The following is a 57497-nucleotide window of genomic DNA, read 5'->3' on the forward strand; positions in this document are numbered from 1 at the left end:
CGGTGCGGATGCGCAAACAGGGCGAAGAAGGAACCAAAATCATCATCGACATGGAGGACAATAACTTCAGCGGCGTGATGACTGGTGGTCTCTATGACGACAAGAACGACGCGGAACCCACGGCACCAGTGGAAGCCCCAATTACCAACGGGCACGGAGAGGCAACTTTTACCAATGGCGAACTCTTTAAGAACACGATTGCCAAAGTAAACGTCTTCCCTCACTCCACTGTCAAGGCAGGACATGGCAGCACGGTGCTAGCTGAGCCCTTTGAATTCGGCGAAAACTACGAAGCGACAGGCGAGCTTTCTACCAGCGCGGATGACAACGCCGCTACCCCAGGCGAAAAACCTGGGTCCGGCGATTCACCCGCACCCGGCGATACGCCTGCACCATCTCAACCGTCACAGGACGAGGAAGCTCAGCGCTGCAGCGAAAAGCAGGTACTTGACCGCGGGCACGTCGATATCAAGGCACTGCCTACTGACGATGGTTTCCGCACCGTCCTACGCGATGACACAGGACAAATTGATAAGAACTCGGTAGACCGCTCGTTGGATGACGTCGTACTTGGCGTGCACAAAAACGCGCTTACTCCCCGCTCCCGACAGCTGGGTGATAAGGAGTTCGATTTCCTTGGCAACATCGGTGACCGTTTCTACCACCTGCCGCAGACGCAGAACCAAGCCATCATCTGGCCGGGGTATAACACCGAAAAATTGGATTACTCCAAGATGAAAGATGGCCAAGTCAATTTGAACCTCAAGCCCAAGCACACGCCAGAGGGCGCTGAGTGGGGCGTATATATCGATAAAACCAGGGGCGTTGGATATGACATCCTTGCCAATTCCGCCGAAGACGATCACACGATCGAGACCACCTTCGCATCGCATAGGCATACCCACTGGGCTTTTACTAAGCCGGGCATCTACACGTTTGAGGCAACCTATACGGCAACTACTACCGACGGCAAAGAACTTGCATCCAAGCCACAGACGTTGACCTTTGCCATTGGTGATGACGCGGTGAAGTCCTGTTCTACGGCTGCGCCATCCGATGCCCCATCGGAAAAGCCTTCCGAGACGCCGTCCGAAAAGCCTTCGGACTCGGCAAAGCCATCTAAGCCCTCGAAACCGTCTAAGCCTTCGAAGCCGTCCGAGCCATCTAAGCCGTCTACTCCTGCGGGGCCATCGTTTAATCCTTGGGCTCTGGTCTTGCCTGCGGTTCTTGGCATCACCTTCAAGGCCTTCTACAACTTCTTCCGCGACAACCAAGATCTCATTCGTGAGCGCTTTGGCTGGCGCATCTAACTACTAATCCACAGCTAATGGGAACCCCAGCCCAAACGCTCTAAAGGAATAACAACCATGGATACCAACACCATTTCACGCACCAGAGCTCACCGGCCTGGCAGCCGCATCATCGCGGCGGTAATTACCGCCCTCATCGCGTTTTTCGTTCCGGTCACACCGGCCTTGGCCTTCGATGAGGTCTTTGATTCCGGACATATCGACGCGTTCTACGTCACGGCACCTGATGGCCAGCTACACCTATCCATGCAGGAAGATGTCACCGGCTCGCACGTCCAGCGCCCTGGCGATGACGTGCTGCTCCAGGTCGTGGAATCGGCATGGTCCGATGCCACCGAGGCCGTTCCCGAGATTGGAGAATCGACCTACTTCCTGCCCCAAACCCAAGACCCAAATATCATCTGGCCGGGCTGGGATACTCAGCCGGCACGCGATGGCGGATTCACCAGCGTTGACTTCGAATTCACCAATATCTCTGGGCCGGGCTCAGTCTATGTTTTTGAAACCTCTGGGTTCGGCAACGTCGGTGCCGTGACCAATTCCGGTTCGATGGAGCTGACCAGCGGCGAGGTTATTAACCAGCCGAGTCCTGCACACCGGCACGTCAACTGGGCCTTTAGTGAGGCAGGTACCTATGAGATGACTGTTCAGGCCTCCTCTAATGGCCAAACCAGTAACGCAGTGACCTATACCTGGCAGGTAGGCGAAGGCGGAGAGACAGTCTCCGGTCACCGTTCTGCGGGCGGTTCTGGCGAGGCAGATAACTCCGGCAATGACGCTGGACACAGCAATTCCGAGGGTGGCCAAGGCGGCAACGCTGCAAGCGGCGGACAGTCCACGGATCCAGAGTGCCGTCCGGGTATTATCCCGCAGATTAAAGACGATACGGTCTCGCCGCCGCAGTGGCGCGATGCCGATGGCGCAACTTTTTACCTCTCCGATAATTCCAGCGTCGAGCTGCCAGAAGATGTTGGACCTGTTTCGGCCGGCCAAGCCTGGATGATTGGTTCTACGCAGGTCGATGGCGTGCCGTGGCTCGGTGCGAATACCCAGAGCCCCTCCATGCGCGAACACATTCCAGGTGATGTTACTTGGGAGCTCGTCGATATGAAGGGCCCTGGTGCCATGATGGTCTACAGCCAGGGTGGCCTGGGCAAAATCGTCGGCGATGAATGGTTCCGCGGCGCGAACGGCGCTGTGGAAGGCAGCTACAATATCGCCCCCAATACCCACGTGCACCCTAACTGGGTCTTCGAAAAGCAGGGCACCTATGACGTGACGATCCGCCAGGTGGCCCAGACCTCTGCCGGCAAGCAAGTAGCAGGCCAAGCAACGCTGCACTTTGTCGTCGGCGGTGGCAGGCCAGATGGCTCCTTCGATAATGGCCACTTCGACCTGGGCGCGGAAGTGAACCCGGATGGCGGCGACTGTGGTGTTGGCGCCGCAGCCGGCGCGGGCTCTAATGGTTCCGGTGCTGGCCAGGATGGCGCTGGCGGTTCCGGTGCGAATACGTCCGGTAAGGGCAGCAACGCGGCTCTTGCCAATACTGGGACCCCCACCATGCCTCTCGGAATCGGTGTGCTCGGCCTGGGCATGCTGTTCCTTGGCCTGGGTATTGCACGACTCGCTGTCGCGAGGGCAAAGAATTAATGCCAGTGCCCCACTACCGTTTCGTACCGCGCGGGCTGCAGGCCGTAGGGGCGCTCTGTAGCGTCTCCCTCCTCGCGGCAGGCTGCACGACCTCGGCAGCGGTGGATACCTCTGATCGCTTCAGCGTGGTTGCGACGACGCCGATTCTGGCGGATATGGCCCGCCACGTCGCAGGCGAGGATGCCTCGGTCACCGGCCTTATCCCAAGCGGAAAGGACCCGCACACCTTTGAGCCGACGCTGCGCACGGTGCGCAACGTGGCCAATGCGGATCTTGCCTTGAGCAATGGATACCTCTTGGAACCGCAGTCCCTGATAGATACCTTGCACGAGTCCACGGATGCGCCCGTGGTAGAGGTCGCTGACTCCGCCTCCACCCGCGGCGCTACCCTCGTGCCGCTGGTAGAAGATGTCTCCCTGGATGCCATCTGGTTGGGCCTGCGCATTAGCGGTGCCGAGCAGCGCAACTCCGGCGTGGATTTCCGCATGGTCTCTGCCGAGGGGCCAGGCGATGTCGCAGCCTACGTGGTCTCCACCTTCGGCACGCCGGAAGTGCTGTTTAATAGCGCCGATGGCATCGACTCAGGCGAAGATGCGGTCACCCTCCCGGCCAACGCGCACACGCACGTCTCGTGGGGTTTTTCGGAGCCGGGCATCTATAAGCTGGGCTTTCAGGCAGATGGCACTGAGGTAGAGCATCTAACCGTCGCGGTAGGCGTGAACCCGCCGGAAGATGTGGATGTCATTGATTCCGGCCACGTGGATATTGCCGCTGATGTGGCTAAGGGATCTATTGATCTGCGCGATCAAGACCAGCATTTTGATCCCGCTGATACCGCGGTGGCGGTCCCCTCCTCGGTATTGCAGCCCATTCCGCCGGATCCCGCCTACCGCTTCTTGGGAACCCCCGGTGCGGATACCTACCTGCTCCCCCAAGCGGTCTTAGGTAAACACATCCACGGCGAAGTGGACCCGCACCTATGGCACAACGTGGACAATGCCATTGCCTATGTCGATGTCATCGCTGAAGAAATGGCGAATGCGGATCCGTCGCACGGCGCCGATTACCGCGCCCGTGCCGAGTCCTATATCGCAGAACTGCGCGAGCTTGACGGGTATGTGGACCGCGCGATCTCTTCCATCCCGCAGAGCAACCGGCACTTGGTCACCACCCACCACGGCTATGCCTACTTAGAGCAAGGCTATGGCCTGTCGGTGGCTGGGTTCGTGACGCCCAATCCCGCCATTGAGCCTTCGCCACGGGAGGTCATTGCCCTGCGCCGGACGCTGGAGAACCTGCACCTTCCCGCGGTCTTTGTGGAGCCGGTGGAACAGGCTAGTGCCAGCACGCTGAAGGAGGCCGCCGCGCAGCAAAACGTGGAGCTGTGCCCCATTTACGGCGACACGCTTGATGATGCCGTGCCTACTTATATCGATCTCATGAAATTCAATGCTGACTCGCTGCAGCGTTGCCTACATCCTTCGAATGGAGATAACCATGCTTAACCTTGCCTCTCGAACCGTTACCCGCGCGGCCACTCGCACGGCAGCCTGCATCGTCACCGCCGGCTTAGCCGTATCCGCAACGCCTGCTTGGGCCGACGACCTCGCGCAGGTGGTCGGCGCGGATGAAACCGTGGCGCCCGAGGGCGAAGAAAAGGTCATCGATGCGGGCCACGTTGACATCGGCACGCTGCTGGATGGCTCCGATGCCGAGCTATTGGCCCGCGATGATGCAGGCGATTCCCCGGTGTGGCGCCACCTTGATGACCTGGTGTTCTCAGTAGGCGACGCGGCCCAGCAAACGCTGCCGGATACCGATGAGTTCAGCTTCGTCGGTGCACAATCTGGCGAGGATGTCTGGGTTGTCCCGCAGACTGAGCAGGCCGGCGTCCCGTGGCTGGGGTGGAATACCCAGGCGCCTTCGCTTGTCGATAACGCTGATCGCGGCGTCACCATGGAATTCCTCGGCCACTCCGGCCCAGGGGATTTTTCCCTCTTCTTGCAAAACGGCGGCTTTGAGGCACCCCAGCTGCTGTGGTCTACGGCAGAAAAAGGCGAGTCTGAGTTCTGGGTAGACCTCAATACGCACACCCACGCCAACTGGACTTTTACGGAGCCGGGCACCCACCAGGTGGGTATCCGGATCAAGGGTGAAACCACAAACGGCGAGGAGTTTAGTACCGATGGCGTGCTGACCTTCGCCGTGGGCGATGGCGCAGACATCCAGGCCGCCCAGGATGCGGAGTGGAGCCCAGCAGACGCCACGACCGAGGATTCTTCCCTACCGGTATGGGTGTATGTCTTGGTCGGCGGCGGAATTATCGTGCTGATCGCCGGTGTTGCCGTGCTCGTGAAATCTCGTAAGCGAGGCGATGGCCATGTCTAAGCCGTGCATTCAGGTGCGCGGATTGCAGGTAGCGCTATCTGGCCGCACCGTGATTGAGGACGCCAACCTCGAGGTAGGTACCGGTGAATTCATTGGGCTTCTAGGCCCCAACGGCGCGGGCAAGACCACGCTGATGCGCGCCATTTTGGGCCTAATCCCCTCCTCCGGCACGTGCACCGTCACCGGCTCTGTGGGCTATGTTCCCCAGCGCCACGAGGTGGAATGGGGCTTTCCCATCAACGTGTACCGCACCGTGCTCAGCGGGCGGACCGGACTCATCGGGTGGTTCAAGCGCCCTAAGAAAAAGGATCATGCCGCCGCTGCAGAAGCGCTGCGCTTGGTGCATATGGAGGAATTTGCCTCCCGGCCCATCGAGGAGCTTTCCGGCGGCCAGCGCCAGCGCGTACTGATCGCCCGCGCCCTCGCCATTCAGCCGGAGGTCTTGCTACTCGATGAACCTTTTACCGGGCTCGACGCCCCGAATACCGAGGCCCTTTTGGAGCTTTTCGCCGAGCTTGCGGCGCAAGGAAAATCCATCGTGATGTCTACCCATAACCTGTCTGAGGCGGCGCACACGTGCAAGCGCCTCGTGCTATTTAATCGCACGGTCATTGCAGACGGCCCCGCCGAGGAGCTTTTGGCCGAGAAAGATCCGTGGACCCACGCGTTTGGCGTCAGTGCCTCGTCCCCGTTGCTCGCTGCGATTGGAGTGGCTGCATGATTGATATCTCATTTATCGATTTCCTGCGGGATTTAACCAATCCCCACCTCGATTTCCTAGCCCGGGCAGTGGGCATTTCGCTCATCGCCGCCATCGTGTGCGGAATCATCGGCTGCTATGTGGTGCTGCGTGGCATGGCCTTTATTGGTGATGCCGTCTCACACGCCGTGTTCCCAGGCCTGGCCATCGCCTTTGCGCTGCAGACCTCAGTCCTCTTGGGCGGGGCGGTTGCCGGCGCGGTCGTCGCGGTGCTTATCGCCGCGTTTTCGCAACGCAACCACGTGCGCGCGGATTCCATTATCGGCATCTTTTTTGCCGCCGCCTTCGCCTTAGGCATGGTGATCATCTCGCGCACGGATGGCTATAGCGCATCGCTCACCAGCTTCCTCTTCGGTTCGCTCACCGGCGTTTCGCGCACAGATATCACCGTCGCCGCGAGCGTCTGCCTCGTGGTCCTAGCCGTGGTCGTGGCCTTTGGCCCGCAGCTCAATGCCACCTGCTTGGACCGGGAGACCGCCCGCGCCATGGGCCTGCCGGTCTTTGCCCTGGATATCATCCTCTACCTGTGTGTGACCGCCGCGGTGGTCATTTCCGTAAGCACGATCGGCAATATCTTGGTCCTCGCCCTGCTGATTACCCCAGCCGCCACGGCGCGCCTGCTGACGGCCAACCTCACCACGATGATGTTCCTCTCGGCCATCATCGGTGCCGTCTGCAGCTTCTTCGGCATCTATTTGGCGTGGGCCATCGATCTTCCCGCGGGCGCGACCATCGTGCTCACGCTCACGGTCCTCTTCCTCATTGTCTGGGCCCTGCATCCCTTCCTGCGCTCTCGCCGCAAACCGGGCCACTCTTCTCCTCGCGTGCCAGCTAACGCCTCCGAGAACACCCCACGAAAGGAAACCATCGAATCATGAAACCCTTGTGCCGTACCGCTCTTGCCCTAGGCACCGCCGGATTCCTCAGCGTGGGAACCCTCACCGGTGTGGGTCTACCCTCTTCCGTTATGGCCACCGCGCATGCCGCAGAGACCTGCAGCGCAGAGGACTTTATCCGCATCACCGAAGGCCACCAAGACATGGCGCTCAAGGATGAAGGCGGGGATATCAGCTTTGTGGTCAAAGACGACCAAAAAGAAAAGGAATACCAGTCCGAAGAATTCGCGGTAGAGGTAGCGGAGAAGAACAAGCAGCGTATTTCTGATCTCAACATCCCTTCCCTGCCTGACGAGGGATGGGTGCTCCCGCAAACCCAGATTGAGGATGTTCCGTGGCTGGGCTTTAATACCCAGGAACTCTCGGAGGAATACCTCGGCTCGAAGCAGACCGCGACCTTGAGCATGGCCATCGCGTCTGGCCCAGAGGATGGGCGCATCGTGGCCTTCCAAAACGAGGGCATCGGCGATCTCAAGGTCCGTATGGATACCGAGGACGGCACCGCTTGGGACTATCCGGGCAGGTCCCACTCCCACCCTGCCTTCGCTTTTACCAAGCCGGGCACCTACGCCGTGAGCTTTACCTTTGAGCTTCCCGATGGCTCCCGCCACCACCTGCACGCCGGATTCCTCGTGGGAGATGACGCGGATCCAGCAGAGCTGTGTGGTGTGGACTACGACGAGTCCGATGATGCCGAGGGAAGCGTCCCTTCCGATGGAACCTCCCGCCCGAAACAGCTGGCCAAGGACATCAGGGGAGTAGATAAAGCCATCGCGGGCCTGGATAAGGAGCTGGAAAATACTTTGAAGGAAGGCCAAAAATTCCTCGAGGGCGATAAAAAGAAGGAGAAAGATTCCAAGGATAAATCCGGCGATAAGCCGTCTAAGCAGGGCCAGTCCGGTGGATCCGGCGGCTCCGGTGGGAAGGCCGCAGAGAAAAATTCTGGTTCGAAGCAGGGATCCAACCAAGGCTCCAAGTCTGGGTCGAAGTCCGGTTCCACCAAGGGCTCTGCTCGCGGTTCTGGCCAGAGCAAGACTAACCAAGCCCACGGTTCTGGGGCAGGCTCTGGTGCTGCGTCGCGCAATTCGGGTGGGGGCTCATCGAAGGGATCATCGGCAAGCAGCGGCTCTCGCTCCGGTTCTAAGGCTGCGCACTCCAAGTCCGGCGGAAGTTCTGGCCAGAAATCCGCGGGCAAGTCCTCCCCGCAATCCAAGAGCAACAAGTCTAAGGACAGCAAATCAAAAGGAACGAAGTCTGGAAAGCACAGTTCAGCTCCTGCGCCCAACGCGTCTGCAGGTGGCAAGAACCAGAACAATGAAGCGCTTGCCGGTGCCGCCTACACCGCCTCACTGACCAAGAGCAGCTTTTGGGCGGGCATCTTGGCGGGGCTCGGCGCATTCGCCCTCGTGCTAGGAATTGGCCTGTTGGTCTATGTCCAATTCTTCCGCAAGAAGAAGCAAGCTGGAGAACAGTCTGAGCAGCCAGAACAGCCTGGGCCGCCGCAAGCAGATGATGCCACGACGCAGATCCCGCGCGTCGACTAGAAGCTCTAAAAGTACTGCCTAGGGCTACACACGTGTCTTGGTGGAAAGGAAGTCCCACACAACATTCGGGGTATCCGGTTGCCAAAACCACGTGTGTTCAGCAGGCACCTTGATCAATTCCACGTCCTTGTGGCAACCGTTGAAGTTCAGGCGCTCGGCTCCTCCAACCTCCGCCTGGGTTTGGAAGGTCATTTCGCAGCGATTGCGGTTAAGATAGCCTCCCAAGACTGTGCGCACGGGAAGATAGCCAGCTTCGTGCCGGTCGCCGCCTTCATAGGTCATCATCTGATCGTGGGTGCCATGCATGATGAGTGTATGCATTGGCGCGTCGCCGCAATTGGTTTCAACGGGGTTATAAAAAGCTCCGGAGACCATGGCAACCGCAGCAAACGTATCTTGCGCGTGACAGCCCAAGACGGAGGTGAAACCGCCTCCATTGGACATTCCCGTGGCGTAGACGCGATTGCGATCCACATGATAGTCCGCATCCACCGCATCCAAGATGTGCTTGATGAAGCGGATATCTTCGCCATCATGGGTTTTGGCATATGGAGCTGCTTCCCAAGCGCGTTCGTAGCCCTCCGGGTAAATGATGATGGCCTCATCGGTGGCTGACGTATTTCCCATTCGTGCGTAACTAGAGAAATTTTCCGGGGAATCTCCCCAACCGCCAAATCCAAAAAGCACCGGGGATGGCTTCTCGGGAGAGTAGTGATCCGGGATACGCACGAGGTAGCGACGCTGTTTTCCCTCGTGTTCCATTTCAAGCGACTCCATAGTTCCCGGTGCAATGGCCGGATCAGGATTAATGCCGGGATCAGCAGAAGGCATGGGTGGAGTCGGCTCCGAATTGCCCGGATGTGGTGACTCACCGGGAGCGGACGTATGCTCCTCAGGATTGCGGGGAGTCGATTCAGTGACACCTTCTGGGAGCAAATGCGAGCCATCTGGTTTTGGAATCACGGGCTCGCCGGAGTGGTGGTCTTGTTCTGGCACAGGTTCCGGGTGCGTCGGTTGTACCGGCGATCCGGCGCCTTCTTGTTCCTGCGCCGTCGCCGGCACACTTATGGCGGCGCCTATCACTAGGAGCGAGGTCAAGAGATAGGTAAATCGAAGAAAAACTTTAGTCACAGTAGCCACTTTGGTAACAATAGTTACATCGGTTGTGTCACAGGGTGCCCACACGCTTGGCGAGGGCAATTTCTACCAACTTTTAACGAGGCACTAAGCTAGATCCCCATGCACGAAGACAGACCAAGCACCGCCCCCGATTTCTTGCTCTCCCGGGCAACGGGGTCTGTCCGTACCCAAGGTGCGCGGAAAACCTTTACCAGTGCCGAAACCGCGGTTGACGCCTTGCACCGAGGCGAGGCCGAGATGGTCGTTGGCGCCATCCCCTTTGACTCCGATACCCCCGCCGCCCTGACTGTTCCAGAATCGATCATCCGCGAAGACGGCCCGCTAGAACCACATGCGTTCTACCGCAATCAAACCCTCAATTCCCGCGTCGTGGGCTTTGACCCTGAGCCCGAAGAACACCTGCGCCGCGTGGAGGCGGCCATCGGCACCATCGAAACCTCGAAGCTAGAAAAGGTGGTTCTCGCCCGCGCGGTCGATATCGAATTTGCCTCCCCCATCGATCCCAGGCTGGTGGCCGCGCGCCTTATCGATCTCTCCGTCAACCGCGATGGCTTCATTGCGGATCTCTCGCCCGCAGGCCGCCCAGGGGCCATGCTGGTCGGTTCCTCTCCGGAGGTGCTCATCAAACGGCAAGGCTCGACCGTGTCTGCATTCCCGCTCGCCGGCTCCACCCCGCGCCGGGCCAATAAGGCGGCAGACCACATTGCCAGCCAAGACCTCTTGCACTCCGCCAAGGATTTGCTGGAGCATTCCTTTGTAGTAGAACACCTGCGCACTGTATTAGAACCGCTGTGCAGCAGCCTCGATATCCCCGAGACCCCGCAGCTCATACACACCAATGAGATGTGGCACTTGGGCACGCCGGTCACCGGCACGTTGCGGGATAAAGACCTCACCGCCCTGGAACTGGCAGAAGTAGTCCACCCCACCCCCGCAATCTGCGGCACGCCGACGGAAGCGGCGCAGGCGCTTATCGAGACCGCTGAGACCGACCGCGGCTTCTATGCCGGCACCGTCGGCTGGTGCGATAGCTCCGGCGATGGCGAATACATGGTAGCCATCCGTTGCGCGGAAGTTGCCGGCGATGGCCTCTCCGCCCGCGCGTGGGCCGGCGGCGGCGTGGTCGGTGCTTCCAATGCCCAAGCCGAGCTGGAAGAAACAACCGCCAAGCTCCAAACAATCCTCCGCGCGCTCAGCCTTTAAACGGTGCGGCTTAGAGCCGTTTCGCCACGAGGACCACGTCGCTTGTGTGGTGGGATCCGGCACCGCTAGTAACATGGCGCGACGATCGCCGCAGGGTCTGCACCGTCAATTCGGTAAGATTATCCGCCAGCCATTCCGGCATGGCAATCTCTTCTGACTCCATATCATGGTGAACATAGAGCAAGGTTCCACCCGGGGCGACGAGTCTTTCTAACAGCGCCACTTCCCCTGCGGTGGCACGGACGCTGCCGTAGTGAACGGTAACCAGGTCAAAAGAATCGTGGCTAAATTCATCAAAGGTAGCAACCTCGGCGGCAACTCCACGTGCCCTAGTCCGCGCTACGGCAGTAGGAGCAAAATCGATGCCGAGCACCTGCCAGCCACGATCCTGTAGCCACTGCGCATCAGCGCCTTCCCCACAGCCGATATCGAGTGCGGTACCTGCCGGAAGGTCGCTGACATAGTCCACCAGCGTGGCATTCGGGCTCCCTGACCACACCTGCGCGGTGGCACGGTAGCGCTCCTCCATCTCCTGCGCGCTCGGCGCGGACCCGCGGTGGCCTTGATGTGAATGATCCGGCACGCCGTTCTCCTTCTACCAATACCTCACCAGCGGCAGCTGACGCGAGATGAAACTATTGCGCCCTAGAGATGGTATTGCGCAAAGTACCAACCCCTGGGATCTCAATTTCAATGGTATCGCCCGGCACCATCGGTGCGGTTCCTGCTGGCGAACCGGTAGTGATGACATCGCCAGGCAGCAAGGTATAGGCGGCAGAGATTTCTTCCAAGATGCCGCCCATCTTGACGATCATCTGATCCGTATTGGAATCCTGCTTCTGCTCACGGGAACCATCGTGGGTCAGGTAAGCATTGATCTTCTGATCATCAAGATCCAAGCTATCCAGGTCCGTTTCAATCCACGGGCCCAGCGGGCAGAAGGTATCAATACCCTTGGCGCGCGCCCACTGGCCGTCCTTGAACTGCAGGTCGCGGGAGGAAACGTCGTTGCAGATGGTATAGCCCAGCACGTGGTCTTTCCAGTTTTCAGCCTGGATATTCTTCGATGGCTTGGAAATAACCACGGCCAGCTCACCCTCAAATTCCACGTTGGTGGCATAATCGGGAATCTTGATGGCCTCATTCGGGCCGATAACCGCAGTCGATGGCTTCAAGAAGATGGTTGGTGGCAGCTTATCGGAGGACTTCTTGAATACCTCCGCGACGTGGTCGGCATAGTTGCGGCCGAGCGCCACTACCTTGGTGGGCAAGGTCGGCGCCAACAGTCGCACCTCGCCCAGCTTCCATTCCCGGCCGGTGGGCTCCGGCGGGGTAAATGGAGTGCCGGAGATTTCTTTAGCTACGAGCTCCTCCATCGGGGCATCTTGTGGCCCTTCAATGATGGCAAAGCAAATTCCTTCTGGGTGTGCAATTCGTCCTAAACGCATAACGGCCATCCTACTAAAAGGTAGCCTTTACATGTGTGCAAAGTTTGCGGTGTTAATTTGCAAAGATTATTCAGTTCCCTGACAACACCGCATTCATGCGAAGGACTTCTTACGCTTAAGCCTGCAGGCTCTCCGCGATGCGGTCCCCCACCTCAACGGTCTTGATTGGGGCATCGCCGCGCTTGGCGATGTCCTCCGCCACCGCCTTTTCAATCCTCTGCGCATTGCCTTCATCGCCCAGCTGCCGCAAGAGCATCGCTGCCGACAAGATGGCCGCGGTCGGATCCGCGATGCCTTGTCCGGCGATATCGGGCGCCGAACCGTGCACCGGTTCAAACATGGAGGGGTTTACACCCGAAGCATCGATATTGCCCGAAGCAGCCAGCCCAATCCCGCCGGTAATAGCGCCTGCTAAGTCCGTTAAGATATCGCCGAAGAGGTTATCGGTAACGATGACATCGTAGCGGGACGGCTCCGTCACCATGTAGATCGTCGCGGCATCGATGTGGTTATAGTCCACTTCCACCTGCGGATACTCTGCCGAGACTTCTTCTACCGTGCGGTGCCACAGATCGCCGGCGTTGACGAGGACATTCGTCTTGTGCACCAGGGTGAGGTGATTGCGGCGCTGCGATGCCCGCTCAAAGGCGTCCCGCACCACGCGCTCCACCCCGAAGCGGGTATTTTGCGAAACCTCGCTGGCTACCTCGTGCGGCGTTCCTTCCCGCAGCGTTCCGCCATTGCCGCAGTACAGACCCTCGGTGCCTTCTCGCACCACGACGAAGTCAATCTCGCCCGGGTTATCCAGGGGCGAGTGGGCCGTGGGATACAAGATGGAGGGGCGCAGGTTCACGTGCTGATCGAGCGCAAAGCGCATCTTCAATAACAGGCCACGCTCCAGGACGCCCGGGGGGACCTCGCCGGGTGCGCCGATGGCGCCCAGCAAAATGGCATCGTGTTCGCGCAGGCTAGCCAGGTCCGCGTCTGTTAAAAGCTCGCCATTGCGCAGGTAGCGCCGCGCGCCCAGGTCATAATCGGTGGTTTCAATATCGCTGCGCACCGCCCGCAGCACCTTCAGGGCTTCCGCCGTTACTTCTGGCCCAATGCCGTCGCCGCCAATAACCGCTAATTTCATTAGATAGGATTCCTTTCTCACATAGTGGATTAGGCTTTAGCTTACCAAAGGAAACCCGCCCATCGCAGCAGAAATCTACGCGATGGGCGGGCACGAGTACGCGGTTAGGCCACTCTCCTAACCTGCGCTGAGGTTATTCATCCATGTCGAATTGCTGGCACGTAGCGCCAAGGGCCGAGTTGATCTCCTCGATGAGAGAATCTGGTACCTCGGACTCCACGCGCAAGATGAGCACGGCATCCGTTTCCTGCTTGCCCTGCGTCAAGGCTGCAGCGATGATGTTGATGCCCGCCGCGCCCAGCTTGGTACCCACGGTACCAAGCGCACCTGGGGCATCGGCATAGCGGAAGAACAAGTTGCGGCCCTCGGCCCGCATATCCACGCCGCGGCCATTGATGCGCACAAACTTTTCGGTGCCATCGATGCCAATGAGAGCACCGGTGAGCGAAGAGGTCACGCCTTCCGCGCTAATGACCTTGACCTGCAAGGAAGAACGGTGCCCCCTGGATTCTGGGTTGGTGGATACCGAAACTTCGACCCCACGGCTCTCAGCAATCTGCATCGCGTTGACGAAGGTAACCGGCTCCGAGGTCACACCGCTAAACAGGCCGCGGACGGCGGAAAGGCCCAGCACATCCACATCCTCAGTGGACAGCTCGCCGCAGGCTTCGATCTCCACGGCGACGGGAGCCTGATCAAGCAGGCGCCCGGCGGTAAGGCCCAGCTTGCGGGCGAGGTCGAGCCAACCGGCAACCTCTTCGCCCACCGTGCCGCCGGAGACGTTGACCGCATCGGGAACAAACTCGCCGGCCAGAGCCTTGAGCACAGATGCGGCGACATCGGTACCCGCGCGATCCTGTGCCTCCACGGTGGACGCGCCCAGGTGCGGCGACACCGTGACCTGCGGCAGCTTAAACAACGGGGAATCCGTGCACGGCTCCGTGGAGTAGACGTCAAAGCCCGCACCGCGGTGGTGGCCGGAAGTAATAGAATCCGCCAAGGCCTGCTCATCTACGAGGCCGCCGCGGGCGGCGTTGATCAGAATCTGGCCTTCCTTTGCCTTGGCCAAAAGCTCCGCATCGAACATTCCGGCAGTCTCGGGCGTCTTGGGCAGGTGAATGGTGACAAAGTCTGCCTGCGCCATCAGCTCTTCAAGCTCGACCAATTCCCCGCCAAGCGCTGCCGCACGCGCCGGATTGGCATAAGGATCGTAGGCAATAATCTTCGTTTCAAAGGCGCTCAACCGCTGTGCAAAAAGCTGACCGATGTGGCCGAAGCCGACGATACCAATAGTCTTGCCGTAGACCTCCACGCCCTTGAAGGAAGAGCGCTTCCACTCGCCCTCGCGCAAGGACTGATCCGCCGCTGGAATCTGGCGGGCAGTGGCCAAAAGCAAGGCAATCGCCTGCTCGCACGCAGAGTGGATATTGGAGGTAGGAGCGTTGACCACCGTGACGCCTTTGTTGGTGGCGGTGTCAATATCCACGTTATCGAGTCCCACGCCCGCGCGACCCACAATCTTAAGCTTGGGCGCGGCTTCTAGAACTTCAGCGTCGACCGTGGTGGCAGAGCGCACGAGCAGCGCATCTGCTTCTGGAACCGCAGCAAGCAATTCCTCGCGGTTCGGGCCATCTACCCAGCGCACCTCGACAGAATCCCCCAAAGCCGTCACTGTGGATTGGGCCAATTTATCGGCGATAAGAACTACCGGCTTCGACATATCATCCTTCGTTTCAATTCGTTGTGCATTACGCGAAAATCACCGCGTGTGAAGGAAGTGTAGTTCAGTTTGGGGTGCCCTGCCTTATTTTTTCCTTAAATTCTTTCACTTGACCGAATTCCGGGCCCAAAGCAATCAGTGAACCCTCGTCCAGCCCCGCCACCATGGCCATACTCCGCTTATCTTCCAGCGGATCTGCCGTCGGCATCACCAATACCGAGCCACCATAGGCCGCGGCCGTAATGACATTGGCTACCGGGCTATCCGCCGTGGCCACAATATTGGGCGCCATCTGGCCATCGCGCCGCGACTGTGCCGGAACGGGCGATAACTTTTTACCATCGTCGTCGGGCTCACCCTCATAAGGAATCCAGGCAGGGCGCAACTCAACGTAAGGTGTTTTATCCAGCCGCGCGATGTCCTTGACCATTTGTTTCGGCGAGGCGACCACCTTGGACTCATATTGGAATGCCGTGAAATCTCCCAACGCTTCGTGCGTTCCCGGGTCCTTGATGACAGTGAAATCACCGCTGGATTGTGTCCATGGAATATCGCCAATGATGACGAGTCGTTTTACTTCCAAGTCACCTACCAGGTTGAGGATGTCACCGCGGCGCGAGCGATCGTATTCCACGGCCGGCAGGTGCTGGTTAATAGCCAACGTCGCCGCGCGCAGTTCGGATTTAGCATCGGGTGCAAAGAGCACCATCGAGTCAGAATCCTCGAAAAAAGTCCGCGCAGCGTCAATGCCGCTAGGATCATCGATGATTTCAAACTTGCCAGCGAATTTGGGATCGATAAGGCGGTTTTGATTCTCTGACTTGGCGCGCTCAAGCTCAACGTCGGACTCGGAGAGATCCGACAGCCCACGCTTTACCAGTTTGGGCTCCTGCAAGGCATCGCCGCAGCCGACAAGTACAAGGGAGGCTGCGATAACCGCTGCAGCCGCCCGGAACCTCTTAGCGGCCAAATGCATGTGGCCCCTCTTCACCGCCGGCCAGGTTTGCTTCATCGACATCTCGAATGACGGGAATGCCCAAGGTTTCTTCCACCAGGTTCACAAAACGATGGCGCCGATCCGCCAAGAATTCCTGAATCTTCGATTCCCTTAAGTTAGCGACATCGAGGTCGTGCGACGCCAAGACGGCATCAAATTCCTCGTCTTCCATGATGGACTTGGATTGCACGCGTGGCAGGTAGCGATTCGGTGCGAATCCATCGAGGACGACCTCTGTGCGTTTGCCCATCGGGGTAAAGTTCATAACCGACTGCGCCAAGACCGAATCCACCCCGTGGCGCTGGCACCAATTCAGTGGGAATACTGGGAAAAATCCAGGCTTGAGCTCTTCAAAGGTATGGCGAGTAAACTCGCTGCCCGTCCGCCAGTCCTTCGCGCCACGAGCCATGAGTAAGGCGTAGATTCCGTGCCAAACGCCATCGTTTTCATCGACCGAGAGCAGGCGGGATTCCCGGAATCCTGCATCTGCGACCGTTTTGGGAACGTCATCGGTGGCCCCGGCCACCCACTCGGTCACTTCATCCACGTCGCGGGCGGCGCGCAGCGGCACCGCGGAAGAGCCATAGAGCTCACCAAAGACGCCACACCAGAACCACTGGTCGATGCGATCCCATGCCTGCTGGCTAGAAAGCGCCCCAGGCCGCTTGGCCAAGCGCGCGATGATAACCGCCAGCGGCACGATCTGTTCCGTATAAGGAACCTGATCCAGGCTTAAAATACGGCGCTGCGCCAAGAATTCGGCGACCTCGTGGAAGGTGATGCGCAGGTCGTGCGCGGCCGCCTTGTACTCGCATAGGGACAGCTTCAAAATATCTTCGCGCTGGCCGCCGGCATTGCCCTTCTCCCCTGTGACCAAGAGGGATACTGCGGAGAGGAATTCATTGCGTCCGATGCCATCGAGCGCGGGAGAATCCCGCAGGTCCTTTTCCACCTGCTGCCAATCGTTGGCAAGGTGGAAGGTGGGATCTTCAGAAGCAAAGACGGCGGTTAAGAGATCGAAGACATCCATCTGCAGGCCGGCGGAATTCGCCTGGGCAAAGATGGAACCGATTCCGGCCCGCTCCGTTTCGCGGGATAGCCGGATCATCGGGATGTCATAGCCCGCCAAGGGACGCACGATGCGGTTATTGAACGCAGCGAGCTCGGCGCTGTACCGCTCGTGTGTGGCGGCGAGCTCGAAAAGCATGCTGGTGCCTTCCTCGCTGAGTAGCGAGGCCACAGGGATGCACATATTATCCAGGCCATCCTGGCGGCAGGTGATAGCCCCATCAATATCGGGGCCGAAGTGCGAACAGATCTCGCCGTTCTGGTCGACGGCGAAAATGGCGTCATCGGCAAGCAAGTCCCCGCTTACCGCGGCCCGGACGTCAATGAAAAAGCGGCGGCGAACCTTCTTTTTCCGGAAGTCGGTGGTCTTGACAAAACCCTCGCCGTTAAAGCAGTGATAAAGGGAGGTAAGGCGCTGTTGGCCGTCCAAAAGGAGCAGCCCAGGCTCGACGCCAGCCTCGGGCGCACCCGCCAACACTCGGGGGCGGAAACGCATCTTTTCATTGCGGATATCCAGGGCCATCAGTGCGCCGATGGGATAACCACGCAGGACCGTAACGATAAGTGAGCGGATGCGGTCTTCATCCCAGGCATAGCTGCGCTGGAAATCTGGAAGCTGGATATCGCCCCGGTCAATCCGCGAAAAAAGATCCTTGAGATCATAGCTTGGCGTCGTAAAACCCATAGGGCCAATACTACCCGCAACACCTCTGCGATACCTCACGGACTTAAGTGCTGGGATAGCACGTAGCCAAACCGCAAAAGCGGCCCGCCGGGAACCTCCCGCGGGCCGCACTGGCTTCAGCTATTGCCTAGGCAGTAGCGTCCAAAGGATTCTTTACCCAGCTCATGAGATCGCGCAGCTTGGTGCCGGTCTTTTCGATCTCGTGCTGTGCAAATTCCTCGCGCAGGTCTTCCAGTTCCTTGTTGCCGCCTTCAACGTTGGCGAGCAGCCGCTTGGTGAAGGTGCCGTCCTGGATATCGGACAGGACATCCTTCATGCGCTGCTTGGTATCAGCGTTGATGATGCGCGGGCCGGAGATGTAGCCACCGAACTCGGCGGTATCAGAAACCGAGTAGTTCATGTTGGCAATGCCGCCCTCGAACATCAGGTCCACGATGAGCTTCATCTCGTGCAGGACCTCGAAATAAGCCATCTCTGGCTCGTAGCCGGCCTCGGTGAGGACCTCAAAGCCATTGCGGATGAGGAACTCGACGCCACCACACAGGACGGCCTGCTCACCAAAGAGGTCGGTGACCGTCTCTGCCTCGAAGGTGGTGGGGATAACGCCGGCGCGGGCGCCACCGATCGCAGCGGCATAGGACAAGGTCAGGTCATGGCCCTCGTTCTTCGGGTCCTGCTCGGTGGCAATCAAGCAAGGAACGCCCTTGCCGTCAACGAACTGGCGGCGGACCAAGTGGCCCGGACCCTTTGGCGCAACCATACCGACGGTGACGGACGCAGCCGGCTCAATCAGCTTGAAGTGGATATTCAGTCCGTGACCGAATAGCAGTGCATTGCCGTCTTCCAGGTTCGGGGCAATGTGCTCTTCGAAGATCTCCTTCTGGGAGGTATCCGGCGCCAAGAGCATAACGACGTCGGCCCACTTGGATGCCTCCGCGACGGACTTGACTTCGAAGCCAGCCTCTTCCGCCTTGGCTGCGGACTTAGAGCCCTCGCGCAGACCGATAACAACCTCAACGCCGGAATCGCGCAGGTTCTGGGAGTGGGCGTGACCCTGGGAGCCGTAGCCGATAACAGCTACCTTGCGGCCCTGGATGATCGACAGGTCAGCATCGTCGTCGTAGTAGGTATCAATAGCCATTTCAAATCCTCAATTCTTTGGTAGGAGAAGCTGTAATGAAGCGTCCTAACGCAGAGTATATACCACTGCGCGAGACATTGTGTTCACATCGTGAGATTTTATTTACTTTTTGGGAGCTGTCGCCTTCGGGCCGCGCCCCAAGGCTACGTGGCCCGATTGCACGAGTTCACGAATCCCGAAGGGCTCGAGAACTTCAAGCAGCGCCGCGAGCTTGCCCGGCGTACCGGTAGCCTCCACGACAACCGATTCCTTTGCCACGTCCACCACGCGGGCGCGGAAGATATTTACCGCATCCACCACCTGCGCGCGGTTGGAATTATCGGCCGATACCTTCACCAGCATGATGGCGCGAGCAACGGTGGAATCTTCTTTAAGTTCCACGACCTTGATGACCGGAATGAGCTTATTGAGCTGCTTCGTTACCTGCTCAATGATCACCTCAGAGGCATCCACAACGATGGTCAGCCGGTTAATTCCGGGGGTTTCCGTGTGCGCGGAGACCAAGGACACCAGGCTGTAGCCACGGCGGCTAAACATTCCCACCACGCGGGCGATGATGCTTTCTACATCCTCAACTAATACCGATAAGGTATGCCGAGTTACCTCGTTTTGCGTCATGGTTTATGCCTCCTGGATGGTTTCGTCAATCTCAGCCGGGGTTTCCGCGGCGGATTCAGCTTCATCAAAAAGCGGGCGCAGGCCGCGGGCGTATTGGATTTCCTCATTGGAGGCACCTCCACCGATCATCGGCCACACCTGCGCATCTTGGCCGACGATGAAGTCAATGACAACTGGCTTATCGTTAATTTCCTGCGCGCGCTTAATGGCCGGAACGACTTCTTCTTCGCTCGTGACCCGGATGGCTTCACAACCGAGTGCCTCGGCCAAACGGACGAAGTCCGGGGTGAAGGCGTTTTCTTCGCGCAGCTTGGTGTGCGAATAGTGCTGGTCATAAAACAGCGTCTGCCATTGCCGGACCATTCCAAGGTTTCCGTTATTAATGACGGCAACCTTAAACGGGAAGCCTTCCACGGCGGCGGTGGTAAGTTCCTGGTTGGTCATTTGGAAGCAGCCATCACCATCGATGGCCCAGACTTCCTTATCTGGGCGCGCTGCCTTTGCACCCAAGGCAGCGGGAACGGCATAGCCCATGGTTCCAGCACCACCGGAGTTGATCCACGAACGCGGGTGTTCAAAGTCCAAGAACTGCGCGGACCACATCTGGTGCTGGCCCACGCCCGCACAGTAGATAGCTTCCGGCCCCACGGTCTCACTGAGCTTTTCCAAGACGAATTGCGGGTTCAGCAGGCCATCATCGGTGGGCTCATAACCGCGCGGGAAACGCTGCTGCATGCCGCGCAGGTAATCATGCCACTGTTTCACCTCGGCGGCCGGCTGTACATCCTTCTTGCGGTACTCCTTACTCAACGCGGTCAAGCACTTTTTGGCATCGCCGACGATGGGGACCGTAACTTCCCGGATCTTGCCAATCTCAGCTGGGTCAATATCGGCGTGGACGACCTTCGCATTGGGTGCGAATGTTGAGGTATCGCCGGTCACGCGATCATCGAAGCGGGCACCGATGGCAATGATGAGATCGGCGCGCTGCATCGCCGCGACGGCTGGGACCGTGCCGTGCATGCCCGGCATTCCCAGGTGCAGCGGGTGGGAGTCCGGAAAGGTCCCCAGCGCCATCAAGGTGGTAACCACAGGGATATTCGTGAGTTCCGCAAACTCCAGCAACTCTTGGGAGGCATTAGCTTTAACGACTCCGCCGCCGACGTAGAGCACGGGCTTTTCCGCTTGCGACATCAATTCCACGGCCTGGGCCACCTGCCGGTGGTGTGGCTTGGTGACTGGCTTGTATCCCTGCAGGTCAAGCGTTTCCGGGAAGCGATAATCTACAAAGCCGTTTTGCACGTCCTTCGGGATATCCACGAGCACCGGACCGGGGCGGCCGGTGGAAGCCAAGTGGAAGGCAGCCGAAATTGCAGAAGGGATCTCGGCGGGATCCGTCACGATGTAGTTGTGCTTGGTAATGGGCATGGTGACACCGCGGATATCGGCCTCTTGGAAGGCATCGGTGCCCAAAAGGTTGCTGCCCACCTGGCCGGTGATGGCGACGATGGGAACGGAGTCCAGGTTGGCATCGGCAAGCGCGGTAACCAGGTTGGTCGCACCAGGACCGGAGGTAGCGATGCACACGCCCACCTTTCCGGAAGCCTGCGCATAGCCCTCGGCGGCGTGGCCGGCGCCTTGTTCATGGCGGGTTAGCACATGGCGAAGCTTCGTTGAACCATGCAGTGCATCGTAGAGCGGAAGCACGGCACCGCCGGGAATACCGAATACGAGATCGGTGCCCAGATCTTCCAGCGTGCGGACAATAGCATGAGCCCCACTCATTCGCTCCGCAGACGCAGCAGAAGTTGCAGCGGCCGCGGAAGCAGGCGTGGGCGAGGATGTCGTTACCACGGTGTATGTGCTCCTTGGTTTGGTCTGTCATGGAAACTGATCATCGAAAACGCCCTAGTTACAACTAAAGCCCCCGCGGGCCGGTGGTCTGCGGGGGCGAAAGCGTCGACGTTCAGGAAACGTCGCGGTCACCGCCGCGCTCGTACCACCTGAAGTCGAATAATGATCATATTTCCAACTATATACCGATAGAATTATATCTGGAAGCGATTACCCCCTTTTGGGAAAACTTTCCCATATGTTGAAACGCGGTGGAAAAATGGTTCGCTTCCCCACCACATGGTCAATTAGGCTGGCTGACTATGACCCCACCAGCACAGGACAAACAACCTCGTCAGTCCACCACCCAGGCAGAGGTCTTCACCCCTTCCCGCGACCACATCTTGGGCATTTTAATTCTGTCCACGATCGCCTTATTAAGCATTGGCTGGGCGCCCAAATACCTGGGGTGGCTGCTGATTATCCCCGTTATCGGCCTCTGGTGGGTCCTCAAGGCCCGCACACGGGTCTCTGAGAAAGGCATTTCCATTTCGTATGCGTTCCGGAAGAACGTTTCTATCGCATGGGATGATTTCGCCGGGATTGGCTTCCAGCGCGCCCGGGCCTTCGCGCAGACTAAAAATGGTGCGAAACACAACCTGCCTGGCGTAACCTTCAACTCACTGCCCCGCCTGGCGCAGGCATCCCGCGGGCGCATTCCCGATGCCCTCACTCAAGGCCGCGAGGCAGCCGATGACAAGGTCGTCATCGTGCACCGCGACGGTCAGCAGATCCTCCTAAGCAAAGAGGAATATGCTGCATACCTAGAAAAACACCCCGAGCTTAAAGATTCGGCAGAAAACTAAATCTACTTTCTCCTCCCCCCATTGACCAATCTAAAAGGAATGGTGACTTAAACCATGTTCCCACTGCGCTCTAAAGTAACCACCGTCGGACGTCAAGCCTCCGGTGCGCGTGCCTTGTGGCGCGCTACCGGTACCAAAGAAAATGACTTTGGCAAGCCGATTGTCGCCATCGCCAACTCTTATACGCAGTTCGTCCCCGGCCACGTGCACCTGAAAAATGTCGGTGATATCGTCGCCGATGCCGTCCGCGAAGCCGGTGGCGTGCCCAAGGAGTTCAATACCATTGCCGTGGACGACGGCATTGCCATGGGGCATAGCGGCATGCTGTACTCTTTGCCCTCGCGCGAAATCATCTCCGATTCCATCGAGTACATGGCCAATGCGCATACTGCCGATGCCCTCGTCTGCATCTCCAACTGCGATAAGATCACCCCGGGCATGCTCAATGCCGCAATGCGGTTGAATATCCCCACGATCTTCGTCTCCGGCGGACCTATGGAGGCCGGCAAGGCCGTCGTGGTCGATGGCGTTGCTCATGCTCCGACCGACCTGATTACCGCAATCACCGCATCCGCAAACGATAGCGTGAGCGATTCCGGCTTGGCCCAGGTCGAAGAATCCGCCTGCCCCACCTGCGGTTCCTGCTCCGGCATGTTTACGGCCAACTCCATGAACTGCTTGACCGAGGCTCTCGGTTTGGCGCTTCCTGGCAATGGCACCACCCTAGCCACCCACAGCGCGCGCCGTGAGCTCTTTGAAAAGGCCGGCTCCACCATCGTGGATATGTGCCGCCGCTACTACGGCGAGGAAGACAAGTCCGTCCTGCCGCGCAATATCGCCACCAAGGAAGCCTTTACTAATGCCATGGCCCTCGATATGGCCATGGGCGGATCCACCAACACCATCCTGCACACCCTCGCCGCAGCGCAGGAGGGCGAAGTGGACTTCACGCTGGATGATATTAATGACATCTCCTACCGCGTGCCTTGCCTGTCCAAGGTTGCGCCCAACGGCACCTATCACATCGAGGATGTGCACCGCGCCGGCGGCATTCCGGCCATTTTGGGCGAGCTGCGCCGCGCGAGCCACCTCAACCTCAAGGTGCACACCGCCCTCTATGACAATGCGGAGCAGTGGCTCGATGATTGGGATATCCGCAATCCCCGCGTAACCGATCAGGCCCGCGAGCTGTACTACGCCGCTCCCGGTGGCGTGCGCACGACGGAGCCATTCTCCCAGTCCAACCGGTGGGATGAACTAGATACTGACGCGGTCAATGGCTGCATTCATGATGCCGACCACGCCTTTTCTTCCGACGGCGGCCTGGTGGTCCTGCGCGGCAACCTGGCGCCAGACGGGGCCATCGTCAAGGCAGCCGGCGTGGAAGAAGAGCTGTGGACCTTCTCTGGCCCAGCCCGCGTGGTGGAGTCCCAAGAGCAGGCCGTGTCCATCATCTTGAATAAAGAAGTCCAGCCAGGCGATGTCGTCGTCATTCGCTACGAGGGCCCCTCCGGTGGCCCCGGCATGCAGGAGATGCTCCACCCGACGTCCTTCCTCAAGGGCGCAGGTTTAGGCAAGGCCTGCGCCTTGATTACCGACGGCCGCTTCTCCGGCGGCACCTCCGGGCTCTCCATCGGCCACATTTCTCCTGAGGCCGCCCACCAGGGGCTTATCGGGCTCATTGAGAACGGCGATACCATTTCCATCAATATCCACGAGCGCGAGCTCACGCTCGACGTGGACGATGATGTTCTGGAGCGCCGCCGCGCCGCGCAAGAACAACGCGAAAAGCCATGGACGCCGGTGGACCGCAACCGCCCGATTACCAAGGCGCTGCGCGCCTATGCCGCGATGGCGACCTCCGCGGACCGCGGCGCGGTGCGCGTGGTAGACGGCTTTGTGAACTAGCACAATTGGCTGCTAAATCACTGTGACCTCGGTGGGGTGCGAGCTCTGTAGTTAAAAATCGCGTAACTTGTACCGCGATGAAATTCGCTCGTACCCCGTTATTCCGATATACCGTGGCCCTGCTGGGGTTCCTTTTCGGCGCTCGGAAGGTCGTTGAAGACACCCGCATCACAGACTTCCCCATCGATATGGTGGTCTACCGCGAGGGAGTCAAGGCCTTCCTCGAGCACCGCTCCGTCTATAGCGCGCCGATGCCCGCCGGCGATATTCAGCTGCCCTTCATTTATCCGCCCTTTGGCGCCTTAGCGATGGTGCCGTTGACGGCCTTTGACGCCATCGACCACACCCTGGCCGGCAATATCATGGTGATCCTTTCGGATCTCCTAGTGCTCGTGTGCCTCTACTTCGTTTTCAGGGCGGTGCTCAAAAAGCCAGAATTCCTCTTGCCCGTAACCGCCATTACCTGGGCCATTGTCTTACACTTTGAGCCGGTCGACCTCAATAACAACTATGCCCAAATCAATATAGTGGTCATGGCGCTTGTTATCTTCGACCTCGTTCCGCGCAAGCGATTCCTGCCGCAGGGAATCCTCGTCGGCGTGGCGGCCGCCATCAAGATAACCCCTCTGGCGATGCTGCTCTACTTCCTTGTGCGCAAGGAATGGAAGCAGATTGCGACCGCACTTTTCTCCGCCGTAGCGGCCACCCTTCTTGCCGCCGCCTTCCGCTGGGAGGCTTTCGTGGAGTTCTTCAGCTCCACACTGCTCGACATGGGCTCCGGCCGCGACTTCGGCGTGGGAACCGAGTACCAGTCCAATAGCTCCATCAAGGGCGCCATTCAGCGCATGTATCCATCCATCGAACCCATGGAGGCGAATGGCCTGACGATAGGCTTCGCGTGGATCGCGGCCTCCCTTATTGTCATCGTCGTTGCAGCGTGGCTCATCAAGCGCCTGTGTGAGGAGCATTTGCTTGTCGATGCCCAATTGGTCACCGCCCTCACCGTCCTGCTCATCTCCCCTGTTTCTTGGTCCCATCACTGGGTCTGGCTCACGCTTATCATCCCGGTCTTCGCCTACCGCGCGTGGAGCTGGCTTTCTACCGGATGGGCTGCCCGCAACCTCCTGGCCGTCCTCATCGCCTGGGCAGCCCTGTTGCTCACCGTTCCACCGAAGTGGTGGTGGGGAGATCAAGTCGATGTCCATGCCATGAACCACTTCCAGAAATTCTGGGTGGATGACTTCGTCTGGCTCACCGTGCTTACCGTAGCGCTGTATGCGGCCGCATTCTGTGCCGCCCAGCGCAAGCAGACCACACGTAGCGCTACTCCTGCTCCGCTAGCGACTTAAGCGCGGCGAGGTGGGCATCGAATGCGGACTTGCCGGTAGCAGTGAGCATAACCCACACGGTGTCCTTATCGCGGGAAGACCCGTACTCGCGGAATCGGCTGATATAGCCTTCGTTTTCCAAGGCGGTTAATTGTTTAGATAAAGTAGCGGCCGATTGCCCCACTTCTTCCCGCAGCGCCGCGAAGCGCATTTCGCGGCGCACCTGTCCCTCCACCGCACCCCGCGCGTTTAATACCGCGCAGATCTTGAAGCGATTGAGAGGATAGATAACCGGGTCAATATCACTGAGCACTACGGCCTTCTCCTTGCCGCGCTGCAAGGTCCAAGGCACGAGATTGCAGCACCCAGACCATTGCCACTGCCCACACCGCGATGAAGATCACCAAGGCCCACATGTGCTCACGCAGCATGTTGGTGATAAAGATCGGGATAAGTATTACTGCCATCCCCGCGTAGTATTTCTTATCGGCCTTGGGCTGTGAATGTGGGTCCTGGCGATAGCTGGTCCGCACCTTGCTCTGATGATGAAGCAGCGCCCACACGATGAGGCCTATAAGGACAAAGTAGAAAATGAGAAACGCGACGGGGTGTATTATCTCCGCGAATACTGTTATTCCCACATAGAACACAGCGAATGCGATCACTAGGAGGATATTTTGCATAAGCCGCTTTCGCTCAGCGCCTTGATCCTGCAGGCTGTCATTAAACTCGAGCGACTTCTTTAGCTCATCTTCCATTTTCTACCACCATCCCCAAAATCCAGATTCCATACTTTCCGTTATGGCAATTCTTTCACTTTCCATGATGGAAAGCAAGGGTGAAAAGAAAATCCCCACCGCATTAACTGCGGCGGGGTTCCACTTACGCGGTAGCGAGTAACAGGCTAAGCGATGGGGTTTACGGCTGCGCCAAAGAACCACACGGCAACCAAGATGGCGATACCGACCACCACAAAGACCCACGACGTACCCAGCGGGCGCCGCGCCCAAGAGCGACCAAAGTCCAAGGAAATGAAACCAGGACCGGTAAATTGCAGGCCAATCGCGATAACGAAAAGGACCAGCGATAGCCATACCGAGTCCGGCCAGTCAAAGACCTGCAGACCAGCGCCCGATTCCGCCAGTTCGTGCAAGGCGGTGAAACCGGTAACGACCAAACCGAGCATGGCCGCAAGAGGGCTAATCAGGCCCAAAAGGAGGAATGCTCCGGCGATCAGCTGCACGGTTGGTACCGCCAAGGCAAAGGAATTAGCCCAAGCGTACTGCGAGTAATCGCTTTCCAGTCCGGAGACTCCGGCGCCATCGCCCAGCGAGAAGAACGTGGACACGCCAGCGATGATGAGGTAGGCGCTCATAGCCAAGCGGACAAAGAAGAGGCCAAAGTCAATGGTGCCCGCGGCGCCCATAACGCTTGTAGCCTTCCTTATCCTCCTGTTCCTGCTGAAGCTTGCGCTCTTGTTCCGCCAGCTCTTCTGGACTCAAGCCGGCATCGTCTGCCGCAAAACCTTCGGCCTGCGACGCCGCTGCGGGATCCAATACCGCGGTATCCCCACCTGCGGATTGCTGGTTTCCCTGCTGCGTGGCCCCATTAGCGGCATTGGGCAAAACCTCCGTCTCCGCCGCCTCTTGCTTCTGCGGCCGAATTTCTTGCGGTTCGGCGCGCCCTGCGCGGGCAAAGACATCGGGGTTATCCTGCCGCATGGAATCGTAGGCTGGAACGTTAAGATCCTCGTCTAAGGGATTGGCTTTATCCGGTTGCTGCTTATCGCTCATATGACCAACTTAAGACAGTTGCCTGCAGTTTTGCGGTACCGTTATCGGCGCGCCGCAATTGTCCCCGCACTCCTCTTCCCCCAGCCCCCATCTTGTTGTAATATCAACAATGTCACATAGTTGACATATAAACATTAATTACCGGCGGGGACACTTTCCCCGCCTTATGAATCCACCAGAATTGGGAACGAATCGATGACTTCACACGACTCCGACTGGGCCGGAGATGCCCGCAATGCTTCACCAGATGGCGAGTTTATTCGCGATACCACCTATATCGAAGACCGCATTTCACCAAAGGTATCCGAGATAACCGCGCAGGATGATGGCACCTTTTACTGGCCCATGGAGGCTGGCCGTTACCGCCTGGTGGCGGCCCGTGCCTGCCCGTGGGCGCACCGCGCGGTCATCGCTCGCCGCCTGTTGGGCTTAGAGGACTCCATTTCCTTGGCCCTCGCCGGGCCCGTACACGATGCGCGGTCCTGGACATTCGACCTCGACGAGGGCGAAGTAGACCCGGTTTTGGGCTACAAGCGCCTGCAGGAAGCCTACTTCGAGCGCTTTCCAGATTACCCCCGCGGAATTACTGTGCCAGCCTTGGTAGAAGAATCCACCGGCCGGGTAGTCACCAATGATTACCCCTCGATGGTGCGCGATTTTATTGAAAAGTGGACGGACTTCCAGGCAGAAGGCGCTCCCGATCTCTTCCCTGAACAGCACCGCGAGGAGATGAACGAGCTCAACGAGTACATCTTCCACGGCATCAATAATGGCGTGTACAGCTGCGGTTTTGCCGGCTCGCAAGAAGCCTACGAAGAGGCTTATGACCAACTGTGGGAGGCGCTCGATTGGGCCGAGGAGCGCCTGGGCACCCAGCGCTATATGGTTGGCGATCACATTACCGAAACCGATATCCGCCTATTTGCCACCCTCGTGCGCTTCGATCCCGTGTATTACTCGCACTTCAAGTGCTCGCGCCACAAGATCCAGGAACTGCCCAACCTGCGCGGCTACCTGCAAGAACTATTCCAGCTACCGGGCTTTGGTGATACCACCGATTTCACCGAGATCAAACAGCACTACTTTGCCACGCACACCGAAATCAACCCCACCCGCATCGTTCCGGTGGGACCGGATATGTCCTGGCTAGCAGAGCCGCACGACCGCGATCGCTTTGGCGGGCAGCCCTTTGCCCCTGGCGTGCGACTCCCGGGCCCCATTCCCTCCGGCGAGGAAGTAAAGAATCCGGAAGACTTTCAGCTTAAGCTCTTCCCAGCCCCGCAGCCGCGTTAATCACAGACCGCGTCAGATCGCTTAAGACCTCGGATTCTAGGCGCCAACGCTGCCAGTAGAGGTCGATGTCGAGCTGGTGGTCATCGAGAAGCAGCAGCTCTTTCGATTCCACCAGCGGCTGGGCCTGGACCTGCGGCAAAAGCCCCCACCCCAGGCCCACGCGCACGGCCTCCAGGTAGCCTTCCGAAGAGGGAATTTGCGAGACCCGTGCGCGCACGACGTGGGAGTCAATAAAGCGCTCGCGCATGGCATCATCGAGCACTTGGTCATTGGGGCCATAGCCCACCAGCGGCATCGTCTCCCAGGTAAACCGCCCTGAATGAAAGCCTTCCGCGATATGCGGGGCGGCAACGGCGAAATAGCGCATGGTCCCCAAAAACGTGGAATCGCACCCGGATACCGGCGAATGCTCCCTCGTTACCGCACCCAAAACATCGCCGCGCCGCAGCATCGCGAGCGTGCGGGCCTCATCCTCAATGCGTATGCGCAGGGCAACGTCTCCCTGCTGCGCGGTATCGCTTAATACCTGCGTAAACCAGGTGGCGAGCGAGTCGGAGTTGATGGCCACCGACAGGGGCACGCGCGCTAGGCGCTGGCCCAACCGGGCATCGGTTTCCGCCTGCACCAACGCCATGCGCCGGGCCGCCTGTACGAGGACTTCGCCGGCTTCCGTCGCCCCCACCGGATTCGCCCGCCGCACCAGCACACGGCCGGTGCTCGCCTCCAACGCCTTAATGCGCTGGCTTACCGCAGATGGGGAAATCCCCAGGACCGAGGCGGCGACCTCAAAGCTTCCTTCCTCCACGATGGCCAGCAAGGTTTCCAAATGTACCGGGTTCATGAAGCTATTCTAAACCATATGAAGATAGATTAACTGGACTTATTTACCGCTTGGATCCACACTAGGGGCATGTCCATCGTGCTTGCTGGTTTTGTGCTTGGTTTATCCCTCATCGTGGCCGTCGGCCCCCAAAATGCGATGCTGTTGAAATACGGCATCCGCCGCGATCACATCGGGCTCATCATCGTGGTGTGCGCGCTTTCCGATGTCATCCTCATTACCTCCGGCACCGCCGGTGTCGGCTACCTGGTTGAGCGCTTTCCCAATGCGCTTGAGGCGCTCAAGTACATCGGCGCGGCATACCTCGCCTTTTTCACCTTCACCTGCTTCCGCGATGCCTTCAAAACCAAGGGCGAGGCCATCGACGTGGAATCCACTTCCCCTAATTCCACCGAGGAAGTCGCGACCTTCGACGGCGACACCACGGGTGGGGCCGGCACCGGGCACGGTTCTGTCGCCACAGCTACCGCCACCCAGCGCCAGGAAATTAAGCGCTCTCCCTCCTGGGTTAAGCCACTACTTACCGCGCTGGCGCTAACCTGGCTCAATCCAGGCGCCTATGTTGATGTGCTGGTCATGCTCGGCGGCATCGCCAACCAGTATGGCGACCCCGGCCGGTGGCTTTTCGCCGGCGGTGCCATTGCCGCCAGCTTTACGTGGTTTCCCGTCATTGGCTTTGGCGCTGCCCGCTTCTCCCACGTCCTCTCCCGCCCCGAGGTATGGCGCTGGATCAACGTTGGCATCGGCGTCATCATGGTTGGCCTGACCCTCAAGCTCCTCCTGCTGTAATCCCTTGGCCAGCTCCAGCCCTAAGCGTTAAAAGGGGCATCGGCAAGCACAAGGCATAGAAAATCCCTCCCCGGGAAATCCTGGGGAGGGAAATTTATTGCTCTAAGGCGAGATTACTTCTGGGAGCTTTCCGCTTCGGAAGACTCATCGTCTTCCTCTGGGTCACCGATAGCACCGGTTTCTTCGATCCACTTTTCAATCTCTTCCGGCGAGCGGTCGTGCTCTACGCCCTCGCGCTCGATGTAGTAGGTGTGATCGTCCTGGTTTTGCTTCTCAAATTCTTCCTTATCAAAGTCCACATCGTCATCACCGTCAAGCTTTTCCGTCACCTCGGTCACGAGCTCTTCATAGAGGGATTCGCTATCCATATTGGAATCCTCGAGGTGCTGGCCAATCTCGTCGTCGTAGCGATCTGCGTCGTATTCCTTGTTCGGGTTCAGCTTCAGGTGCATCAGCGAACGCACGCGCTCGCGGCGCAGCGCCTCGTCCTGAATCTTGGACTGGCTGCGGAACCATGCGAAGACCAAGACGGCCACCATCGCGATGCCCATGTAGCCGATGACCGGGTAGACGTACTGCATCAAGGTCTTGAAGCCGAAGAAGGAGACGCCGAAACCTGCGAAACAGCCGGCGATGAAGATAACGCGGAACTTTGCCTCATTGCCCGCGGAAAGGCGCTTACCCAATGCGTAGAACATACCAATGGCGGTATTGAAAATCATCAGGTAAATAATGATGGCCATGATTGCGCCCAAGACTGGGTTGACGCTATCGACCAAGGACAGCATCGGGATATCGGAGCCCTCAATCTCCTCGGCGTTCATCAGCAGGGAGAAGCCTGCCAGGCCCATCATGACGGAGTAGACGATGCCGCCTACGATGCCGCCCCAACCGGCCTCACGGGGGCTAATGTTATCGCCGCCGATAACCAGCGACATCGAAACCGCCAGCATCAAAGCTAGGCCGTTGTAGTTCAGCGCGGAGACCAACCAGTTGCCGATCGGGGTATCGATTTGGCTGGAGGCTTCCATTGCCGCACCGATATCGTCCGGCATATTGAACATGGTGTAGATGGCCACACCAATGACGGCAATAATGATGGACGGCGTGAGCATACCGATGACCTTGGACACCTTATCGACGTCCATCATACCGACGGCAATCACGAGCCCCAACATCAGCGTCGAGCCGATCCAAGCCTGCCAGCCAAATTGCTGCTCCATATTGGAACCGGCACCGGCCAGCATCACGAAGCCGATGGCGAAGAGCGTGATGATAACGGCGACGTCCAATAGCTTAGACACGATAGGGTGGGTGACCTTGCGGAATACCGTGTTGTGCTCAGTGGCGTGGAAATAGCTGCCCAATTGCAAGAACACGGTGCCCGCCAGCGTCATAATGGCCGCTGCGACCACAATGCCGGCAATACCCCAGGTGCCGAAGGCGGTGAAATATTGCACGACCTCTTGGCCCGTAGCAAAGCCCGCGCCTACCAGCAGGCCCACGAAGGACATAGCCATGGCGAGAATATTTTTATAAGACACAGTTGCCTAACTTTTGTAGCGGATAATTTTCACACACCAGTGCGCGCGTCCTAGGCCCCCTCCTTATCCCCCGACGCGTGCGGGGAGGCGCGGCGCAGGAGTGTGCTCCTGTGCACATGGTACGTAACCCAATAACGAAATCCTACTTGCACGTGCGTGAAATACAATACATCATCTTTTGTCGATGAAGTAGCTTACATACTTAATCCGCGAAAGTTTCCGTATCGATGACAAAACGGAACTTCACATCACCGGCAACAACCCGCTCATAGGCTGCGTCAACGTCATCAACGCCCACCTTTTCGATGACCGCGCCGATGCCGTGTTCTGCACAAAAGTCCAGCATCTCTTGGGTTTCGGCAATGCCGCCAATATTGTTTCCGGTCAATACTTTACCGCCACCAACGAGGTTGCCCATCGTGATTCCCAGTTCCTCCGGCGGCAGGCCGACCACAGACATGATCCCCCGCGGCTTCAACAGCTGCAGGTAGTCATTGAGGGAATAGGAGGCGGAAATAGTAGACAAAATCAGGTCAAACTCGCCCTTGTGGTTGGCAAAGAAGTCGGGGGCCTCACCCGTTGCCAACACCCGCTGCGCGCCGAGCTTGTAGGCTTCTTGTTCCTTGCGCAAGGAGCGGGAAATGACGGTGACCTCAGCGCCCTTGGCGGCGGCGATCTGCACGCCCATGTGGCCCAGACCGCCAAGGCCAACGACGGCTACCTTATCGCCTTCCTTGACCTGCCACCGGGCCAAGGGCGAGTAGGTGGTAATTCCGGCGCACAAGAGCGGGGCGGCAACATCAAAGTCGAGGCCTTCCGGAATCGTCAACACAAAATTCTCATTGACCACGACCTTTTGCGCATAGCCGCCCTGGGTAATGGTCCCATCGACGTCTTCAGAGTTATAGGTTCCCACCGAGCCGTTCAGGCAGCTTTGCTCCTGCCCATTGCGGCACTGCTCGCACACCCCGCAAGAGTTGACCAAGCAGCCCACACCCACGCGGTCGCCTACCTTAAACTTGGTGACCTTGTCCCCTACCGCTTCGACCACGCCAGCGATCTCGTGGCCCACCGTCAGCGGGAAGTGGGCCTCGCCCCACTCATTGCGAATGGTGTGAATATCCGAGTGGCAAATGCCTGCCGCCTTGATATCGATGACGACGTCATCTTCGCGCGGATCGCGCCGTTCGATTTCTACGGTGCGAAAAGGTGCATCTGGGCTCGTTTTTTGCAGAACTTTAGATTTAATTGGCATGTCACATAGTCTACGCTTTGCCGTCCTGACCTGCCCAAATGAAAACTATGGTCAATTTAAAAACCACGAAAGCCAGCCTCCGCCCCTTGTGGAAGCAGGGACGAAGACTGGCTAGATTAGTGGCGTATTAGCTCAGCTTTTCCGCGATCAGCTTATTAACCTGACCCGGATCCGCCTTGCCTTGCGTCGCCTTCATCACGGCACCGACGATCGCGCCGGTGACCTTCTTATTGCCGGCGCGGTACTTCTCCACGATGTCCGGGTTTGCGGCCAAGGCATCATCCACGGCCTTTTCGATGGCCCCATCATCGCGCACGACCTCGAGACCGCGCTTGGCGACGACCTCATCAACATCGCCCTCGCCCGCCAGTACGCCATCGACGGCTTGGCGCGCCAGCTTGGTGGTCAGCTTGCCTTCCTTGACCAAGGCGATGACGCGGGCGATGTGGGCCGGGGTGATATCCAGCTCAGCCAGGGTCTTGTCCTGCTCATTGGCCTTACCTGCAAGATAAGACACCCACCAGGAACGAGCCTCGTCCGGCTTCGCGCCGACTTCGACCGTCTCCACGATGAGATCCAGCGCGCCCGCGTTGACTAGGTCGCGCATCTCCTCGTCCTTAATGCCCCACTCCTTTTGGATGCGGGCGCGGCGGACCCACGGCAGCTCCGGAAGGGTTGCGCGCAGCTCTTCTACCCACTCGCGCGGGGCGATGACCGGCGGCAAATCCGGGTCATTGAAGTAGCGGTAATCTTCCGCGGTCTCCTTCGGGCGGCCCTTAGAGGTAGAGCCATCGGTTTCTTGGTAGTGGCGGGTCTCCTGCTCGATGCTGCCGCCATCTTCTAATACCTGTGCCTGGCGCTGCATCTCAAAGCGTACGGCCTGTTCGACCGAGCGCATGGAGTTGATGTTCTTCGTCTCGGTACGGGTACCGAATTCTTCTTGGCCGATAGGGCGCAAGGAAAGGTTGGAGTCTACGCGCATGGAGCCTTGATCCATGCGGGCATCGGACACGCCCAACGCAGCGACGAGCTCGCGCAGCGCCGAGACATAGGCCTTTGCCACCTCGGGGGCGCGCTCGCCGGCGCCGATGATGGGCTTGGTGACGATCTCAATGAGCGGAATGCCCGCGCGGTTGCAGTCCACCAGGGATGCGGTAGCGCCGTGGATGCGGCCATCGGCGCCGCCCAGGTGGGTCAGCTTACCGGTGTCTTCTTCCATGTGGGCGCGCTCGATTTCCACGCGCCATTCCGTGCCATCTTCCAGTACGACGTCGAGGTAGCCGTCATAGGCAATCGGCTCATCGTACTGGGAAATCTGGTAGTTCTTTGGCTGGTCCGGGTAGAAATAATTCTTGCGGGCAAAGCGCGAGGACTCCGCGATGGAGCAATTAAGCGCCAGGCCAATCTTGATTGCACCCTCCACGCCCTTGGAGTTAACCACGGGAAGAGCCCCGGGAAGGCCCAGCGATACCGGATCGGTATTGGAGTTAGGGGCTGCGCTGAAGTTCGTGGCGGATGTGGAAAACATCTTGGTTTCCGTATCCAGCTCCACGTGGACTTCCATGCCCATTACCGGTTCATACTTGTCGAGGACCTCGTCGAAGTCCATCAGGTCATACATCGCAGCAGTCATGCGTGCCATCTTAATACGTCCGTGCACTCTCGCGCGCTAGCCCCTAGGGTGACTGTCATGACGACTCCACATACAGTAGACACTTCGCTTGTCGATGCCCCACTGATTAACATCGCAGTCTTTTCTACCGCCCCCTCGACCGAAGAGATCACAGAGGCTGTTACCGGGACCTTTTCGGGGCGTGCCGGAGAGATTACTCCCGGCAAGAACCCAGGCAGCCTCGTCGTTCCTATCGATGGCGCGTTTGTCCTGCACTACCAGACCATCGATTCTGCACCCACCCCAGATAGTTACGGCCTCCACCCCATCTTGAGCGCCGATGCCGGCGACCTCAACACCGCGGGAGCCCAAGTGCTAGTCTCAGTCCTTCCGGATAATCAGGAACACGACCTCTCTCACCAATTCCGCGAGCCGCGCCGCGAGCACCTAGAGCTGCTATCCCAAGCGACGTCCGCCGTAGCCCAGCACCCCAACTGCCTCATCATCCACAACCCGCGCGGCAACGTCTCCATCTCCCCGGCGATGTTTAACGATGCCGTGCGCAATAACCTCGCCCCCATGCATATCGCGCCGGTGTGGATTACGCAATCGGGCGGCGAGCTCCGCGGCTATTCTATGGGACTGGTCCAAGCGGGCCACCCGGAAATCCAGGCGCGCACCAGCTCGATGGATCCCACGGACCTCTATTACAAGCTGGCAAATATCGCCAACCATATCCTGCAAGGCGCCACCGTCAAAGGCGGCGATACCTTGGCCTTCGAGGAAGGCCAGGCCTCACTCACCATCACGGAGGAGCCCTGGTTCGTAGACCAGAACTTCCCCGCTGTCACCATTAACTTTTAGCTGACTTTGGCCTTGCGGGCATCGCTAAAGCGGCACAGCGCAGCCAGGATCGCGCCGGACAAGTTGTGCCACACGGAAAAGACAGCGCCGGGCAAGGCAGCCAGTGGGCTCATATAGGAAGAGGCAAGGCTAGTGGCCAGCCCGGAATTTTGCATTCCTACCTCCACGGCCATGGTGCGGCGGACCGGAACCGGCTGGCGGGTAAAGAGGCCCGCGAGATAGCCCAAGCCATAGCCGCACGCGTTGTGAATGACCACGGCGGCAAAGACCAGCACACCGGCGGTGACGATATTGTCATGCGCGCCGCCGACGACAATGCACACGATCAAGGCAATCGCGGTAACCGAAATCCACGGCAATGCCGCCTGAATCTTCGCCACGAGCCGGGGAAGCAGCATGCCGATGACGATGCCCGCGATGACCGGAACGAGCACCACCTTGACGATGGACCACGCCATCGATGCCGCGGAGACCGGCATGTATTCGCCCGCCAACCACAAGGTCAATAGCGGGGTGAGGATGGGCGCCAAGAGCGTGGAGATGGAGGTCATGGTCACCGAAAGCGCGACATCGCCGCGCGCTAAGTAGGACACCACGTTAGAGCTCGTGCCGCCTGGGGCGCAGCCGACCAAAATCACTCCAGCCGCAACCGCTTCTGGCAGATCCATGACTGCCACCACCGCGAGCGCGATCAGCGGCATAATGACGAACTGCGACACCACGCCGAGCACCACGGGCAGTGGCCGGCGCACCACGAGCGCAAAATCGACGGGCTTGAGGGTAAGCCCCATGCCAAACATGACGATGCCCAACAGCGGCGTTACCTGCGGGGCAAAGGATGCCGCGGTATCCGGGGCGATGTAGCCAATAATGCCGCCGATAATAACGAGTATGGGAAAACCCAGCGCCGCGATGAGCGCTTGCCGTTCTTCCTGTTTTTCTGTAGCGCTATTGGTACTCATATACAAAAGAATACCCTCCCACCATGTGAGAGGGCGATCTTAATATTCGAGACGGCGGAGGTTTAACAGACCTTAGCCGAACAGGGCTTGCGCATTGCGGTAGCGGGCATCTGGCACCGTCTTCAGCGTACCCACGGCCTCTTCCAATGGCACGAGGTCGATATCTTCACCGTGCAGGGCAACGCACATTCCCGAGTCCCCATTGTGCGCCGCGCGGGCAGCGTGCACGCCGTAGCGGGTCGCCAGGACGCGGTCATACGCGGTGGGTGTGCCGCCGCGCTGGATGTGGCCCAACACGGTGGTGCGCACGTCATAGCCGGTGCGCTTATTGATTTCATCGCCAATGACCTGGCCAATGCCATTGAAGGTTTGGTGGCCAAATTGGTCGACGCCACCGGCCTCAAACTCCATGGTGCCCTCCTTCGGCAGGGCACCTTCGGCCACACAAATGATGCCGTATTTCTCACCCATCTGGAAGCGGCGTTCCATCGCCTTGGTAATCTCCGCGATATCGAAGGGCTCTTCTGGAATCACGGTGTAATGTGCGCCGCCGGCCATGCCTGCGTGCAAAGCAATCCAGCCCACGTGGCGGCCCATGACCTCCACGATGAGGATGCGGTTGTGGGATTCAGCCGTCGTGTGCAGGCGGTCGATCGCATCCGTTGCCGCCGATACCGCGGTATCGAAGCCGAAGGTATAGTCCGTGGAGTTGACGTCATTATCAATGGTCTTCGGCACGCCCACGACGGGGATGCCATTATCGTTAAGCCACTTAGCGCCCTTGAGCGTGCCTTCGCCACCGATGGCAACGAGGGCATCGACCTCGGCCTCGCGCATATTCGTCTTGATCTGCTCCAGGCCGGCCTTAAATTTATCGGGGTGCAGTCGGCCGGTACCCAAAATGGTGCCGCCACGCAAGAGAATCCGGTCGATGCCGGCATCGTCGTAAAGATCGCGCCGACGGTCTTCTAAAAGGCCAACCCACCCGTCTTCGTAGCCCACGACGGTATCGCCAAATTCGTTGGATGCGGTTCGCACAACCGCACGGATTACAGCATTCAGGCCGGGGCAATCGCCACCGGAAGTCAGTACAGCAAGACGCATAACCCCCAATTTAGCGCAGGATTTTTATCCATGCAGCGTGTCCACGTAGCGCAGTGAGGAGATAAGTCCCACCACCAGCGCGATAACAATCACGAGAATCGAATTGATGATCGCCGTAGTCGGATTACCCGTTTGCATTACGGCGGAGACTAGAGCCACGCCCACCACGGATCCCACCTGGCGGGAGGTGTTATACGCCCCCGACGCCGCGCCCATGTGGTGAGGTGAAATATCGCGCAGCGTCGTTGCCGCATTAGAGCCCCAGATAAAGGACTGGCCGATTCCTAGAACGGCGATGGGCAAGGCCAACCACCACGGATTGGCGTCGGCATGCATGACCCACCAGGCCAAACACAGCGAGGCGATCATCAGGCTAAACCCCACCAGCCCCATCAGGCGCGGATTCACCACGTCCGTGAGGATGCCGGCGATGGGTGACATCAGCATCGAGACCAGCGCCATGGGAGCCACGATAATGCCGGCCTCCCCGGCGGATAACCCCTTGACCGATTGCAACCACAACATCACCGGCAGCATGACCGAAGCCGCCATAAAGCCCATGGTTAATATGCCCACGGAACCGGCCGCATAATTGCGGTTGTGGAAGAGCTCCACCGGAAAAAGAGGCGTAGAGCCGCGATCCTGCGCGCTAGTCTGCAAGCGCACAAAGGCGATGCTTGCGACTATGCCGATGGCAAGCACCACTAGCACCCGCCAGTCCCAATCCAGCTCTGGGCCTTGTTGAATGCCAAAGACGATGGACCCTAGCGCAATGAGCGAGACTATGGCCGAGGGCTTATCGATGTCCTGGGCCGTGGTCGGCAGCTTCGGTATCCACAGCAGGGCCAGCACGATGGCGGCGATAACAAATGGAATATGCACCCAGAAGGCCGCCTGCCAGCCAAAAGAAGCCACGAGGAACCCGCCGAGCAGCGGCCCAGCCAAGGATGCCACCGAACCGATAATCCCCCATACCCCCAGCGCGCGCCCACGGCGCTCGCGGGCGAATACCCGGTTAATAACGGACATCGTCTGTGGCATCTCCAGCGATGCTCCGAGACCCTGCACGATGCGCGCGACGATGAGCACTTCTATCGACGGCGCCAGCGCACACGCTACTGCGCCGATCCCAAACAGCGCCACGCCGATGCAAAACAGGGCGCGCTGACCGAGGACATCGCCAAGCCGCCCCGTAAAAAGCAGCGGCACTACGACGGCAAGCAAAAAGGCGGCCGAAACCCACATGATTTCATTGACCGTGGCGCCCAAATCCGCCTGAATCTCCGGCAAGGCGATGGCTACCATCGATTGGTCCAACAGGGATACAAAGAAACCGAGGGATAGGGCAAACATGGCGAGCCATGCTTGGCGCTCCGATGGCAGGTTAGTCTCCGCAATCATGGCAGGAATTCTAGCGGGGCACACAAATCAGGCCTAGACTGGCCACCATGTCCATGATTGATATCAAGAAACCGCAAGACGTATCCACCGCCACCACCGTTACCCTCGGCCTTATCGGTGGTTGGGTCACCGCCCGCGAGACCGGCATTCGCCCGCTCGGCGGCGTCATCCTCGGCGCAGCGGGCCTATGGGCCGGCCGTTCTTGGGCCAAGAAGACCAACCCCGCCACGACCGCAGGCCTGTCCGCCCTGTATGTCGGCGCGTTCGGCGCCTCCCACCCATTGGCAAAGAAGATTGGTTCCTGGCCAGCAGTCCTCGCCGTGACGGCCGCCTCCGCAGGCGCTGCCTACGCGCTTTCCGATGCCAAGTAGTCCACCCCGCCACATACACAACAGCACCATGGTCCCCCGCCAAGGAGGATCATGGTGCTGAATGGTTTTGTGAGTATTTACTCCACAACGTTGAAGACAACGGCGTTGTCCTCAGTGCCCAGTGCGGCCTGGCCGTCAGGCAGAGCATAGAAGGAAGGCTCGGACTCGAGGACGTCACGCAGGGAATCAGAAAGTGCCTGGGTGTGGTCATCACACGCCACCTTGGTGGAGACGAAGTCACCTACGTGAATGGTGCCATCCTTATCCACATCGTAGGAGGTGGTGTAGGTATTGCAGCCATCATCGAGAACCAGGGACTGATCCTTGTCGAACTGCACGGTGAACTGACCGTCTTCCTTAACGGAGTGCAGCTCACCGGTGATGGTCTGGCCCTCGATGTTGGGCACCAGCTTGTCAGCGTCTGCCGGCAGGGATTCCACCAGGTCGCTCTTGGCGGTGGTGTCTGCCACCTCGGTGCCGGGCTCAGCCGGTGCCGGGTTTGCTGCGGGTTCCTCAGCGTTTGCTACGCCCATGGTCATGAGCGCAGCTGCGGAGACGGACATCGTCGCGGTTGCAATCTTTTTCAAAGTCATACCCATTAATCTACCCCTGCCGGATGGGCATCCAACAGGGGTGTAAACGAATCGTTATCTAATCCGCAGCTATTTCACAGTGACAACGATTTTAGATAGCGCGGCTAGCTTTGGCGCTTAGCTTCATAGGCTGCACCCACCTTGTACAGGCGGTCATCCTGGAAAGCCGGTGCCATGATCTGCAAACCGGTAGGCAAGTTGGTATCGGCGGCCAGGCCGGAAGGCACGGACATGCCGCACAGGCCGGCCAGGTTTAGCGGCAAGGTGCACAGGTCGAAGTTGTACATCGCCATGGGGTCTTCGGCCTTCTCCCCCAGCTTGAACGCGGTGGTTGGGGTGGTCGGCGAGACTAGTACGTCAGCCTGCTCAAAGGCGCGGGCAAAGTCCTGGGCCACGAGGGTGCGCACGCGCTGCGCCTGCAGGTAGTAGGCATCGTAGTAGCCCACGGACAGCGCATACGTGCCCAGCATGATGCGGCGCTTGACCTCGGGGCCGAAGCCCTCTGCGCGCGACTGGGACATGACCTGCTCCGCGGAGTGGGATCCGTCATCGCCAGCGCGCAGGCCGTAGCGCATGCCATCGAAGCGGGCCAGGTTGGACGAGACCTCACACGGCATGATCAGGTAGTAGGCAGCCAAGGCCTCGTCGAAGTGCGGGCAGTCCACCTCGACGATTTCCGCGCCCTGCTCGCGCAGCTGTTCCACGGCGGCGTGGTAGTTCTCCATCACGCCGTCCTGCCAGCCATCGCGCTCGAATTGCTTAATGAGGCCTACCTTGACGCCGCTCAGATCACCCTTCGCGCCTTCGCGGGCGGCCTCCACCACGGGGGCAACAGGCCTGTCCACAGACGTGGCGTCGAAGGCATCGTGGCCGGCAATAACCTCGTGCAAGAGCGCGGTATCCAGGACGGTACGGCCACAGGGACCCGCCTGGTCCAGCGAGGACGCGGCTGCAATCAGGCCGTAGCGAGATACCGTGCCGTAGGTGGGCTTTACGCCCACGGTATTGGTCAGCGCCGACGGCTGGCGAATGGATCCGCCGGTATCGGTACCAATACCTAATGGAGCTTGCCCCGAAGCCAGCGCCGCTGCAGTGCCGCCACCGGAACCGCCCGGGGTGCGCTCGGTGTCATACGGGTTGTGAACCGGGCCAAATGCGGAGTTCTCATTGGACGAACCCATCGCAAACTCATCCAGGTTCGTCTTGCCAAGGATCGGGATGCCGGCCTCGCGCAGGCGCTTGGTCACCGTCGCATCATACGGAGACATGTAGCCTTCGAGCATCTTGGATGCGGCGGTAGTGGGGGCATCGGTAGTAACCAGCAGGTCTTTTAGAGCCAGCGGCACACCGGCCAGTGCCGATGCGGGCTTTTCGCCGGCGTCGAGGGCCTTATCCACGACATCGGCAGCCGCCAATGCTTCCTCCTGCCCCACGTGCAGGAAGGAGTTGAGTTCCGGGTTGGTTTCCGCAATGCGATCCAAAAAGGCCTGGGTGACCTCGCGGGAGGTCACCTCGCGCGCGTGAATCTTGTCCGCCAGCTCGGCGGCGGTCAAAGAGGTCAGCCCCTCCGCAGGTACGACAACGTTGGTCATTTACTCTCCTCCCAAAATCTGCGGCACGACGAATCGCTCATCTTCCACGGCCGGCGCTTGGTCCAAGGCCTGCTCGGCGGTAAGGGTGCGCACGATGACGTCTTCGCGCATCGGTGCATCCACGGAGTGCGGGTGGCTCATCGGTTCCACGCCTTCAGTGTCCACGTTCCTTACTGCGGAAACGGAATCAACAATTTCATCAATCTGGCTTGCGAATTGGGCTAGCTCTTCATCGCTTAATGCCAGGCGGGAAAGCTTGGCAAGGTGGGCTACCTCATCACGCGAAATCTCAGACACGCGAACTCCATCCTTTTTCCATAATCGACGCGCAGGTGAAAATTATTTTCCCGCGCGTACTATGTAAATTGCTAAGGCTCCATGATACTGCACCAACCCGCGCGGTTGCCGAGTCACCCCGAATTATTGCCCCTTGAACGTCGCACTGTGACCCAGGTATCGTTATTGGAACTATAAGCTTATAAGCTACTGAAAGCGTGCGACTTAATGTCTTACCTAATCCGTGTCCTGCTTCCCGATACCCCTGGTAGTTTGGGCCAGCTTTCGGAGGCCTTCGGACTGGTTGACGGCAATATCCAATCCGTTGACATCGTAGAATCCTTCCCGGATGGCACCGTCATGGATGACATCGTCATTGAACTTCCCGCAGACGCTATGGCCGATGCCTTAATTACCGCCGCCGCCTCTGTTCATGGCGTGGAAGTAGATTCCATTCGGCCCTTCAGCGGCCGCGTGGACCGGCGCGGGCAGATCGAGTTATTAGCGCGCGTTGCCGCCAATGCCTCCAATGTCACGGCAGCGATGGAGGAAGTCGTCGCGACTATTCCGAAGGCGGCGACCTCCACGTGGGCCATCGTCATTGACAATAATGAGCCCATTCACCGCGTCGCTTCCTCAAACGCGGCCCCTGCCGATGACGATACGATTCCGGTCGATCTCAACATCGACAGCGCGCGCACCTTGCACCCCGATAAGGACGAATGGGTGCCAGAAAGCTGGGCGCTGCTCGATTCCGCCCTGGCCGCGGCTCCCCTGGGAGATACCGGGATGGTCATCGCCATGGGTCGCACCGGCGGGCCGGAATACCTGGCCTCTGAAGTCGAGCACCTCGGCCACATCGGCACGATTTTGGGCGCCTTCCTCAAATAAGCCCCAGCCCGGCGCGCCTATACCTCCCCGGTGTCCAAGAGCGTGTGGAATTGCTCCTCGTTCAAGATAGGCACGCCAAGGTCGCGAGCCTTATCCTCCTTGGAGCCGGCTTTGGCTCCGGCGACGAGGTAGGAGGTTTTCTTTGATACGGAGCCGGTTGCCTTTCCGCCGCGGCTGATGATGGCTTCCTTGGCGGAATCGCGCGTGAAGTCTTCGAGGCTGCCGGTAACAACGATGGTCAGGCCCTCTAGGGTTTGTTCCTTCCTGTCCTCGGCGGCTACCTCCATGGCTAGACCAGCCTCCGCCCATTTCTCAACGATGGTGCGGTGCCAGTCCACCTCGAACCAGGCGTGGAAGGATTCCGCGATGACCGCGCCTACGCCATCTACCTCTGCAAGATCTTCGGTTTTGGCCGCGCGCAGCTTTTCCATGGAGCCATAACGCGCTGCCAAGGCGCGGGCGGCAATGGGGCCCACGTGGCGAATGGATAGCGAGACTAGCACGCGCCAGAAGTCGCGGTCTTTGACCTCTTCTAAGTTCTGCAGGAGGTTCTTGCCCGCGGTATTGACCTTGGCATTGCCCTCTTTTTTGCTGCGCTTATCCTTCGTATCGCGCTTGGCCGTATAGACATCGGAAGCAAGCAGCTTTTCTTCCGTTAGTTCGAAGAGCTCGGATTCATCGGTGAGGATTCCGTTTTCGATGAGGTCCATAGCTCCCTTCTCCCCCAGTGCCTCAATGTCGAGGCCCTTGCGGGAGGCGAGGTATTCCAGGCGCGCGGAAAGTTGGGCTGGGCAGGATTGGGTATTGGGGCATCGCCAGTCAGCATCGCCATCTTTTTGCGGGGCGAGCGTCGTGCCGCAGGCTGGGCACTGCGTGGGGAAGGACCATTCGTATTCGCTGCCATCGCGCTGTTCGCGCACGGGGCCTAGTACCTCAGGAATGATTTCCCCGGCCTTGCGGATAATAATGGTATCCCCGATAAGCACGCCCTTGCGCTTGACCTCAGACTGATTGTGCAGGGTCGCCATGGATACCGTGGAGCCGGAGACAAAGACCGGTTCCATGATGGCAAAGGGGGTAACGCGCCCCGTACGCCCGACACCGACCTCGATGTTTTTTAGCTTCGTCGTGACCTCTTCCGGCGGGTACTTATAGGCAATGGCCCAGCGGGGTGCGCGGGAGGTCGCCCCGAGCTGGCGCTGTGAGCCCAAATCGTCCACCTTGACCACGAGCCCATCCATTTCAAAAATCGCATCGTGGCGGTGTTCGGCCCAGTAAGATACTTCCTCTTGTACTTCTGCGGCGGAGTGGACCTGCTTGGTATAGGGCGAGACGGGCAAGCCCCATGCGGCGATGGCCTTATAGGCGTCGTGCTGGGAGGAGGGGGAAAATCCCTCGCGCGCGCCTAGGCCGTGACACACCATGCGCAGGCGGCGTTTTTTCACCTCGGCGGGATCCTTCATGCGCAGTCCGCCGGCCGCAGCGTTGCGGGGATTGGCAAACCGCGCCTTGCCGTCCGCCGCGCGCTCCTCATTGATCTCTTCGAAATCTTCGGGGCGCATATAGACCTCGCCGCGGATTTCAATAAGTTCCGGGACTGGGTACTCATCAGTGCCCGTAAGTTCGTGCGGGATATCAGAAATAACCCGCGCATTGGCGGTAATCTCCTCGCCCACGGTGCCATCGCCACGGGTAGCGGCCGTGTCCAAACGCCCGTTGCGGTAGACCAAGTCGATGGAGAGGCCATCGATCTTCAGCTCCGTCAGATAGGTTTTGGCGGGCGTCCTATCCAGCCAGTCCTGCATCTCACCGGCGCTAAAGACGTTATCGAGGCTCATCATGCGCTCGAGGTGCTCAATATCCTCGCCGGCGTTCGGGGTTGCACCTACCTGTTGGGTAGGCGAATCCGGAACCGCCAGCTCCGGGTGCTGCTTTTCTAGGTCCATCAGGCGCTGGAAAAGCGCGTCAAAGTCGGCATCGGGAATTGCCGGTTCACCGTTGTAATACAGGTTGCGGTGGCGGCGCACTTCCTGCGCCAGGTCGTTCCATTCACGTTGCACATCAGCTGGATTAGTCACGGTATCCAAGTCTAGCGATCCCCCATGTCCGGGCTAGCTACTAAGGTATGGACCATGAACTTCGACGCCTCCCGCATGCTCGCCTTCGACCTTGAGACCACCTCCGCCAACCCCAAAGACGCCCGCATCGTTACCTCTGCCCTAGTCCGCATTGACGGCCACGATGTCCAGAAGGTGGAGCACCTTGCGGATCCTGGCATCGAGATCCCCCAAGCCGCCACCGACGTGCATGGGATCACAACGGAAAAGGCCCAGGCAGAAGGCCGCCCGCACGAGGAGGTCCTCAAGGACACGGTTGATGCCATCAAGGCTGCGTGGGACGACGGCCTGACACTCATCGTGTATAACGCGCCTTTTGATCTTACTGTGCTGCGCAGCCTCACTGGCGATTTCACGGTCACCGGCCCTGTCTTCGATCCGTACGTCATTGACCGCGTGAGCGATAAGTGGCGCAAGGGAAAGCGCACCCTCGGAGCGGTGTGCGAGCACTACGGCGTGGAATTGGGCAATGCGCACGAGGCTACTGCCGATGCCCTCGCTGCCGCTCGCGTGGCCTGGAAGCAGGTGCGCCAGCACTACCCCAACCTCGCGCAGATGGACGAAAACGAGCTCATGGAATTCCAAGCAGTCAAGTGGTACGAGGACCGCGTCGCCTTCAAGAAGTACCTAGAAGGCAAGGGCCGCGATGCCTCCGATGTCTCGACGGCGTGGCCGCTCATTTCCTAATCCCCTTGCCATATTTCTAGTGTTTTGGAATTCTAGAAATATGGATTCCTTAGAATCGCGCATTGCCCGTCTCGAGGCTCGCGTCACACAACTCGAAAACCCCGACCCTGACCCCGTCGAATCATCCGCGGGAGAGTCCACCATGTGGCTCGCGGATGCGCTTGAACCTTCTGACCAGCTTCCTGAAGGGTCCGTCATTTTTGGCGGCAACATCACCACCGGCCTAGGTTCCTATGTCTACCAATGGCAGCGCCCAACAAACACGGTGACCGCTGGAGATTGGTCCGACAATCTCGACCGCCTCGCCGCATTGGCGCACCCCGTGCGCGGTGAAATTCTGCGCCGCCTCCTTAGCGCACCAGCCACCGCCACAGAACTGGTGGAAGAGGAAATCGTCACCTCCACCGGCACCGCCTATCACCACCTCAGTGCGCTTACTAACGGTGGCTGGACCACCAAGACACACGGGCAATACTCAATCCGTGCGGCCCGCGTCATCCCCCTGCTCACGATCATTACCGCAAGCGAGGATCACTAATGCGAAAGCGAAAAATGGCGCTAGCCATCACCGTCACCATCATGTCAGCAGCCCTCCTGCTCGTGATTGGGCCGCGGCGGATCGCTGTGGCCACCACGGAAACCGGCAATGCCGAACTTTCCGCCACACTGCGCAAACACACCGAACCGGGTTTCAATAATCTCACCGCCTTCACGCTGCACGAAGGGAAAGCCACCTTCGCAGGGCTCGGCGCGGATGAACACACAGAGGTAGAAATCGGTTCGGTGACCAAGATGTTCACCGGAGAAATAGCTCACCAGCTTGTAGAAGAAGGAAAAATAGGCCTTGATACCACCGTGGGCGATGTCCTAGACGTTGGCCAAGCACCCATTTCCGAGGTCACAGTACAAGAGTTGCTCAACCACACCTCAGGATTACCCCGGCTAGCACAAGGGAATTTTTTCGCTGATGCAATATCGGCCGTTACTGGTGTTAATCCCTACGCAGGTGAGACCACCCAAGATATCCTCGATGCCGCCACCGAAGCGGATCTTAAAGATCGTGGAACGGAGACTTATTCCAATATGGGGTATGGACTGCTTGGCCACCTCCTGGAAACGGCAGCCGATTCAGACTATGAAGACCTGCTCCAGGAGAGAATCTTCCAACCCGCCGGAATGACGGAGTCCTACCTCATGACCCCAGGATCTGTCCCCGATGATGCCCCACGGGGCCTTACTGCCACCGGCCGGGAGGCCGATCCATGGGAGATGGGAGGCGGCAATGCCGCAGCGGGCGCACTACGATCAACCGCACATGACATGGCAGCTTTCGCCGAGTGGATTATGGATAACGGCGATATGGCCTATGGCTGGCAAAAAAGTGAAGACAACCAAAGCTTCTGGCACGACGGCGGAACGGGTGGCTACTCGACGATGCTCATCATAGATCCCGAAAATAAGCGCGCAGCCTTCGCCAATAATGACACCCCGGCGTGGACTAGTGACCTCGCCCAAGCGCTATTCGATGAGATTTAAGGAATTAAAATGATTACCACCCTAATCTTTGCCGCCATCACAGCATCCGAAATCTGGGGAACGTGGAAAGCGCTCAAGAAACCACCTTCCTCGGGGATGCTTATCACGTCGGCGATTGTCAGCATCGCCATGATCGCCTTCGTTGGTAACGCCGCTCCGTGGTACAGCCTAGTCAATTATGGCTGGTGGTATGTCCTCGTAACCGCTTGCTCCCTACACATGGGCGCCGTCGCCTGGTGTATATACACAGACCGCAGTGAAAAGTCTCCGAAGACAGATAGCCTTGGGCGAGCTGCTTAAAGGTCGCCCGCATCGCGGGTGAGGATCGCGGCGGTCTCGGTTACAGAGTGCAATGAGCTTGCCGATGCCCGAGCCGGAAACACATCAAAGTGGTCCACGAGCAGCTCACGCGGCATGCCAATGCGGTCCAGGTGGCGGGCAAGCGAAATCGCCTCGTCCTGCGCGTTGGTGCCGGAAAGTGGAACGCCGACTCGGCGGCCTTCGGACAGGTGCTCGCCCATCCCATCGAAATGCTCCGGGGTAGATAGACGGTCGCGGTAGCGCGCATCAACGAGGAATGTCTTCACGGCCCCAGCCACCGACCACAGCGGCGGAGCATGGAGATAATCCGCCTCAAACCGCAGGAGGGTCTCGAGTGCCGCCTCATCAGGGACGGCGGGGATCGAATCAAAGTCGGTGGTTCCTGGAATGCGGCCGGCGATGACATCGGCAAGCAGCGGCTCATCCAGTTGCACCACGACCTCGCCGTGGAAGCGGCGTGCGACGTCGGCGGCGTGGGTGCGGATGCCGTGCAGCAGGGCATCGGAAAGCTCTGCAAAGGCACCGGGATCGGTGAGGACGCGGTGGCCATCGGCAAGCTCGATGCTGGCCGCCAGCGACCATGGGCCAAGCGCCTGCACCTTGATGCGAGGGACGGTCTCACCCCAGACCTGCTGCACCTCATCGAGGTCGCGCTCGAGGCGATCCCACGCGCGTCGGGTAAGCAGCTGGGGCCGAGCCGTCATGCGCCAGGAACGGGGCCCGCGGTCAATGGTGATGGCCTCGAGCATGCTGGCGGTGCGCCCTACCGAATCGGAGCCCAGCCCGCGTTCCGGCAGCTGCGGGATGGCGGGGAGCTCGGTCTCGCCAATGATGATGTCCGCTGCCTCCGCCATGGACGTGCCGGGCATGGGGCCGAGTGCGAATCCGGTCATTTACACGGTCTCGCAGATGGTGCCAGAACCGATGACGATATCGCCGAGGTCATCGGGGGAAGGCAGGTACAGCACCGCGGCCTGTCCACGGGCAACGCCGGACAGCGGCTCCTCGAGCTCCAGGCGCATCGAATCCGCGGCGCGGTCCACGTGGGCGATGCACGGCACGACAGAACCGTGCGCGCGAACCTGCACCTCGCACTCAAAGTCGCCGTCCATGCCAGGGTGCAGGTACTTCAGGCGATCGGCACGGATGGCGGTGACCGCTAGGTCCTCGCGCGCGCCGACGGTCACCGTGCCCGATGCAGCATCGATATCGGTGACGTAGCGCGGGCGGCCATCAGCAGCTGGAGCTTTAATGTCCAAGCCCTTGCGCTGGCCGATGGTGTAGTTCCACGCGCCATCATGTTCCTTAAGCTCCGTGCCCTCTTGGTCCACGATCATGCCGGGGCGAAGCCCGATGCGCGATCCCAAGAACTGCTGGGTATTGCCGTCTGGAATGAAGCAGATGTCGTAAGAATCCGGCTTCTTCGCCGTGGAGAAACCGTGCGCCGCAGCCTCTTCGCGGATCTGCGGCTTGGGGGTGTCACCGATGGGGAAAAAGCAGTGCTCCAGCTCCTCGGCAGAAATGACGCCGAGCACATAAGACTGGTCCTTATTCTCATCCTTTGAGCGGCGCATATAACCGTCATCATCAAGCGTGGCGTAGTGTCCGGTCGCAACGGCATCAAAGCCTAGGGCCATGCCCTTTTGCAGCAATGCGCGGAATTTAATCTTCTCATTGCAGCGCAGGCAGGGATTCGGGGTTTCACCGCGAGCATAAGAATCCACGAAGTCCGTGATGACCTCTTCCTTGAATTCCTCCGAAAAGTCCCAGACATAAAACGGAATGCCCAACTTATCGCAAATGCGGCGGGCATCGGCGGAATCCTCCAGCGAGCAGCAGCCGCGGGCCTTTTCACGCGTTTGCTGCGCGTCCTTGTGCAGCGCCAGGTGCACGCCGACGACATCGTGGCCAGCCTCCACCGCGCGGGCGGCGGCGACAGATGAGTCCACGCCGCCAGACATTGCTACCAATACTCGCATTGCATTCCCCTTTTAAATACCTCGACTACAGGCCCGAAAGTGTACTCCCTTGCCCCAACGCAGCTTAAATCGATTCCATTCCCTAAGCTTGAACCCCATGGGTAGAAAGCGAGCCGCGAACAGCTCAAGCATTACCGGCACCTACGAGATCTCCACCGGTACCGCCGAGGTTGTGCCGGATGAATTCCGCGACGGAGCCTATATCCTTAACGTCAATGGCGTTCCTAGCAGCCATATCGTGCTGGGCGAGCCGCAGGAACTCGACTTTGAATACATGCGTTGGATCGCAGCTGCGGTAGAGCAGCTTAATACGGTCTCGCCTAATAAGTTGCGTGTTACCCACCTCGGTGGGGCCGGCTGCTCACTCCCGCGCTACTTCGCCGACCTGTGGCCGGACAGCCGCCATACAGTAGTCGAGCTCGATGCCAAACTGGGCGAATTAGTCCGCGAGCTTTTCGATGTCCCCCGTTCCCCCACCGTCAAAATCCGCCCCGGCGATGCCCGAAAAGAGACCGAAGGTTTTCTGCCCGCTAGCCGCGATATCATTATCCGCGATGTATTCGCTGGGGATAAAACCCCGAAAAGCCTGACTACGGTGGAGTTTTTCCGCGCGGTGAAGTCATCTCTTTCAGCCGGCGGCCTCTACGTGGCCAACTGCGGCGATCACTCGGACCTCCAGCTGGCGAAGCAAGAATTAGCCGGGCTCTCTGAGGTCTTCGACCACCTCGCCGTCATCGCCGACCCACCCATGCTCAAAGGGCGCCGGTATGGAAATATCATCTTGCTGGCCTCAGATACAGAACTGCCAGCTGAGGGCTCGGTCCAAGCCGCTCAGCTGGCAAAGGCACTCTTAGGTGGGGCCGTTCCCGCACACTTTAAGGATGAAAACTGGACCCGTAAATTCTTTGCAGGAGCTACTTCAGCACGCGATTGAGCAAGTCAGCTACTTGATCAGCATCGAAGTCCGGCACATCAGCACCCGCCTTCTTCGCCGCATCCTTAGCTTCTTCGACTTGAGAGCCGGAGACCTCGCCCTTGTCGACGCCATTGACATGGCCAGCGTTTTCTAGCAGCATCGCCAAGTCGCCCACGGTGAAGTCACCAACCGCCATCTTGCCAAGTTGCTTGAGAGGTAGAGCGTCCTCGTCTTCCAAGGTCTTCACAAAATCTGCCAGGCCCTCAGCAGCCTGGGCATCGAGCCCGGCGTCTTTGGCGGCATCGGCAAACTGGGGCATTGCGATGAGACCAGCCGCAAGGGCGAAGATTGCACCAATCAGCGGCGTGCTATCGGAGCTCAGGTCCACACCATCGTCGAGGACGAGGCTATCGAGCGCGCCGCCAATATCGATGTAATTGCCGCCGCTAAAAGACTCTAGCTGCCGCTTCGAGCCATTAAAGAGGTTCATGTCCACGTCGGTAGGAATACCAGCGACCTTGCCCGATCCGGATCGCTGCCAGAAGGACAGGTTCTGCCACCCACCCACTGGATCCGGGGCTTCATCCTGGTATGCCGCCAACCACAGTGGCATATTGGAGAACTTCTGGGAGTTATTCATCTCGCCCATCCAGAAGTACTTGTAGGTATAAATCATTGGGGTGCGGTTGGTCAGGCGTTTGAGCTCGGAGGTAAATTCCTCGATCCAGCTCTCCAGCTGGGAGGCCGACTTGCCTTCGGAGACCTCGATATCAAGCACCGGCGGCAACGTCTGGTTCGGCGCCAACGCAATCTGCGTGGCAAAGTTTGCGGCCTGCGTCTTCGCATCGCCAGCTGGGCGCGCATAGTGGTATGCGCCGGTCTTCAGGCCGTGCACATTGGCGGCTTGAATATCCTTGACGTAGTGCGGGTTAATCCAGTCTCCACCCTCAGTTGCCTTAACAAAGGCGAAGGACTGGCCGTCAGATTTCACCTTATTCCAGTCAATAGGCATGCCACCTGGGTGCTGGTGGGCAGCAATATCGATACCTTTTGGTGCGCTGGTTCCCAATGCTGCCTGTGCGGCAGCGGTCCCGCTTACCGTGACTGCAACTGCAGCGATAACCGCGATGATGCTCTTGCGGAGTGCCCTCATAGTTGTCATGCGCGAGAGTCTAACAATCATTCACACTAACCACATTTGCAACACACGCACCTTGGAGACAAATTTTTCACTCGCGTAGACAATTTCGTTGAAAATGTACCATCTAGAACAGATATTCGCTTTTCGGCTTGCGGGGGTTGAGTGGGTGGCTTATGGTGAAGCTATGGAAATTAGAAACTTAGTGCGAAATTCGGGGGATAATCGCCGTGGAACCCTACTACCTCATCACTGACCCACACGATGACATCGCGGTTAGTGCCACCTGCAATAGAAAGTCCGACTACCGACTCTGGAAGGAAATTAAACCAAGCCTAGAAGACGATTTCGATATCTCGTGCCATATCTTAGCGGGTCCCACCGGCTTAAGCGAGCGGCGCACGAGGGATATCACCATGGCCCTGTACCGCTTAGAAGAGTTGCCGCGCACCCAACTGCTGCAGGAAACCCACTACTTCCTCGACTTCTCTCGGCTTATCACCATCGATGCGGTCTTGAGCAAACTTGGCGAGGTAGACAGCCGCATCCTTCAGCGCATAGACGCAGAATTAGAAAAGTACCTCACTCCCACAAAGCCGGGCCAAAGTTTTCCATCGAACGCTGCCCTGCGTCGAAAGCTCAATGGGCTCATCACGATGGAATCCCCGGACTCTACGGGAGACAAGGAGCCCGAGGAAGAGGACGCGCGAAATGAATCCTATTTCATCTACCCCACCGCGGGCGGACGAGCAGGGTTAAACGTAGAGTTCGACGAAGACGCGCTCATCCTCATTGACGAGGTTGTTCAGCGCACGGCGGAAGAACACGGAATCAGCAAGGCCGATGCCCTAGCCCAGCTGATCCTCGGAACCGTCGAAGATAAATCTCAGGTGCATCTATATATGTACCGCGCCAGCGATATAAAAGCGGCTCCCGGTTTTATCCAGGGCTATGGATGGGTACACCCTGATACCGCAGACCGGCTAACCCCGACTACGACACGGGATATGGACCAGGCGGAAACAAGGGTAAGCCCGGCCTACTCCACGCCGCCGCTCATCGGTGCCTATGTGGAAGGTCGCGATGGTGTGTGCCGCTGGCCTGGATGCAACCGCCCGGCCTACAGGTGCCAGAAGGACCACCGGATCGATTTCTCAGAGGGAGGAAAAACAACGGCGGGAAATTTGGCCTCGTTGTGCCAGCACCATCACAATGTAAAAACGGATAAAAGCGCCTTTTACATCATGGATCCGCACAGCGGAGACATTATCTGGCTCTTCCAAGACGGGCGGTGGGAATACGACGAACCGCAGGGGCCGCTAGCGGCGAAGAATAAGAACTGGGCGCTCACCGTTGCCCAGGCAATCGCCGCGCGGCGCAATGCTGCCAAAGAAAGGGCTGATACCTAAACCGTGCGGGCCCGAGCAACAACATCTGGCAAGTGCGCGAGCATGTAATCCACATCGTCTTCGGAGGTAAGGCGCCCCAAGGTAAACCGGAGGGATCCAATTCCTTCATCCTCGCTGACACCCATTGCAGAAAGCACGTGGGACATGCGGTTGACGCCTGCGCTGCAGGCACTGCCAGTCGATGCCTCAATCTGCAGCGAATCCAGCAGCATGATGAGGCTGTCGCCATCAGTGCCGGGGAAAGAAACGTGTAGGTGCGACGGCAAGCATGGCTCGGTGGAATTCACCACGACGTTGTCAATGGAAGAAAGGATCCGATCCCGCAGCTTGTTCCGGAGTCCAGCGATGCGCTCGCCCTCGGCAGCGCTTTCGGCAATCGACTCTTCCAAGGCAGCGGCGAGCGCCGAGGCGCTGGCGACGTCCACGGTGCCTGGGCGTAGTCCACGCTCTTGGCCGCCGCCATAGGAAATCGGCTGCGGCGCTGGGGTGCGCTTGGCTAATAGCACGCCGATGCCGCGCGGGCCGCCAAACTTGTGGGCGCTGGCGGCGAGCGTTGTGATGCCCAACTCCGCGAAATTGATGGGCAGCTTGCCCGCTACCTGCACAGCATCCACGTGCATGGGAATACCGGATTGTTGCGCGAGGGAGGCAAGCTCCTCGATTGGCTGAATCGCCCCGGTTTCGTTATTGGCCCACATGCAGGTGGCAAGATCGGCAGGCTCCGCGAAGGCGCCCCCATCGCTAATATGCCCGCTGCGGTCCACGGGGAGTAGGTCCACGGTGGCGCCGGCTTGGGCAAGCTTGCCAACGGTATCGCGCACGGCTGGGTGCTCAATATCCGTCGAGATGATGCGGTTGGTGTTTCCCGCCGCATAAAGGCCCTGGATAGCGATGTTATCCGCCTCGGTGCCAGAGGAGGTAAAGACGACCTCGATGGGTTCGCACCCAAGGAGGGAGGCGACTTTCTCGCGGGCATCGTCAAGCACGGAGCGTGCCCTGCGGCCAGAGGCGTACTGGGCGCTGGAGTTAAGCGAGCCGGAGGCGGCAACCCATGCGTCGATGGCGGATTGGCGCATCGGCTGGGTTGCTGCGTAGTCGAAATAGTGCGGCATTACTGGCGTGCCTTCAATTCCTCGGTCAGGGCTGGGGCAATTTCGTGCAGGTCGCCGACAACGCCGAGATCTGCGATCTGGAAGAACGGCTCATCCTGGTCCTGGTTGACCACCACGATGGTGCCGGAGGTCTGCATGCCCGAGGTGTGCTGAATGGCACCGGAAATGCCCAGGCCAATGTAGAGATCTGGCGACACGGTCACGCCAGTCTGGCCCACCTGGTGGGTGGCATCGTAGAAGCCTTCATCGACGGCGTCGCGGGTGGCACCGACGGCGCCACCGAGGGCATCGGCAAGCGGCTCGACGATCTCGGCGAAGTTATCGCCCACGCCGCGGCCGCCGGAGACCACGACCTTGGCTGCGGTGAGCTCGGGACGAGCGGACTTCTCAGCGGGAGTAAAGGAATTAACCTTGACATCCTTCTCGGTTGTCGCAGGCAGCGGCATGGAGGCTGGCTGGGCTTCCACCTGCTGAGGATCCGCCGCAACCGAGCCGGGCTGCAGGGTATAGATCGGGCAGCTGCCGGAAGCCTGCGAGGTGGTCTCGTAGGTGCCACCGAAAATGGTCATGGTTGCAGAGCCATCCGCCTTGATGGAATCCACATTCGCGAGCGCGCCGGAAGCCAGGCGAGCGGACAGGCGGCCCGCAATCTCGTTATTCGTCGGGCTGGCGGCCAGGACGATTGGCGCCGGATTGGCTGCGCCCAGGGCGTGCAAGGCATCTACCTCAGGGGTCACCAGGCGCTGGTCATAATCCTCCGCCGTTGCCTGCACCACCTGGGCGGCGCCGAGGGCGGCTAGCTCGGCATCGAAGGCATCTGCCTGCTTGCCGACGACCACCGCAGACACCGTCCCCAATTCGCGTGCGGCGGTAATGAGCTCACCGGTAACGGGGAGAATGCTGTCTGCATCGTGTTCAACAAGTACGTAAACGTGAGACATTTCTACTCCTAAATCAAGTTCTTTGCGGCTAGGAAGTCAGCAATCTTCTTCGCAGCATCCTGCGGCTGCGGCTCAGAGATAACCTCGCCGGCCGTTCGCGGCGGGCGCTTGGAGGATTCGGTAACGGTCGTGGTGGGCGCAATGGCATCAATGCCCAGGTCCGCCACGCTCAGAGTGGTGATCTCCGCCTTCTTTGCAGCCATGAGCCCCTTGAAGTTGGGGAAGCGCGGCTTATCCGCCTTATCGGTGACGGAAATAATCGCAGGAAGGGCGGCCTCGAGCACCCAGGTTCCGCGGGCGTCCTCGCGGCTACCTTTTACCGCGCCGCCCGAGAGTTCCACCTGTTGCAGCTCGGTCAAGGCGGGCAGCTGGCGGTATTCAGCGAGCAGTCCCGCGAGCGTTCCGGTCGAGGCATCGGAAGCCTCATTGCCCAAGGTGATCAATTGGACATCCTCTAGCGTGTTAATCGCTGCGTTCAGGGTCCACGCGGTAGACAGTGCATCGGCGCCGGCTAGGGCGTCATCGGAAACGAGGACCGCGTCATCTGCACCCATCGCAAGCGCCTTGCGGAGGGCCTCATCTGCTTGTGCGGGGCCCATCGTTAAAGCCACAACACGGTAGTTTTCATCCGGATTTTCATCGCGCAGGCGCAACGCCTGTTCCACGGAGTATTCATTAATCTCATCAATGATGTTGTCCACGGAGGTGCGATCCAGGGTATGGTCATCCTCCAAAGATTTGGTGGACCACGTATCCGGTACATGCTTGACCAGAGCCACAATCGTTGGCATTGGGGGCACTCACCTTTCCGATAGATTTATATTGCGTAATTATCTTCGGACGATAATACTCGGGGTTGGCAAAGCAACGCGATACCCTGTGAGCCAATTCGCGTAATGATGACCGCGAAAGACCGCGATCCTTTCAGCTTCATCTGTTTCCTTAGCTGGTCAGGGTCAACATCGACGCCGCGCACAAGGATTTCTAGGATTCCTGCATCATAGGCCTTTAGTACAGATTTTAGGCGCTTTAGGGGGACCTTTTCTATGAATGGAAATCCCGACGTCCCCTGCGGAATGCGCTCGCCCGTCAGGTACGCAATTCGCGGATCGATCTGCCACAACCCCTCGCGCGCCGCATAGTGCTGCACGAGTCCAGCACGCACCACTGCCCCATCTGGATCAATGAGGTAGGTGCCGATTGCGCCAGCGTCTGGCAGGTTCTGCTCTTCATCCGTGAGGACGTCAACTGACTCCCCCTGAATCATCACTGCCTGCTTGCCCGTTCCGAGGCCTGGTGTGTAGAGGCACGCTTCCTTAACTGCCCCATTGACGCTGCTGACGGTGACCAATCCGTCCCAGTCACTAAAATCAAGGCCGGGTGCGCACTTAATGGCCACGTGTGCGTCCCTGTGCGCGGCGATCAGGTCCGGTAGCGGTGGCAGCAAATCCTCCGGGCGAGAAATCCGCCGCCCCGCCTTCCTACGGGCGGGATCGGCGATAATGACGTCCGCGGTAGAGGTGGTGGTGAGTGCATCTGCTTGAAAGAACGCGTTAGAAGCCAAATTATGCCGGGCCATGGCAAGGCGGGAGGCATCGATATCGGAACCGAAGTAGTCAAGGCTCGATCCATAGCCTTCGGTACCGATGGAACACGTGACATCGTGGACGGTGCGCATTCCCTGGTGCTGCAGGAATTCTGAGCGATAGCGCGCAACCGACAGCGGGGTGGCTTGCTGCGCGGAATCGGCATCCATAAGCCAGGTCTCGGGCAGCTTTCCGCCCCGCCGGGCTGTGAGTAGCTCCATGGCGCAGCGCGCATAATCGCCGTAGGCTGCTTTCAGCTTTTCTAGATCCTTCAGCTGCGAAGCCTTGCTCAGATCCAAGTCCAAGCTAGCCAGTTCGGCGTTGTGCTCGCTTAAGAAACGGACTTCATCGAGGTTAAAACTCATATGCGCTCTGTAGGGGTGGTGGCGAAATATTCCGCATACTGCGGGTCATCGCGGGGATCGCCGATGACGGGGCGAAGGTCGGACGAGGAGGCATCATCAAGCACCTCTTGGACGGTGGAGTACTTGCATAACCGTTGCATTTGCGCCCATGTAGGAACTACGAGGCGGACGAGTCCGGCCCGCCAGCCCTCTAGGATGAGCTGCGGCGAAAACCATCCGGCATCATCTGCTTCGTGAGTGTCCCCGTCCGGCTCCTGCCCGCTCGGAAGCAGGCCAACGAAGAAAAATGTATCGAACCAATGGTTTTTGCTTTGCCCTACCCACCGGGCCCATGGGAGGAGCATATCGGCATCGACGCGCATCCCGTTATTACTAAGGAACTCGGTAAAGGAGATGGTGTGGCTTTCTAGGAGCCTGCGCTCGCGGTGATACCGGCGCGCATTAGAAATCGTGCCGTCATCCCGGATCGCAAACAAGGTACCGGATTCCTCGAAGAGCTCGCGGGCCGCGGCGAAGACGAGGGCGTGGGCTTTGTACTTGGTCACGCCCATCCGCCGAGCCATAGCCACAA

55 protein-coding genes (2 of these 55 cut by a window edge) are annotated in these 57497 nt (G+C 59.1%); 22 read left to right on the forward strand and 33 right to left on the reverse strand.

Annotated elements, in window-relative coordinates; genetic code table 11:
* The 7 genes in view from QP970_RS04640 to QP970_RS04670 are tightly spaced (at most 57 nt apart) and all read left to right on the forward strand, a layout consistent with a single transcriptional unit that may run on beyond the window.
* A protein-coding gene (locus tag QP970_RS04640; protein WP_239267658.1) for a choice-of-anchor M domain-containing protein crosses the window boundary here: on the forward strand, positions 1-1310 show its 3' portion. It extends 1153 nt beyond the left edge of the window; only the last 1310 of its 2463 coding nucleotides appear in the window; the start codon falls outside the window, past its left edge; its stop codon occupies positions 1308-1310.
* 57 nt (positions 1311-1367) lie between these two features.
* A complete protein-coding gene (locus QP970_RS04645; protein WP_239267660.1) occupies positions 1368-2960 on the forward strand; it encodes a choice-of-anchor M domain-containing protein in 1593 nt (530 codons plus the stop codon).
* On the forward strand, positions 2960-4465 hold the full coding sequence (locus QP970_RS04650) for an anchored repeat ABC transporter, substrate-binding protein (protein WP_239267662.1): 1506 nt from the start codon (positions 2960-2962) through the stop codon (positions 4463-4465). Before QP970_RS04645 ends, QP970_RS04650 begins: the two co-directional genes overlap by 1 nt.
* The gene (locus QP970_RS04655) at positions 4458-5348 is read left to right on the forward strand and encodes a choice-of-anchor M domain-containing protein (RefSeq protein WP_284869736.1); all 891 of its coding nucleotides are present in this window, start codon (positions 4458-4460) and stop codon (positions 5346-5348) included. The genes QP970_RS04650 and QP970_RS04655 overlap by 8 nt, the downstream gene beginning before the upstream one ends.
* The gene (locus QP970_RS04660) at positions 5335-6069 is read left to right on the forward strand and encodes an anchored repeat-type ABC transporter ATP-binding subunit (RefSeq protein ID WP_370657774.1); all 735 of its coding nucleotides are present in this window, start codon (positions 5335-5337) and stop codon (positions 6067-6069) included. Before QP970_RS04655 ends, QP970_RS04660 begins: the two co-directional genes overlap by 14 nt.
* Complete coding sequence (locus tag QP970_RS04665; RefSeq protein WP_239267668.1) at positions 6066-6986, forward strand: anchored repeat-type ABC transporter permease subunit; 921 nt, start codon at positions 6066-6068, stop codon at positions 6984-6986. The genes QP970_RS04660 and QP970_RS04665 overlap by 4 nt, the downstream gene beginning before the upstream one ends.
* A complete protein-coding gene (locus tag QP970_RS04670; protein ID WP_239267670.1) occupies positions 6983-8548 on the forward strand; it encodes a choice-of-anchor M domain-containing protein in 1566 nt (521 codons plus the stop codon). The genes QP970_RS04665 and QP970_RS04670 overlap by 4 nt, the downstream gene beginning before the upstream one ends.
* 24 nt (positions 8549-8572) lie before the next feature.
* Here QP970_RS04670 and QP970_RS04675 read toward each other — a convergent pair whose 3' ends face one another.
* Positions 8573-9679 carry a CE1 family esterase gene (locus QP970_RS04675; protein ID WP_239267672.1) on the reverse strand — a complete coding sequence of 369 codons (1107 nt, stop codon included), beginning with the start codon at positions 9677-9679 and terminating at the stop codon, positions 8573-8575.
* Positions 9680-9787: 108 nt separating this feature from the next.
* Between QP970_RS04675 and QP970_RS04680 the strand changes: the two genes are divergently transcribed.
* A complete protein-coding gene (locus QP970_RS04680; RefSeq protein WP_239267674.1) occupies positions 9788-10891 on the forward strand; it encodes an isochorismate synthase in 1104 nt (367 codons plus the stop codon).
* Between the two features lie 10 nt (positions 10892-10901).
* On the opposite strand, the gene QP970_RS04685 is transcribed toward QP970_RS04680, so the two are convergent.
* The 9 genes from QP970_RS04685 to QP970_RS04725 all read right to left on the reverse strand — a co-directional run bounded on the left by QP970_RS04685 (position 10902) and on the right by QP970_RS04725 (position 21557).
* Positions 10902-11420 carry a class I SAM-dependent methyltransferase gene (locus QP970_RS04685; protein ID WP_255716810.1) on the reverse strand — a complete coding sequence of 173 codons (519 nt, stop codon included), beginning with the start codon at positions 11418-11420 and terminating at the stop codon, positions 10902-10904.
* A gap of 106 nt (positions 11421-11526) precedes the next feature.
* Entirely contained in the window at positions 11527-12339 is an 813-nt protein-coding gene (locus QP970_RS04690; RefSeq protein ID WP_239267678.1) for a fumarylacetoacetate hydrolase family protein, read from the reverse strand.
* 115 nt (positions 12340-12454) lie between these two features.
* Positions 12455-13474 carry a 3-isopropylmalate dehydrogenase gene (locus tag QP970_RS04695; RefSeq protein WP_239267680.1) on the reverse strand — a complete coding sequence of 340 codons (1020 nt, stop codon included), beginning with the start codon at positions 13472-13474 and terminating at the stop codon, positions 12455-12457.
* A gap of 133 nt (positions 13475-13607) precedes the next feature.
* The gene (serA, locus tag QP970_RS04700; RefSeq protein WP_284869737.1) at positions 13608-15194 is read right to left on the reverse strand and encodes a phosphoglycerate dehydrogenase; all 1587 of its coding nucleotides are present in this window, start codon (positions 15192-15194) and stop codon (positions 13608-13610) included.
* 64 nt (positions 15195-15258) lie between these two features.
* The gene (locus QP970_RS04705; protein ID WP_023026406.1) at positions 15259-16170 is read right to left on the reverse strand and encodes a hypothetical protein; all 912 of its coding nucleotides are present in this window, start codon (positions 16168-16170) and stop codon (positions 15259-15261) included.
* A complete protein-coding gene (locus QP970_RS04710) occupies positions 16154-17944 on the reverse strand; it encodes a GmrSD restriction endonuclease domain-containing protein (RefSeq protein WP_239267682.1) in 1791 nt (596 codons plus the stop codon). Before QP970_RS04710 ends, QP970_RS04705 begins: the two co-directional genes overlap by 17 nt.
* Positions 17945-18071: 127 nt before the next feature.
* Positions 18072-19085 carry a ketol-acid reductoisomerase gene (gene ilvC, locus QP970_RS04715; RefSeq protein ID WP_005280254.1) on the reverse strand — a complete coding sequence of 338 codons (1014 nt, stop codon included), beginning with the start codon at positions 19083-19085 and terminating at the stop codon, positions 18072-18074.
* Between the two features lie 102 nt (positions 19086-19187).
* Positions 19188-19703, reverse strand: coding sequence for an acetolactate synthase small subunit (gene ilvN, locus QP970_RS04720; protein ID WP_023026400.1), 516 nt, complete (start codon positions 19701-19703; stop codon positions 19188-19190).
* Between the two features lie 3 nt (positions 19704-19706).
* Entirely contained in the window at positions 19707-21557 is a 1851-nt protein-coding gene (locus tag QP970_RS04725; RefSeq protein ID WP_239267684.1) for an acetolactate synthase large subunit, read from the reverse strand.
* 302 nt (positions 21558-21859) lie between these two features.
* Between QP970_RS04725 and QP970_RS04730 the strand changes: the two genes are divergently transcribed.
* From QP970_RS04730 to QP970_RS04740, 3 genes are all read left to right on the forward strand, one after another.
* A complete protein-coding gene (locus tag QP970_RS04730; protein ID WP_023026397.1) occupies positions 21860-22402 on the forward strand; it encodes a PH domain-containing protein in 543 nt (180 codons plus the stop codon).
* Between the two features lie 54 nt (positions 22403-22456).
* On the forward strand, positions 22457-24310 hold the full coding sequence (gene ilvD / locus QP970_RS04735) for a dihydroxy-acid dehydratase (protein ID WP_284869738.1): 1854 nt from the start codon (positions 22457-22459) through the stop codon (positions 24308-24310).
* 77 nt (positions 24311-24387) lie between these two features.
* Complete coding sequence (locus QP970_RS04740) at positions 24388-25659, forward strand: glycosyltransferase family 87 protein (RefSeq protein ID WP_239267688.1); 1272 nt, start codon at positions 24388-24390, stop codon at positions 25657-25659.
* On the opposite strand, the gene QP970_RS04745 is transcribed toward QP970_RS04740, so the two are convergent.
* The 4 genes from QP970_RS04745 to QP970_RS04760 form a co-directional block, all read right to left on the reverse strand.
* On the reverse strand, positions 25634-25951 hold the full coding sequence (locus QP970_RS04745) for a transcriptional regulator (protein WP_239267690.1): 318 nt from the start codon (positions 25949-25951) through the stop codon (positions 25634-25636). The two genes, QP970_RS04740 and QP970_RS04745, sit on opposite strands and share 26 nt — an antisense overlap.
* Complete coding sequence (locus QP970_RS04750) at positions 25941-26396, reverse strand: cb-type cytochrome C oxidase subunit IV (RefSeq protein WP_239267692.1); 456 nt, start codon at positions 26394-26396, stop codon at positions 25941-25943. Before QP970_RS04750 ends, QP970_RS04745 begins: the two co-directional genes overlap by 11 nt.
* 146 nt (positions 26397-26542) lie before the next feature.
* A complete protein-coding gene (locus QP970_RS04755; RefSeq protein ID WP_284869739.1) occupies positions 26543-27064 on the reverse strand; it encodes a DoxX family membrane protein in 522 nt (173 codons plus the stop codon).
* On the reverse strand, positions 27042-27431 hold the full coding sequence (locus QP970_RS04760) for a hypothetical protein (protein ID WP_284869740.1): 390 nt from the start codon (positions 27429-27431) through the stop codon (positions 27042-27044). The genes QP970_RS04755 and QP970_RS04760 overlap by 23 nt, the downstream gene beginning before the upstream one ends.
* A gap of 195 nt (positions 27432-27626) precedes the next feature.
* Between QP970_RS04760 and QP970_RS04765 the strand changes: the two genes are divergently transcribed.
* A complete protein-coding gene (locus QP970_RS04765) occupies positions 27627-28724 on the forward strand; it encodes a glutathione S-transferase family protein (protein WP_284869741.1) in 1098 nt (365 codons plus the stop codon).
* On the opposite strand, the gene QP970_RS04770 is transcribed toward QP970_RS04765, so the two are convergent.
* The gene (locus QP970_RS04770) at positions 28693-29565 is read right to left on the reverse strand and encodes an ArgP/LysG family DNA-binding transcriptional regulator (RefSeq protein WP_239267697.1); all 873 of its coding nucleotides are present in this window, start codon (positions 29563-29565) and stop codon (positions 28693-28695) included. The two genes, QP970_RS04765 and QP970_RS04770, sit on opposite strands and share 32 nt — an antisense overlap.
* A gap of 69 nt (positions 29566-29634) precedes the next feature.
* Between QP970_RS04770 and QP970_RS04775 the strand changes: the two genes are divergently transcribed.
* On the forward strand, positions 29635-30354 hold the full coding sequence (locus QP970_RS04775; RefSeq protein ID WP_239267699.1) for a LysE/ArgO family amino acid transporter: 720 nt from the start codon (positions 29635-29637) through the stop codon (positions 30352-30354).
* A 113-nt stretch (positions 30355-30467) separates the two neighbouring features.
* Here the strand turns inward: QP970_RS04775 and QP970_RS04780 are convergent, their stop codons facing one another.
* The 3 genes from QP970_RS04780 to gatB form a co-directional block, all read right to left on the reverse strand.
* Positions 30468-31898 carry a YkvI family membrane protein gene (locus QP970_RS04780; protein ID WP_239267701.1) on the reverse strand — a complete coding sequence of 477 codons (1431 nt, stop codon included), beginning with the start codon at positions 31896-31898 and terminating at the stop codon, positions 30468-30470.
* Positions 31899-32100: 202 nt separating this feature from the next.
* Complete coding sequence (locus QP970_RS04785) at positions 32101-33153, reverse strand: NAD(P)-dependent alcohol dehydrogenase (RefSeq protein ID WP_239267703.1); 1053 nt, start codon at positions 33151-33153, stop codon at positions 32101-32103.
* A 127-nt stretch (positions 33154-33280) separates the two neighbouring features.
* Entirely contained in the window at positions 33281-34786 is a 1506-nt protein-coding gene (gatB, locus tag QP970_RS04790) for an Asp-tRNA(Asn)/Glu-tRNA(Gln) amidotransferase subunit GatB (protein WP_239275322.1), read from the reverse strand.
* A 57-nt stretch (positions 34787-34843) separates the two neighbouring features.
* Here gatB and QP970_RS04795 point away from each other — a divergent pair, with 57 nt between their 5' ends.
* Positions 34844-35629 carry a DUF4261 domain-containing protein gene (locus QP970_RS04795; protein WP_284849478.1) on the forward strand — a complete coding sequence of 262 codons (786 nt, stop codon included), beginning with the start codon at positions 34844-34846 and terminating at the stop codon, positions 35627-35629.
* Here QP970_RS04795 and QP970_RS04800 read toward each other — a convergent pair.
* From QP970_RS04800 to QP970_RS04810, 3 genes are all read right to left on the reverse strand, one after another.
* Positions 35626-36591, reverse strand: a complete 966-nt coding sequence (locus tag QP970_RS04800) for a bile acid:sodium symporter family protein (RefSeq protein WP_284849477.1) — start codon at positions 36589-36591, stop codon at positions 35626-35628. The genes QP970_RS04795 and QP970_RS04800 overlap by 4 nt on opposite strands.
* Positions 36592-36663: 72 nt before the next feature.
* A complete protein-coding gene (locus QP970_RS04805; protein WP_284869742.1) occupies positions 36664-37695 on the reverse strand; it encodes an ATP-dependent 6-phosphofructokinase in 1032 nt (343 codons plus the stop codon).
* Positions 37696-37719: 24 nt separating this feature from the next.
* The gene (locus tag QP970_RS04810) at positions 37720-39096 is read right to left on the reverse strand and encodes a DHA2 family efflux MFS transporter permease subunit (protein WP_284631832.1); all 1377 of its coding nucleotides are present in this window, start codon (positions 39094-39096) and stop codon (positions 37720-37722) included.
* Positions 39097-39143: 47 nt separating this feature from the next.
* On the opposite strand from QP970_RS04810, the gene QP970_RS04815 reads away from it, so the two are divergent.
* On the forward strand, positions 39144-39467 hold the full coding sequence (locus QP970_RS04815) for a membrane protein (RefSeq protein ID WP_005282483.1): 324 nt from the start codon (positions 39144-39146) through the stop codon (positions 39465-39467).
* 77 nt (positions 39468-39544) lie between these two features.
* On the opposite strand, the gene QP970_RS04820 is transcribed toward QP970_RS04815, so the two are convergent.
* The 3 genes from QP970_RS04820 to gatC all read right to left on the reverse strand — a co-directional run bounded on the left by QP970_RS04820 (position 39545) and on the right by gatC (position 41949).
* Complete coding sequence (locus QP970_RS04820) at positions 39545-40060, reverse strand: META domain-containing protein (RefSeq protein ID WP_239267715.1); 516 nt, start codon at positions 40058-40060, stop codon at positions 39545-39547.
* A 104-nt stretch (positions 40061-40164) separates the two neighbouring features.
* Positions 40165-41652: an Asp-tRNA(Asn)/Glu-tRNA(Gln) amidotransferase subunit GatA gene (gene gatA, locus QP970_RS04825; RefSeq protein WP_239267716.1), complete on the reverse strand. Its 1488-nt coding sequence runs from the start codon at positions 41650-41652 to the stop codon at positions 40165-40167.
* The gene (gatC, locus tag QP970_RS04830; protein ID WP_005280231.1) at positions 41653-41949 is read right to left on the reverse strand and encodes an Asp-tRNA(Asn)/Glu-tRNA(Gln) amidotransferase subunit GatC; all 297 of its coding nucleotides are present in this window, start codon (positions 41947-41949) and stop codon (positions 41653-41655) included.
* Positions 41950-42156: 207 nt separating this feature from the next.
* On the opposite strand from gatC, the gene QP970_RS04835 reads away from it, so the two are divergent.
* On the forward strand, positions 42157-42819 hold the full coding sequence (locus QP970_RS04835; protein ID WP_284869743.1) for an ACT domain-containing protein: 663 nt from the start codon (positions 42157-42159) through the stop codon (positions 42817-42819).
* Positions 42820-42836: 17 nt separating this feature from the next.
* Here the strand turns inward: QP970_RS04835 and ligA are convergent, their stop codons facing one another.
* The gene (gene ligA, locus QP970_RS04840; RefSeq protein ID WP_255716799.1) at positions 42837-44906 is read right to left on the reverse strand and encodes an NAD-dependent DNA ligase LigA; all 2070 of its coding nucleotides are present in this window, start codon (positions 44904-44906) and stop codon (positions 42837-42839) included.
* Between the two features lie 45 nt (positions 44907-44951).
* Here ligA and QP970_RS04845 point away from each other — a divergent pair, with 45 nt between their 5' ends.
* The 4 genes from QP970_RS04845 to QP970_RS04860 are packed head-to-tail and all read left to right on the forward strand — an operon-like array spanning position 44952 to position 47459.
* Positions 44952-45623, forward strand: coding sequence for a 3'-5' exonuclease (locus QP970_RS04845; RefSeq protein ID WP_239267720.1), 672 nt, complete (start codon positions 44952-44954; stop codon positions 45621-45623).
* 40 nt (positions 45624-45663) lie between these two features.
* Complete coding sequence (locus QP970_RS04850; RefSeq protein ID WP_239267722.1) at positions 45664-46161, forward strand: ArsR/SmtB family transcription factor; 498 nt, start codon at positions 45664-45666, stop codon at positions 46159-46161.
* Positions 46161-47159, forward strand: a complete 999-nt coding sequence (locus QP970_RS04855; RefSeq protein WP_239267724.1) for a serine hydrolase domain-containing protein — start codon at positions 46161-46163, stop codon at positions 47157-47159. The genes QP970_RS04850 and QP970_RS04855 overlap by 1 nt, the downstream gene beginning before the upstream one ends.
* 9 nt (positions 47160-47168) lie before the next feature.
* Positions 47169-47459: a hypothetical protein gene (locus QP970_RS04860; RefSeq protein WP_239267725.1), complete on the forward strand. Its 291-nt coding sequence runs from the start codon at positions 47169-47171 to the stop codon at positions 47457-47459.
* On the opposite strand, the gene QP970_RS04865 is transcribed toward QP970_RS04860, so the two are convergent.
* The gene (locus QP970_RS04865; RefSeq protein ID WP_239267727.1) at positions 47456-48373 is read right to left on the reverse strand and encodes a uroporphyrinogen decarboxylase/cobalamine-independent methonine synthase family protein; all 918 of its coding nucleotides are present in this window, start codon (positions 48371-48373) and stop codon (positions 47456-47458) included. The genes QP970_RS04860 and QP970_RS04865 overlap by 4 nt on opposite strands.
* Positions 48374-49459 (reverse strand): tRNA 2-thiouridine(34) synthase MnmA, encoded by a 1086-nt coding sequence (gene mnmA / locus QP970_RS04870; RefSeq protein WP_239267729.1) that lies wholly within the window; start codon positions 49457-49459, stop codon positions 48374-48376.
* Positions 49460-49556: 97 nt separating this feature from the next.
* Here mnmA and QP970_RS04875 point away from each other — a divergent pair, with 97 nt between their 5' ends.
* Positions 49557-50393 (forward strand): spermidine synthase, encoded by an 837-nt coding sequence (locus tag QP970_RS04875; RefSeq protein WP_239267731.1) that lies wholly within the window; start codon positions 49557-49559, stop codon positions 50391-50393.
* Here the strand turns inward: QP970_RS04875 and QP970_RS04880 are convergent.
* Entirely contained in the window at positions 50374-51537 is a 1164-nt protein-coding gene (locus tag QP970_RS04880) for a glycoside hydrolase family 25 protein (protein WP_284869744.1), read from the reverse strand. The genes QP970_RS04875 and QP970_RS04880 overlap by 20 nt on opposite strands.
* A 206-nt stretch (positions 51538-51743) precedes the next feature.
* On the opposite strand from QP970_RS04880, the gene QP970_RS04885 reads away from it, so the two are divergent.
* Positions 51744-52922 (forward strand): HNH endonuclease signature motif containing protein, encoded by a 1179-nt coding sequence (locus tag QP970_RS04885; RefSeq protein ID WP_284869745.1) that lies wholly within the window; start codon positions 51744-51746, stop codon positions 52920-52922.
* On the opposite strand, the gene QP970_RS04890 is transcribed toward QP970_RS04885, so the two are convergent.
* The 5 genes in view from QP970_RS04890 to QP970_RS04910 are tightly spaced (at most 26 nt apart) and all read right to left on the reverse strand, a layout consistent with a single transcriptional unit that may run on beyond the window.
* Positions 52919-54034, reverse strand: a complete 1116-nt coding sequence (locus QP970_RS04890) for a cysteine desulfurase family protein (protein ID WP_239267737.1) — start codon at positions 54032-54034, stop codon at positions 52919-52921. The two genes, QP970_RS04885 and QP970_RS04890, sit on opposite strands and share 4 nt — an antisense overlap.
* Positions 54034-54975, reverse strand: a complete 942-nt coding sequence (locus QP970_RS04895) for an electron transfer flavoprotein subunit alpha/FixB family protein (RefSeq protein ID WP_239267739.1) — start codon at positions 54973-54975, stop codon at positions 54034-54036. The genes QP970_RS04890 and QP970_RS04895 overlap by 1 nt, the downstream gene beginning before the upstream one ends.
* Before the next feature lie 8 nt (positions 54976-54983).
* Positions 54984-55766, reverse strand: coding sequence for an electron transfer flavoprotein subunit beta/FixA family protein (locus QP970_RS04900; RefSeq protein WP_239275318.1), 783 nt, complete (start codon positions 55764-55766; stop codon positions 54984-54986).
* 26 nt (positions 55767-55792) lie between these two features.
* Positions 55793-56926: a THUMP-like domain-containing protein gene (locus tag QP970_RS04905; protein ID WP_239267742.1), complete on the reverse strand. Its 1134-nt coding sequence runs from the start codon at positions 56924-56926 to the stop codon at positions 55793-55795.
* A protein-coding gene (locus QP970_RS04910; RefSeq protein WP_239267744.1) for an NUDIX hydrolase crosses the window boundary here: on the reverse strand, positions 56923-57497 show its 3' portion. It continues 253 nt past the right edge of the window; the window shows 575 of its 828 coding nt (coding positions 254-828); the start codon falls outside the window, past its right edge; it ends in the stop codon at positions 56923-56925. Before QP970_RS04910 ends, QP970_RS04905 begins: the two co-directional genes overlap by 4 nt.

It is taken from the genome of Corynebacterium sp. MSK073 (genome assembly GCF_030232085.1).
Classification (GTDB): Bacteria; Actinomycetota; Actinomycetes; order Mycobacteriales; family Mycobacteriaceae; genus Corynebacterium.

Coding starts and splice junctions, on each gene's coding strand:
- QP970_RS04645 (WP_239267660.1), top strand. CDS start 1,368: ATGGATACCAACACCATTTCACGCACCAGAGCTCACCGGCCTGGCAGC.
- QP970_RS04650 (WP_239267662.1), top strand. CDS start 2,960: ATGCCAGTGCCCCACTACCGTTTCGTACCGCGCGGGCTGCAGGCCGTA.
- QP970_RS04655 (WP_284869736.1), top strand. CDS start 4,458: ATGCTTAACCTTGCCTCTCGAACCGTTACCCGCGCGGCCACTCGCACG.
- QP970_RS04660 (WP_370657774.1), top strand. CDS start 5,335: ATGGCCATGTCTAAGCCGTGCATTCAGGTGCGCGGATTGCAGGTAGCG.
- QP970_RS04665 (WP_239267668.1), top strand. CDS start 6,066: ATGATTGATATCTCATTTATCGATTTCCTGCGGGATTTAACCAATCCC.
- QP970_RS04670 (WP_239267670.1), top strand. CDS start 6,983: ATGAAACCCTTGTGCCGTACCGCTCTTGCCCTAGGCACCGCCGGATTC.
- QP970_RS04680 (WP_239267674.1), top strand. CDS start 9,788: ATGCACGAAGACAGACCAAGCACCGCCCCCGATTTCTTGCTCTCCCGG.
- QP970_RS04685 (WP_255716810.1), bottom strand. CDS start 11,420: ATGGAGGAGCGCTACCGTGCCACCGCGCAGGTGTGGTCAGGGAGCCCG.
- QP970_RS04690 (WP_239267678.1), bottom strand. CDS start 12,339: ATGCGTTTAGGACGAATTGCACACCCAGAAGGAATTTGCTTTGCCATC.
- QP970_RS04695 (WP_239267680.1), bottom strand. CDS start 13,474: ATGAAATTAGCGGTTATTGGCGGCGACGGCATTGGGCCAGAAGTAACG.
- serA (WP_284869737.1), bottom strand. CDS start 15,194: ATGTCGAAGCCGGTAGTTCTTATCGCCGATAAATTGGCCCAATCCACA.
- QP970_RS04705 (WP_023026406.1), bottom strand. CDS start 16,170: ATGCATTTGGCCGCTAAGAGGTTCCGGGCGGCTGCAGCGGTTATCGCA.
- QP970_RS04710 (WP_239267682.1), bottom strand. CDS start 17,944: ATGGGTTTTACGACGCCAAGCTATGATCTCAAGGATCTTTTTTCGCGG.
- ilvC (WP_005280254.1), bottom strand. CDS start 19,085: ATGGCTATTGATACCTACTACGACGACGATGCTGACCTGTCGATCATC.
- ilvN (WP_023026400.1), bottom strand. CDS start 19,703: ATGACGCAAAACGAGGTAACTCGGCATACCTTATCGGTATTAGTTGAG.
- QP970_RS04730 (WP_023026397.1), top strand. CDS start 21,860: ATGACCCCACCAGCACAGGACAAACAACCTCGTCAGTCCACCACCCAG.
- ilvD (WP_284869738.1), top strand. CDS start 22,457: ATGTTCCCACTGCGCTCTAAAGTAACCACCGTCGGACGTCAAGCCTCC.
- QP970_RS04740 (WP_239267688.1), top strand. CDS start 24,388: ATGAAATTCGCTCGTACCCCGTTATTCCGATATACCGTGGCCCTGCTG.
- QP970_RS04750 (WP_239267692.1), bottom strand. CDS start 26,396: ATGGAAGATGAGCTAAAGAAGTCGCTCGAGTTTAATGACAGCCTGCAG.
- QP970_RS04755 (WP_284869739.1), bottom strand. CDS start 27,064: ATGGGCGCCGCGGGCACCATTGACTTTGGCCTCTTCTTTGTCCGCTTG.
- QP970_RS04760 (WP_284869740.1), bottom strand. CDS start 27,431: ATGAGCGATAAGCAGCAACCGGATAAAGCCAATCCCTTAGACGAGGAT.
- QP970_RS04765 (WP_284869741.1), top strand. CDS start 27,627: ATGACTTCACACGACTCCGACTGGGCCGGAGATGCCCGCAATGCTTCA.
- QP970_RS04770 (WP_239267697.1), bottom strand. CDS start 29,565: ATGAACCCGGTACATTTGGAAACCTTGCTGGCCATCGTGGAGGAAGGA.
- QP970_RS04775 (WP_239267699.1), top strand. CDS start 29,635: ATGTCCATCGTGCTTGCTGGTTTTGTGCTTGGTTTATCCCTCATCGTG.
- QP970_RS04785 (WP_239267703.1), bottom strand. CDS start 33,153: ATGCCAATTAAATCTAAAGTTCTGCAAAAAACGAGCCCAGATGCACCT.
- gatB (WP_239275322.1), bottom strand. CDS start 34,786: ATGACTGCTGCGATGTATGACCTGATGGACTTCGACGAGGTCCTCGAC.
- QP970_RS04795 (WP_284849478.1), top strand. CDS start 34,844: ATGACGACTCCACATACAGTAGACACTTCGCTTGTCGATGCCCCACTG.
- QP970_RS04800 (WP_284849477.1), bottom strand. CDS start 36,591: ATGAGTACCAATAGCGCTACAGAAAAACAGGAAGAACGGCAAGCGCTC.
- QP970_RS04805 (WP_284869742.1), bottom strand. CDS start 37,695: ATGCGTCTTGCTGTACTGACTTCCGGTGGCGATTGCCCCGGCCTGAAT.
- QP970_RS04810 (WP_284631832.1), bottom strand. CDS start 39,096: ATGATTGCGGAGACTAACCTGCCATCGGAGCGCCAAGCATGGCTCGCC.
- QP970_RS04815 (WP_005282483.1), top strand. CDS start 39,144: ATGTCCATGATTGATATCAAGAAACCGCAAGACGTATCCACCGCCACC.
- QP970_RS04820 (WP_239267715.1), bottom strand. CDS start 40,060: ATGACTTTGAAAAAGATTGCAACCGCGACGATGTCCGTCTCCGCAGCT.
- gatA (WP_239267716.1), bottom strand. CDS start 41,652: ATGACCAACGTTGTCGTACCTGCGGAGGGGCTGACCTCTTTGACCGCC.
- QP970_RS04835 (WP_284869743.1), top strand. CDS start 42,157: ATGTCTTACCTAATCCGTGTCCTGCTTCCCGATACCCCTGGTAGTTTG.
- QP970_RS04845 (WP_239267720.1), top strand. CDS start 44,952: ATGAACTTCGACGCCTCCCGCATGCTCGCCTTCGACCTTGAGACCACC.
- QP970_RS04850 (WP_239267722.1), top strand. CDS start 45,664: ATGGATTCCTTAGAATCGCGCATTGCCCGTCTCGAGGCTCGCGTCACA.
- QP970_RS04855 (WP_239267724.1), top strand. CDS start 46,161: ATGCGAAAGCGAAAAATGGCGCTAGCCATCACCGTCACCATCATGTCA.
- QP970_RS04860 (WP_239267725.1), top strand. CDS start 47,169: ATGATTACCACCCTAATCTTTGCCGCCATCACAGCATCCGAAATCTGG.
- QP970_RS04865 (WP_239267727.1), bottom strand. CDS start 48,373: ATGACCGGATTCGCACTCGGCCCCATGCCCGGCACGTCCATGGCGGAG.
- mnmA (WP_239267729.1), bottom strand. CDS start 49,459: ATGCGAGTATTGGTAGCAATGTCTGGCGGCGTGGACTCATCTGTCGCC.
- QP970_RS04875 (WP_239267731.1), top strand. CDS start 49,557: ATGGGTAGAAAGCGAGCCGCGAACAGCTCAAGCATTACCGGCACCTAC.
- QP970_RS04880 (WP_284869744.1), bottom strand. CDS start 51,537: ATGACAACTATGAGGGCACTCCGCAAGAGCATCATCGCGGTTATCGCT.
- QP970_RS04890 (WP_239267737.1), bottom strand. CDS start 54,034: ATGCCGCACTATTTCGACTACGCAGCAACCCAGCCGATGCGCCAATCC.
- QP970_RS04895 (WP_239267739.1), bottom strand. CDS start 54,975: ATGTCTCACGTTTACGTACTTGTTGAACACGATGCAGACAGCATTCTC.
- QP970_RS04900 (WP_239275318.1), bottom strand. CDS start 55,766: ATGCCAACGATTGTGGCTCTGGTCAAGCATGTACCGGATACGTGGTCC.
- QP970_RS04905 (WP_239267742.1), bottom strand. CDS start 56,926: ATGAGTTTTAACCTCGATGAAGTCCGTTTCTTAAGCGAGCACAACGCC.